This is a genomic window from Cellulophaga baltica, from assembly GCF_018861125.1.
GTDB classification, from domain to species: Bacteria; Bacteroidota; Bacteroidia; order Flavobacteriales; family Flavobacteriaceae; genus Cellulophaga; species Cellulophaga baltica_A.
The window spans coordinates 91,591-149,261 of sequence record NZ_JAHKQN010000020.1; the positions used below are offsets into that span (position 1 = coordinate 91,591).

A 57,671-nucleotide genomic window follows, 5' to 3' on the forward strand; every position below is an offset into this window, starting at 1 on the left:
AATGTGTTGCTCCCATTGTTATTGCCCAAGCCTTCATAGATTCAGCAACTTGATCTGCTATTTTTCTATCAATTTTAGAACCTGAAAACATTGCACTTTCTACACTCTCTAAAGCATCTTTAGTAAGGTATTGCAACATTCTTTCTTTATTAAATACATTAACTGCAAAAAGTTCAGAACGTCTCCCTTTTTCCTCTATCGTTATACGCTCTCTCTGATAACTTTTTGAGATAGCATCGAATCTTATATTAGTCATAATTATTTCTCGATTATTACCGATTGCAAAATTAACGATTTAATAATTTTAAGCTGATATAAATATATTAATTTCAAAATACCCCTATAAAATTATGGTCTTACAGAAATATAGTGAATAATTTAATAATAACCCCCTCAAAAACCAGAAGTAAAGTTAAAAATTTTTACTTTTGATAAAATCTAAAAGAAAAAATAATTAAAATTTATTATGGCCAAAATTAAATTAGAATACATATGGTTGGATGGTTATTTTCCAACACAAAACATGCGTAGTAAAACAAAAGTTGAAGAGCATGAAGATTTTAAAGGTACACTTGAAGAACTTGGAAACTGGTCTTTTGACGGTTCTTCTACAAGACAAGCTGAAGGTGGTTCTTCTGATTGTTTATTAGTTCCAGTTGCTATTTACCCAGATCCAGCACGTATTAACGGATGGTTAGTAATGACAGAAGTTATGAATGCTGATGGTACTCCTCACGTTTCTAATGGTAGAGCTACTATTGATGATGATGATAATGATTTCTGGTTTGGTTTTGAGCAAGAATACTTTATCATGGATACTAAAACTCAATTACCACTAGGTTTCCCTGTTGGTGGTTACCCTGCCCCACAAGGTATGTATTACTGTTCAGTTGGCGGTAAAAATACTCACGGTAGAGGATTAGTTGAAGAACATGCTGATTTATGTATTGATGCAGGATTAAACTTTGAAGGTATTAACCAAGAGGTTGCTTCTGGTCAATGGGAATTCCAATTATTCGCTAAAGGAGCTAAAAAAGCTGGTGATGAAATTTGGATTGCTAGATACTTACTAGACCGTTTAACTGAAAAATATGGTTACTATATTGATTACCACCCAAAACCATTAGGAAAAGATATGGATTGGAATGGATCAGGTATGCATGCTAACTTCTCTAACGAAGTTTTAAGAACTTGTGGTTCTAAAGAAACTTATGAAAAAATATGTGAAGCTTTCCGTCCTGTAGTTGATGAGCACATTGCTGTATATGGTGAGTTTAATGATCAACGTTTAACTGGTGAGCACGAAACTGCTGCTATTACTGATTTCTCTTTTGGAGTTTCTGATAGAGGTGCTTCAATCCGTATTCCAATTATTACTGTTGAGAAAGGTTGGAAAGGTTGGTTAGAAGACAGAAGACCTGCTTCAAACGGTGACCCATACAAAATTGCTGGTAGAATTATTAAAACTGTTAAATCTGCAAAGATCTAATATAGATTTTAAATTTTTATACATACTAAAAAGTGCTGTTGAATATTCAACAGCACTTTTTTTATATTTCTATTTTTAAGCTTAGTTACTGAATAGTAAAGTAAACAAATGTGATATACGTTGCTAACAATATAACACCTTCCAACTTGCCTAGTTGCATTTTCTTCGGCACAAATACAAGAGGCAATAATAATAAAGAAATACCTAGCATCCAGAAGATATCATTATTTAGTAAACCAAGATCTACCGCTTTGATTGGTGTTATTATTGATGTAATTCCTAACACTGCAAGAATATTAAAAATATTAGACCCCAATAGATTTCCTAATGATATTGCTTTCTCTTTTTTAATTACTGCAATTATTGACGCCGCTAGCTCAGGAATACTTGTTCCAATTGAAACTACCGTAATTGCTATAACACGTTCAGTAACCCCAAAACTTGTTGCCATACCTACAGCGCCACTAATTAATAATTCAGATCCACCCCATAAAGCTACACCACCAATTATTAAAAATAATACTGTTTTATAAGTAGGTAAAGATTCTTCTTCTTCCTCAGTTATTTCTTCCTCAACTGCCTGCTTCTGAAATTTTAATAGATAAATTAAAAATGCGCACAGAAAAACCAGCATTAATACACCTTCATATCTTTGAATTTCATGATCAAAAAATATAAAAACAAAAAATATTATGGATGCAATCATCATTACTGGCCAATCTGTAGTATAAAAACTCTTTTTCACATTTATCGCCCCTAATATTACTGTTATACCCAACACTAAGCCTAAGTTTGCTATGTTTGAACCTACTACATTCCCCAAAGCTAAATCAGGAAACCCATCAAGTGCTGCTTTAATACTCACTATTAATTCTGGTGCTGAAGTAGCAAAAGAAACCACCGTCATACCTATAACAATTTTTGGAATATTTAACCTAAGTGATAAAGCTACTGCCGCTTTTAGCAACCAACTACCGCCTAAAATTAATAATACGAGCCCAACAACTATAAAACCAAAATCTTGCATTTTAAATACTTTTTCACAAATATAAGTGAAGTCAAATTTTTACAATAAAAAAAGACTCTTATAACTTAGAGTCTTTTTTAAAATCATTTTTTACGTCAATTAAGAAAGTGCTATATATAAGGTTAATACTAGTCCACAAACTATAAAACCTACAGGTTTCAAATATTTCCAATTTGCAATATCAACTTGCTCTGTATAAACTTGAACATAATCTGTTTCTCTTGGTTTTACCGCACTAAATGCAAACATGATTGCTAATGCTAAAACAAATATGATTCCCATTATATGTAAAAAATGAGGGAAATATATTCCAGACTCTACAAACATTGGTTTAATAACGTATAAAGAAATTAAATAAGTAATAACACTAAATACAATTGCAATATTAGCAGCTTTACCTGTAACCTTTTTAGAAAACACACCAACAATTATGATAGCTAAGATTGGAACACTATATGAACCATTAAGTTCTTGTAAATAGGTAAAAATACCACCTTCAACACCATATAATAAAGGAGCAATAGCCATAGAAAATAAAGCCAGAACTATACCGAAAGTTTTACCTGCTTTAACAACTTGAATTTCTGATGCGTTTTTATTGATGTATTCTTTATAAAAATCTAAACCAAACAAGGTTACAGAGCTATTTAATGCACTATTAAATGAGCTTAATATTGCACCAAACAAAACGGCTGCAAAAAAACCAATAAAAGCAGTAGGCAATATCTTTTTCACTAGCATTGGATAAGCCTCATCTGCATTGGACAAATCACCATTAAATATGTAAAAAGCTATTATACCTGGTAAGACTACAATAATTGGACCCAATATTTTTATAAAAGCGGCTAGTAATAAACCTTTTTGACCTTCTTTTAAATTTTTAGCACCTAAAGCACGTTGTATTATAGCTTGATTTGTTCCCCAATAATAAAAGTTGACAATAATCATACCTGTAAATAATGTCCAAAATGGAACCGAAGATTCTGGCCCACCTATAATTTCAAACTTTTCTGGCAATTCAGTGGTTAATGTATTTAAGCCAACAAAAATATTACCATCACCAATATACATCAATCCAAAAATCGGAATTAAAGATCCTCCAATAATCAAACCAATAGCATTAATAGAATCTGACACAGCAACAGCTCTTAACCCACCGAAAATTGCATAAACACTCCCTATTAACCCAATTGCCCAAACTGTAACCCATAATGTAGCTTCAGGAGCCATGCCTAAAGATTCAGGCATATCAAACATAGTATTTATCGCTAATGCTCCTGAGTACAATACTGTAGGTAGCATTGATATTGCATAGCCCATTAAAAATAATAATGAAACAATTGTTTTTGTTGTTTTGCCATACCTGTTTTCAAGGAATTGGGGTATGGTAGCTATTCCACTTTTTAAGTACTTAGGCAATAAAACAAATGCTGTAAATACCATTGCTATGGCTGCTAAAACTTCATAAGCAATAATTGGAAGTCCATCAGAAAAAGAAACTCCATTCATTCCAACAATTTGCTCTGTAGACAAATTGGTAAGTAATAAAGAGCCCGCAATAACAGGGCCTGTTAGACTTCTACCTCCTAAAAAATAACCGTCAGAAGATTTTTCATCAGTCTTACGTGTAGAAAAATAAGCTATAATTGCAACAAGAAGCGTAAAGCCTATAAATGAAATAATACCCATAATTTGTTTTAATTTAATTAAGTTGAATTACCTAATTTACAATCTTAATGGGTTTAATTTATGTTTTTGATAAAAAAATAATACATAAACAATATTATTGCAAAAAAAGTACTCTAATTAGCAATAATAGTATATGAATTAGCACCGTAATATGAGAAAATTTTGCAGTAATCTGAACAAACGATTTATAGGAAAAGTTGATGTATAATTTAAAAACCTATGAGCTTATATCATCTTAAAATTCTTAAAAGTTTTAATGTCTAATTTAACATTGATAGATAACGTTTTCTTAGAAAAATTTTAGAGTAAGCTAATTCTCATTTATTGCATTAACTACAGCTAAAGCAGCTTTTTCACCCGAGAGCATAGCTGCATTTAATGATCCATTCAATTGCATATCTCCTGCAAGAAATATACGAGAAGTTAATTGCGTTTCCGATGGCTCAATATCATATTCAACTGAGTCTAAATCTGGAAGTGCAAAGGGTATATTATATCGTTTTAGAAACTTACAAGAAGAAATTCCACAATAATCATCTAATTCTTTTTTGATTTCAAATATTAACTCCTCTTCAGTTAAATTGTGTTTTTTAACTATAGTCACAGATAACAATTCTTTTGTAGCTGAAGAATCTGTTTTCAAACTTGTATTATAAAATATATTATTTATCAATGCTTTTGGGTTAGGAATTAAACCAATTAAAGGTTTTTCTACAACCCTATGTTCCGTTTCAAAATACAACGTGTCGCAAGATTTCCATTTTATAGCTTGATTTTTCAAATTTGAAATTAAAGAACTTGCCTTGGTTGCAACAATAGTAAAATCACTTTCTAATTCATTTCCGTTTTTTAAAGTAATATGTCCGTCTTTTACTGAATTGACAACTGAATTAAATTGAATATTTGTTCTATTCAAACTTTCTGCTATTTGATTAGGTATAGCCTGAATGCCAGATTTAGGTAATGCGGCATAACCCTCGCCGAACATTTTATAAATAAATTCAAACATTCTGCTCGAAGTATTCAAATTTGACTCCAAAAATATACCTGAAAAAAATGGCTTAAAAAAGCAATCTATCATCTGTGAAGAGAAACCAAAATCTATTAAATATGCTAATGTCGTTTTCTCTTTTTCTTTAAAAATTTCATCTACCGTTTTACTTTTTAAAGCTTTATTCAATCTCAAAACTTTAATTTTATCTGAGAAATTACCAATTCTAGAGAAAATTGTGGGAATCAACAATGAAGTTTCCCTAAGTGGATCACCTAGAATATTCTGCTTACCTTCATTAAAAATAACTGCCCCAGGGCTAAATTTTTGAAGATTTAAAGCATCAATATTTAAATACTTTTTAGCAAGAGGATAAGCTGTTAGCAAAACTTGAAAACCTCTATCTAATTGATAACCCGATACAATATCTGTCTTAACTCTACCTCCAACTTTACTGGAAGCCTCTAAAATATTGGGACTGAATCCATAATCCTCTAAAACTTTTGCTGCGATTAACCCACTAACACCAGAACCGATTATATATATATTATGGTTATTCATTTTTCTTTTCGTATTTAATATAACTAATATATTGACTTATATTTTTTGCCAAATTTGTTCTGCATTTAAATAAAAACTACCTAAATAATTAAATTTACAATGTTCTGGCTCTATTAATGATAAAAATGTTTCACTATTATCTCTCTTGTACAAATAGTAAGTCTCCCCTATTATTGGCTCAAAAGAAAACTTAGAATCAAAAATGAGTTGATTGTATTCAAACTCTTGTATCATTTTATCGTAAGCTAATTTTAATTCTAAAAATTTAGTCTTTACTTTATGATTAACCCTATTAATACTTCTATTTTTCCAAGCGACTGTATCTGTAACTTTAATTTTAGGAGCACTCAAGTTAGTTCCATATGGCCTTAATGAAGCATCATATTTATCTGACTTCAAGTTAAAAACAACATTGTCTGGTTTTTTATCTTTACTCATACTCCAAAAATTTTAATTCTACTTTTGTTTGAATTAATACTAAAATACTTAAACAAAGTCAGCTTTTCAAATTTGAAATATTTATTATACTTTTTTTGTAAAAAAGAAAAACCTCTGTAGACAATTCTATCTACAGAGGTTAAACCTAAATATATTTTTATTTAAATTATATTAAAAATTACTATTCATTAAACCGTTAGCTTTAGTATTCGTATTTGCAGTATCCCACCATAATTTAATATCCATTCTATCAGTACTCACAGTATTTTGTGACGAAGGCATGCTTTCACTATTTAAATCGTGTTGATTATCAGGATATCTAATTCTTTTTACCCAAGTTCCTGATGCAACAGAAGCACTACTACTCACACCATCAATAGGCAATGTAATATCTGGATAGTCAGTACGTCTAAAATCTGCCCAAGACTCTGAACCATTTGGAAAGTTTGCAATCCATTTTTGAGTAATTAATTGCTTTAAACTTTCTTCACTTGCTCCTGAAATTGTTGGCAAACCACTTATGTAATCAGCAGCACTTGTGGCATCTACTCCCACATAATCCATCGAAGCTTGAACACCTTCTAAATAAAGTGAATTTGCATCACCTGATGCCCAACCTCTCAAAGCGGCTTCTGCCGTTAAAAATACTACCTCAGAATAAAACATATACGGCATATAGTATGCTGTATCTCCTCCATCACCTACAAAACCAACGTAATCACCATCAAGATTAATCGTTGCCCCAGCAAGAGCATTATCAGGAACTAAATCGTAACCATTTTCAACACCTGTAAATACAGTTTCATCATCTAAAGTATAATTATCCTCTTTATATGTTAACCAAAATGACGCTCTAGGGTCTTCACCTATACTAGACTGATTATATAAGTGATCAGTAAAAGTCTTAGAAATTCTAATATTATCCCAATTATAAGCCATTTGATGTAAATAATCGTACCAGCCCGAAGCCCATAATGGTATGTGCGCTCCATCATCATTACTAGTCATAACACCTGCCGTAATAGCTGCTACAGCTTCTGTTTGGGCCTTTACCGCATCTACATTAGACATTCTCATTGCTAAGCGCAATCGCATTGAATTTCCAAAACGCTTCCATTTACTTAAGTCTCCACTAAATATTAAATCATAATTATCAGGAAAGACATATTGAGTTGTATCATCTTCATTTATGGTATTTACCGCAGTTGTTAATCTATCAATTAAATCATAATAAATTTCCTCTTGAGTATTGTAGGGTACCGTTTCTCCTACACCTGCTCCATAATAAGGAATGTCACCATAAGTATCTGTCATACGTTGCCATTCTGCACAAATCCAAATTTCCATTTGGGCAAGCGCATTTGTATATGTAGGATCATCACCATAAAAATCTAATTGCGCATTATAATCTGCTAAAGAACCCGTATAAAATTCATTCCACTGATTTCCTATCCAACCATCAACATACTCATATCTTGGTGATTCAAAACTAGAAACGGTATTTGACCAATATTGCGCATAGAAATCTGGATATAAATTAATATTTCTTTGGTAATTAGTAACCGGTTTTTGAAGCATTTGATTAAAAACCCAAGAAGGGTCTACTTCAGTGACTGCATTACTAGGCGTATTTATCTCTTCAAAATCTTCTGTACAGCCAACTACAATTGTTAGTAGCAGTACTTTTATAAATATGATATATTTTTTCATGTTTCTCAATTATTAAAATTTAAGGTTTAATGAACAACCAACTACTCTAGATACTGGTACTGGAGAAAAATCAAATGCTTTTGCTCCATAAGACGTACTATATGAACTTGCATCAGGAACCGTTCCTGGTGTATTCTTATAAACATAAAATAAGTTTCTACCCACTAATGATATTCTAGCACTTGAAAGCATGCTTTGAGCTTTTTTTCCCAAAGTAGATACTGGGAAGTTATACCCTATAGATATTTCACTCAATTTCATATATGAAGCATCATAAATAAACTCTTCTGTTATGCCAGATACTTTTTCCCAATAAGCCTCAGGCTCAACAAGCACTGTATTGGCACTACCATCTTCAAAATTAGCATCAACTACAAAAGCTTCTCTACCTAAACTCAATGTCTTCAACGTATTACCGCTTCCTGTGGCGCTAGCTTCTGTTAAAGAATAAATTTCTCCACCTTGCTGAACTGCAAATAATGTATTTAATGAGAAATTTTTATAAGTAACATTCAAACCTATACCTCCATTAAAATCTGGTTGGATATTCCCTAAAACTTGTCTTTCATCATCTACTATTGGTAAACCATCACTACCTACAACAATACTACCTTGATCGTCTCTAACATAAGCATAACCAAAAATATCACCCATTCTTTCTCCTTCAGTTCCTCGAACTTGTACCCCATCATTATCCGTTAGAAATGTATAAAATTCATCATCATCAACTGAAGTTGATAATTCTTCTACTACACCTTTATTTTTAGAGAAATTTAAACTAAGATCTACTCTAAATTTATCTTTTCTAATTGGAGATATTGTAGTCATTAACTCTATACCTCTATTTGTAATTAAACCCAGGTTATCATACCTACCTGAATATCCAGAACTTTGATCTAAACTAACAACTGCAATTTGGTTTTTAGTTTTCTCATCATAGTAAGTAAAATCAAAACCTAATAAACCTTTAAATAATCTAAGATCTACACCCACTTCTGAAGATGATGAAATCTCTGGTTTTAAATCACTATTTACAAGGTTATTTGGCTCTGAAGTGGTTGTTAAGTTATAATTACCTTGCCCTAAAGTATAGACCTGTGTAGTATTGTATGGGTCTGTATCTTTTCCTACCTCAGCCCATGACCCTCTTAATTTTAAATAACTTATCCAAGTTGGCATTTCAACCATTTCTGAAATAAGTGCACTTAAACTTGCCGAAGGATAAAAATATGAGTTATTGTCTGCTGGTAATGCAGAAGACCAGTCATTTCTAGCTGTTGCGTTAAAAAATAAATAATCTTTATACGATAAATCTACAAATCCATAAACAGATTGAATTTCTCTCTCCGAAAAATCTTCAGTTGTTGAAATTGTAGATGCATCTTCAGCTCCTGATAAGAAAAATGTATCTTCTGAAATTAATTTTCCTGACGAAGAACTCAACTCATCAGAATTATTGTTCATTTTATTCGCTCCGGCACTCATACCAAAACTAAAATCTTCACCAAAGTCATTATTATAACTTAATAATGCCTCTATATTTTCTTCCGAGAAGAATTTTTCTGAAGTATTATAGTTTGGCCTCTGATCATTAACAGTATCTGCATATAAATAACCACTTACAGTTTCGTATCTATAATTATCTAAACCATATCTTAGACGTAATTTCAAATGTTCAGAAAAACTGATGTTTGCTGTTAAATTACCGAAGAAACGATTACGCTCATCACTATTAACCGTTTGTTCTTGAATAAAATATGGGTTTCTGAAATTTGCATTAGCAGTTGTATACAGTTTCTCGATATGCTCATTATTTACAATATCATACCCAGGAGCTAAATCAACTAACCTTATATTTGCTGGCATTGCATTAAAATATGAAACCGCACTATAAAAACCTTGATTAGGACGCTGACTACCTTCATTTTTAATATATGAAGCTTTAGCATCCATATTTAACCAATCGTTGATTTGATAGGAAGATTTAAAATCATAATTTAATTTATCCACTTCATGATTTTTAAAAATACCTTCATTCCATTCTTTAGAAACAGTAGCTCTATAAGATCCTTTATCATTACCATTTGTAAATGAAAAGGTGTGCTTACTACTAACTCCCATTTCTGTGAAGTTTTTAAGACGATCTTTCTCAGCTACATAAGCTAATTCTTCACCAGTCCAACTAGTCTTTAATGATCCATCAAATATTGGCCCCCAACTACTTGTTGAATTCTCATCGTAAACTCTTTGATTACCTTGTCCATACTGTTCTTGTAAATCTAGAAAATAGGCCGCATTAGATACCATAACACTACCTGTGTATGAAATACCTAAACCTGAAGATTGCTTTCCGCTTTTTGTAGTAACAACTACAACACCATTAGCTCCACGAGAACCATATAATGCAGCTGCACTTCCACCCTTTAACACAGACATTGATTCTATATCATCAGGGTTTATATCTAATAAACCACCACCGTTTGACGTTCCATTAAATAAACCACCATCACTTGAATCACCTGCAGAAAATGGAACTCCATCAACAACCCACAGTACATCATTATTGTCCGTAAGAGAACTATTACCTCTTAGTTCAATTCTCGTATTACCACCTACACCACCTGTGGTTGTAATTTCAACACCTGCAACTTTACCTTGCAAAGCAGTAGATACATTACCGTTAGAACCATTTGTTAAAACATCTCCTGAAACTTCTTGCACAGAATACCCTAAGGCTTTTTTTTCTTTTTTAATACCTAAAGCAGTTACAACTACTTCATTTAAGGTTTGTACATCTTCAATTAAGGTTACGTTTATTACAGTTTGTCCATTAGTTGGAATACTTTGACTTACAAAACCTAACATTGAATATTCCAAAATCCCTTCCTCTGAAAATTCAATGGTATAATTCCCATCGAAATCTGTAATTACACCATTATTTGTTCCCTTTAAGACAATATTTGCTCCAGGCACTGGCATACCAGACTCGTCGTTAATGACACCTGAAATTGACTTTTTTTGTGCTAATACTGTTCCGCTGGAGAACAGAAACACAATCACTAAAAAATTTAGCATTTTTTTACACATACAGCATTCTTTAAGTTAATAATTAATATTAAGAGATAATCTGGGGTTGTATCCTCGTTGTTAAAAAACCCACAATTTCATTAATAAATTTTATAAAAAAATTATGATAAATTTAAAAATTTCGACCAACAACTACAGTGAAAAGTTAAATAGCAGTATCGTTAAGCCAACATAAAAGTTATAAAAATTTAATTTTATATATATTTAATTACGCATATAACAAAATGAATATAAAATATTCGTTTTTAATAAAATCCTAGAACTTTATCAAAAAATTATTTTTTATAAGAAATGTGATTATAATTGAGTTTCTTTTAACTACAAATTAATTTTTGGAAAAAAGATTGTTCATTAAAAAAATCGCAATTCCATAAATGAATATAGAATTGTGATTTTTAAATTTAATTAGAAAAAGAATATGGCCGAGATTTTACCTCATTTGCCCATTTTTTATTAGGAACAGAATCCATTGTGAAGTTTAAAACTCCTCCTTTTTGAACATTATCAGAAGAGATAAAAGATTTATCATATACTTCGTCATTTAAAGTTGCCGACTTTATATATATGTTATCTTTTGAATTATTTGGTGCCGAAATAGTAAAATTATTACCATTTTCTAAATGCAATGTAACCTTGTTAAATAATGGACTACCAATTACATATTCATTAACAGCTGGAGTTACTGGGTAAAAACCTATTGCACTAAATACGTACCAAGCAGAGGTTTGACCATTGTCTTCATCACCACAATAACCATCAGGTTTAGAAGAATATAGTTTTGATAATACTTCTCTAATTTTTTCTTGTGTTTTATGGGATGCGTTTACATAATTATACAAGTAAATCATATGCTGAATTGGCTGATTACCATGCGCATAGTTACCCATATTCATTATTTGCATTTCTCTTATCTCATGTATTGTAAACCCGTAGTATGAATTATCAAAATCTGGCGGCATATTAAAAACACTATCCAATTTACCTTCAAAAGCTTTATCACCACCAATTAAATTTACTAAACCTTGTATATCATGAAAAACTGACCATGTATAATGAACACTATTACCCTCGGTAAATGCATCCCCCCATTTTAATGGGTTAAATGGTTTTTGAAAAGTTCCGTCTTCATTTTTACCACGCATCCATTTGGTATCAGAATCAAAAACATTTTTATAGTTTAATGATTGTTTGTAAAATTTATTTGCTAATTCTTCTTCTCCAATTTTATGAGCCATTTGCGCAATAGTAAAATCTGCATAAGCATACTCTAGAGTTCTTGCTACATTTTCATCAATACCAACATCATAAGGCACATAACCTAACTTATTGTAATATTCTACCCCTTCTCTACCAACGGATTTTATAACATTTCCGTTTGAAAGAGGTCTGTTTTCAGAAGTTGAAGCATTTTGTAATACTGCCTTTAATAATAACTCAACATTATCAACATTAACACCTTTCAAAATAGCATCTGCAATAATTGGAGAAGAATTTGACCCAATCATACAATCACGATGCCCTGGACTTGCCCATTCCGGCAACCAACCAGACTCTTTATAAGTATTAACTAATCCTTCCATAATATTCCCATTTAATTCTGGGTACATCATATTAAAAAATGGAAAAACCGCTCTAAAAGTATCCCAAAAGCCATTATCTGTAAACATATATCCAGGTAATACTTCCCCATTATACGGACTATAATGAACTATTTCATTAGATGCATTAAACTCATACATTTTTCTAGGAAACAATAAAACTCTATACAGACAAGAATAAAAGGTTCTAAGGTTATCAATATTATCATCTTCAACAACAATTCTCCCTAACTCCTTTTCCCAAGCATTTTTTGCCTTATCCATTGTAGTTTGAAAATCATCTTGACCAATCTCTCTATCTAAATTTATTTGTGCTTGCTCAAGACTTATAAATGAAGATGCTACTTTTACATTTACGGCTTCTCCTTTTTTAGTTTTGAAACCAACGATAGCACCAACATGCTCTCCTATGCTTTCTATAGAATCTTCAATTAATTTCCAACCGTCTTCCCAAGTATGATTAACTTCAAAATCCTTATCAAATTCTGCTACAAAATAATTATGGAAATTTTCAGGCACACCTCCATTATTATTTCTACTGTACCCTATTATTTTTCGCTCTTCAGGTATAATTTTAACCATTGAACCTTTATTAAAACCATCTAAAATAATATACGATTCATCCTCAGGAAAAGTAAATTTAAAATGCGCGGCTCTCTCTGTAGGGCTAACTTCTGCAGTAACATCATATTCTGCTAAATAAACCTCGTAATGATACGGTTTTACATTTTCTGATTTATGAGAAAACCATGATTCACGTTTATCTTCTTGAAACTTTAACTCACCAGTAACTGCCATTAAAGAAAAAGCACCATAATCATTTATCCAAGGACTAGGTTGATGTGTTTGTTTAATTCCTCTAATTTTATTGTCACTGTACTTATACATCCAACCATCACCCATTTTAGAAGTCATTGGCGACCAAAAATTCATACCCCAAGGCGTAGCAATTGCTGGGTAAGTATTTCCGTTTGATAATTCAAATGAAGAATCAGTACCCATTAATGGATTTACATAATCCGTTAAAAGTTGATTACTACTTACTTTTTCTGTATCTGAAGTTTCTTCATTTTTGCACGAAAAAGCCAAAATACAAATAGCTATTAAAATTACTTTATACTGTACTGAGTTATTTATCAAAATATAATTATTTAATGATGATTTCTAATGTATTGCTATTTTTTACTTGAGTAAAGTTTATTAAATATGTAGCATTTGGTCCTGATTCCATAGTAACTTTTTCCCCGTTTAATAATACTCTTTTTGGTTTCTCATTACAATAAAAACGAGCGATACCTTTTGCACTTGTCGCTCCTTTTATTTTTAAAGTGTAACTTTTTTTTGATTTTGTAGTCTCTAAAACTCGAAAAGATGACGCAATAATTTTAAAATCTGTATCTGAATCAAGATGGTCTAAATCATATAAAAAATTAACCTCATTTGGTTTCGTTTCTATTTCGTTTAAAATAGGTAATGAAGCATTAAAAAGGTCAACGTAATTCCCTTTTAAATTATAGGGTTGATTTGTTTCACTTTCATTCATTACACTAATTACATTATATGCACCCCTAGTTTCTTTAAAGTAATTTTTTGTTAACCATGGCTCATCAATTACCTCAAACACTTCTTTTAACCTACTAGTTAATGAGTCTTGACCTTTTGGGTTAAGAACATATTTTTCGGGGTTTTCATTTACAAATAAAAACTTTCCTCTACCTACAGTTTGTAATTCTTCAGATTCTTCTACTCCTAATACCTCAAATAAATGTTTTGCAGGATAAGTGTAACCATCCTTTGTCCACCACTGATTTATAGTATTAAACACATTTTTATTTTCCCCAAAAAATAAAAGCACTCCGCCACTTTTTATCCATTTAAGAATACTATTGTGATATTCTTTTGATAAAGGTTTCATATTCTCATAGGTGACCAATAGTACTTTTGTATCTTTTATAGATTGCGAGAACTCTTCTAAAAAAACAATATTAGGATTTATACCATGCTTTACTAAAGGCAATGCCAACCCATAAAAATTTGAGCTTCTTTTATCTTCATAACTCTCCCTATTGTAATTAGATTGATACATTAGAGTTCTTGATAACATAACTCCAATTGGGCTAGTCTTATATTCTGAGCTACCAATATCATGCATCGCATTAATTAAAATTGAAAGCTCTTTTGATATTATACTTTTCTCACCATTTCTATCTAAATAGCTTTTAAAAAAAATACGATCTGGCCACGGCAACACCTCATAATTAGAAACATCAGAAAACAGCATCTGAGCTACAAATGTTTTATGATAATTTTCTCTATAATCATCCCAAGTATGCTCAGGATCATCTTCAATTGGGTCTGTTAAAAAAAATATTTTCTTATCACCTGAATATGCCATTGCCCTTAATGAAGCATATTCTAAATAAGCATTTTCAAATGTTCGTTCTTTATAAATTCCATTATAATAAATAGGAGTTCTTGCTGTGCCTGTCCAAACTTGGCCAATGTAACCATCAACCTCATCAATAGTATTAAAACTAGTTTCAGGACTAATTATTTGCCATAATGAGTAGTTTAAAATTGAATGTGTCGGGATGTAACATTTAACTTTATCGTTTGAATATATTTTAATATGCTTAGCTAAAGCTTTTAAGTGTTTAAAATAAAAATCTGACTTTAATAGTGCTGAATTGTAGTACGCATCTGCTGAAGAATATTGATTTAACCACAGCGTATTATATTTAAGTTGCCAATTCTGTTTAAAAACTTTAGAGTAACCCGTATAGTTAAAATATTCAGGCTCTTCTAAATAAATTGCAGAAGCACCATTATCAATTATATTAGAAATATTCTCTTTTAAATAATTTGTAAAAATTAAATCAGGAACAATATAAAACTCGTGCTCACCGTGTTTAGCTACATTTCCATTTTCATCTTTCTGAGCATACGGGTTTTTACTTAAATCATTGAAGCCAATTGACTTAAAAAAAGCACTATGCCCCCAAGAACTACTCATCATTGACTGTATTTCATAGCCTTTTTGCTTCCATGAATTAGCATTTTTACTAAAATCTTCTGGCGGACCATAAATAATAACAGCATCGGTCGTAAAATCTAAATCAGGATGCCATAAACCCGCCGTTTGAAAATGTGCTTTCTGTGCACTCAAATTGTAGCAAACAATAAAAAAAAATAGAAAAAAAACTCTTTTCATCAAACTTTTTATTCGATTAAAAAATATTAAATGTTGAAAGTATCCATTACTAAAAATATAAAAGAGAATGACTCAAAATTGCATTTTAATAAAAATTTAAGAAAATATTTTAACGATTTTAAATTGAAACATACTTATTAATCATGACTTAAGAATATATAACTCACAAAGGGTATTGGTTTTTATAGTGATTAAGAATAATAGTATTTGAGTTATTTTCTATTGAAGAGTAATGCTAACTTTAATGTAAGTTTTTGACTTAAAATATTTTACAGTAATATTTTATTCTATGAACAACAATTAATTTTAATAATTACTAAATCTAATATCATGAAAATAAATAGAGAAATAAAAAATTTTGAATTATTAGAACAACTATATCAAGAGACTATAGATTCTGAAAATGTTTTCGCAACATTGGTGCAATCAGATAGGCATCCGCGCCATCAAAAGTATTTTGAAAGAAGATTAATCACCCAAAGAAAATTTTCCAAAGCAATTTTAGAAGAAATAAAAACTATTAAATACAATTATGCTCCTACCACATTAGAAGATAAACATCATATTTATAACCCGATGTTATCACAACTCTTAGAAAGAAACATTGAAGGTTTTGATGTTGATAAACTGCTTATTGAAAGAGAACAGCTTTTAATTTCTTATTATCAAAAAGTTTTGAGTGATGCCAAATTACCAGAAGTCACAAGAGCTAAATTACAATCTCAAGCTGAAGATTTAAATTCAAACCTTCAAATTATAGAATTAAATTTAGGAGTAAATAAAGTTAGAGATATGGAACACATTTGATAAATAATTATTATTAAAAACAATACTTTAAGATAAAGAATAAAATTGAGAAGATTTGTTTTACTTTCTCTTGCAAACAAAAGTCCTAAAAATTAATTTAAAAATTTTTTAAAATATTTTCTACTTTTAAAGATGTCAATGGTTTTTCTAAATAATCTTTTACATTATCAAATTCATGTATCTTAATTTTGTCTTCTGGCCTAATGGAAGAGGTTAAAATAAAAATTCTTGAAGGTATGCATAATTCCATTTCGTAACTTTTTTGAAGAAACTCTATTCCACCCATTATAGGCATATTTAAGTCTAATAAAATTATATCGGGTGGCGTTTCTTCTTTTTTTAAATATTCTATCGCTTCTTGCCCATTTTCCGTAACGGAAATATTTGTCAAGCCACAACTATTAAGCTCAATTTTTGATAAATAATTAGTTACTCCATCATCTTCAATTAATAGTACTTTTAAATGTGAATAAGTTTCCATAATCTTGTTATTTTAGATATTTAATAATAAAATACTAATTGTTTAAATGTTTATTTTTCCATGTATTTTTATTTTTAAAATACACTATAAAAGTTGTGCCTTCCCCTTTTTTGCTTTTAACTTCAATATAACCGTTGTATCTCTCAATAATAGATTTCGTGATATGCAAGCCAATTCCCTTGCCCGCAGTATCTAAATGAAAGCGTTGAAAAAGACCAAACAATTTAGACCCATAGGACTCTAAATCTATACCTCTTCCATTGTCGCTAACATAAAGTTTATCATAACCTGAATCTTTTTCGCTGTAAATTTCAATCACTGGTGCAACGTTTGCTTTTTTATACTTAATGGCATTAGTAATCAGATTTTGTAAAATACTATTAAGATGAATAGCAGGAAAATACACTTCAGGACACCCAATAAAATTGGTTTTTATTTTTGCTTTGACTGATGTAGCTTGATCTTCAATAGATACCATAACCTCTTTAAAGGCTTCATCTAAATTAATGGCCTCTGGCCTAAGATCAAGATTCTTTTTAATTGTAATTACTTCATTTAAAATACCAATAGTCCTTTCCATACGTAAAATCACTTCTTTTAACTTACCATAAGGAATACTATTATTCTTATTTATAAAATCGTTTCCATTCTTATCAATAAGACCCGTTAATGCTTTTAGGTTTGTTATTGGAGCTTTCAAATCATGCGCCGCTAAATAGGCAAACTGCTCTAGTTCTTTGTTGTTTATCTCTAACTCTTCTGTTTGTTTTTTTAGAACTGTTTCTATTTTCTTTAGTTCATTTATATCTACAAAAGTTATCACTACTCCCCTAACTTCTTTTTTTGAAGTGACATAAGGCAATGCCTGCATTAGGTAAATTTTCCCCTCATTAGTTGCTACTTCTCTCTCAATTTTTTCAAAATTGTTCAATACATCTTGCGTTACAGCAATCATGTCAAATGATTTGAAAACATGCGTAAAATCTCCTATATACCTACCTAAATCGTTACTTGAAATTTTTATCAGCGGTGTAATAATATTAGTATATCTTTTTATGCAAAGGTTTTCATCTAAAAACAATGTAGCTATTCGCGTGCTTTGTATAAAGTTATTCAAGTCATCATTCAGCTCAGTCATTTCTGAAATTTTATCTTGAAATTCATTATTTACCGTGTATAATTCTTCATTTACACTTTGCAATTCTTCATTACTGCTTTGTAGCTCTTCATTTGCAGCCATTAACTCTTCATTAGTAGCTTGTAGCTCTTCATTAGAAGTTTCTAATTCCTCAACCGTTGATTGCAGATAGTCTTTTGTTTCTTTAATTTCTTCTTCCAGTCGCTTTATATGTTCATTTTTCTCATTAGAGAGTGCAGTTTTAGCACGTGAATTCGACTGAGTTTTATGAGATTGTTTGGCTTCTATAAAACTTATAATATAATATTCTACCCTACTAATAGTTTCAGTATAAGGTTTTGCTATAATATTAAGCAAGATGCTCGTTTCTGATTCAAATATAATTACAGGAGATATAGTTTTATTTTTGTTACTTCTTACTTTTGAAATAGTGTTGCTTAAAGTAACATACAACTGCTCATCAACCATTTTTAAAACGTTTAATGTAAGTTGCTTTTTAGGCAATTTTAAATATTTATCAATCTCTCCAGCAACATGTACTACTTCTTGATTACTATTTATAATTACCGTTGGTGGAACAAGATCGTCAAGTAAAGCGTCTTTAAAATTTGCAAGTATTTTAGATTTAGAAATTACTCTTGGTGAATTTTCTTCAATTTTTTGTTCTTCCTTTTTAGGTTTTTTCATTTGATCAAACGGAAATAAACGGTTGATGTCTATAACACGATTGACACTCTGATTCTGAAAAATTTTATGTTTTTTGTCTATTTCATGAAAAACTTTTGAGTACGCATTTAAGCTTTCACTTATTCCTAAAAATAAATATCCTTTTTCTACCAAAGAGAAATGAATTAAAGCAATTATTTTCTCCTGCAATAATGGCTCAATATAGATCAACAGATTACGACAAGTAGCTAAATCAATATTATTAAAAGGAGGGTCCCGGCTAATATCATGCCTAGCGAAAATTGCTAACTCCCTTAATTCTTTCTTAATATGGTATTGATCTTCTGCTTTAGAAAAGTAACGGTGTAACAACTCACTTGGAACTTCCTGTTCAATCGCTTCAGAATAAACTCCCTTACTTGCCTTGTTTATAGCTCTTTGATCTATATCTGTTGCAAAAATTTTAATAGTGATTTCTTTATTTTGCTTACGACATTGCTCTTTCAGTAGAATTCCTAAAGTATAAACCTCTTGCCCTGAAGAACAACCAGCTACCCAAACTCGTAATTCTTTACCAGGTTCTTTATTTTTTACTAATACACTCAAAACCTTTTCATCAAGTAATTCAAATGCTTTTCTATCCCTAAAAAAGCCAGTAACTCCTATAAGGATATCATTACTTAAAAGAGTAGCTTCTTCGTCACTTGTTTTTAAAAACTTTAAATACTGCCCCTTACTCAAGATATTATTAATCCCCATTCTCCGTTCAATTCGACGAATTAAAGTAGCCTTTTTGTAGTTTCTAAAGTCCATGTTTATTTTCTGATATAAAAAATCTAAAATTTGATGTAATATATCAGCTAATGAATCTATTAAATCATCATCAACAGGGTCCAACTGCTTTACATAAGGATGCTTCACGTAGTTGGTTATAGTCTCAGGCATTTCTGGAGGAGACAAAATAAAATCTGCTAATCCAGTTGTTATAATACTTTTAGGCATACTGTCGAATGCAGCTGTCTGTGGATCTTGCGCGATAACCATACCGCCTTGCTCTTTAATTGACTCTACACCTAAAGTCCCGTCACTCCCTGTACCTGAAAGTATAACAGCTATAGCTCTCTTTTTTTGATCCTCTGCTAAAGATTTTAAAAATATATTAATAGGAAGGTTTAATGTTTTTGGTTTTCCTCTATCTTCAAGGTATAGTTTACCTTTTAATATAGTGACGTTTTTATCTGCTGGTATTGTGTAAACACAATTGGGTTGTACTGCTGTAGCATCGGTTATTTTACTAACTTTAAGTTTGGTATGCTTAGCCAACAATTCTGGCATCATTGATTTATAATCAGGTGAAAGGTGCTGAATTAAAACAAAACTAAGGTTTGTCTTTAATGGTACATTTTCAAAAAAATCATTAATTGCATCTAACCCTCCAGCAGATGCTCCAATAGCAACAACATACTTACCTAAAGATTCTATATTCCTTTTTTTCTCAGTTTGTTTTTCCATAAACCATCAACTTATTCTCCTTTTTGGTTATTTAAATCATTAGAAATACCTTTTAAGTTTTTGACCATATCTTTGATATCGTCAACTATTTCATTTGATAATTTAGCCGTTCTTCTGTTTGTAATAAACTCGTCCATTCTTTCTAAAGCTTTTTGGTTTTTCTGGATTCTTAAATTAATCCGTTCTTTAGCATTATTGAACCTAATTTGCCTCCATCTTGATTCGTCATTAATAATTTTGTTTATTGTTTGTGGCAACTTGTATAAATGTGACTTTAGAATAAGACCTGCTGCACCATTCAATATAGTTTCTGCTGCTATTTCTTCACCTATTGTACCTGTTATAAAAACAAAAGGAATTTCTGGACATTCTTGTGTAGCAATAGCTAAGGCTTCAAGTCCTGTAATTGTAGGAAGTGAATAATCTGATAAAATTATTTCTGGCCTAAATTCACTTATGCCATGTCTAAACTCATGTTCTTCATCAACTATTTTTGCGTCAACAATAAAATCTTCATCTTCCAATGCTCTTATAATAAGTTCAGCATCGGTAGGTGAGTCTTCAAGAATTAATATACGTATGGTTTGATTTTTTTTTGTTACTTCCTTATACATACACTTAAGTTATTTGTTTAAAGATCTATTTAACACAAGCCAATACATCCCAACTTCCTTAATTGCTTGAGCAAAATTTATAAAATCTACGGGTTTTACAATGTAACTATTAGCACCTAGTTTGTATGCTGTTTCTATATCCATATTTTCATTGGACGAAGTTAAAATCACTACAGGTAAGTGCTTAAGTTTTTCATCATCTCTTATACGTTCTAACACTTCTAAACCACTAACTTTAGGTAGTTTTAAGTCAAGTAATAAAAGTTTTGGAAGTTCAGGTCTAGCACCCTCATATATTCCTTCTCCAAATAAATAATCAAGGGCTTCTTGTCCGTCTTCAATTAACTTTATTTTATTCATAAAGTTATTTTCTTTTAACGACCGTATTGTTAACTCAGCGTCTTCAGGTCGATCCTCTACCAAAAGAACTTCTATATAATCAGTAGTGTTCATAATACTTCAAATTGTGTTATTTTTTATAAATTATGGTAACGTAAAATAAAATACAGCTCCTTCATTTAACACGCTCGTACCCCAGACTTGACCTCCGTGTTTAGAGATTACCCTTTGTACAATTGCTAATCCGATACCTGTACCCGAAAAATCACGCTCGTTATGTAAACGTTGAAAAACTTCAAAGAGTTTTGATTTATGTCGCTCATCAAAACCTACACCATTATCTTTTACATGATAAATAATTTTATCATTTTCTTTCTCGTAACCAATACGAATGATTGTTCTTTCCTTTGGTTTTGTATATTTTAAAGCGTTAGAAACCAAATTGACTATAACTTGCGTTATCATCGTCCGATCACCTTTAGCCGAGGGGATATCTTCAACTGTAAATTCAATATTTCTATCTGCATTATCGTTTTCTTCTAATTGTCTTAAATAAACTTCTTCAAAAATATTTTTCAAGTTTAAATGAGTTGTTGATAATTCTGATCGGCTAAGCCTAGAAAAAACAAGTATATCATCAATAAGTTGTCCCATCCGGGTTGTATTGTTCACGATGATGGAAATAATTCGTTTACCCTCATTACCTAATAAAACTTCATAATCATTTTTAAGAATGGCGCTAAATCCAGTAATAGCTCTTAAAGGTGCACGTAAATCGTGGGAAACCGAATAACTAAATGCTTCTAATTCCTTGTTTGACATTTGCAACTGCTCTGTCCGAATTTCTACCTTTTTTTCAAGATTGTCATGTGCTTTTTTAAGTTCTGAAGTTCTTTCCTTAATTTTTTGTTCGAGATTTTTATTGAGTTCAATTAGTTCTTCATTCACCTTTTTTTGCTGTGTGATATCTTGCAGAAGTCCAAGCACCTGAATGTTACCAAGAGAGTCTCGTGTGAAATAGTTGTAATTATTTACATGAAATGTTTCTTTTGTTAACGGATTTATGATGCGAAATTCGATTTCAAAATTTTCTTCTTTTTCTAGAGCCTGATCTAAAATTCCTTTAAATTTTTTCAAATCGTCAGGATGGAATAGTGCTCTCATTTCTTCACGACTAAGCATCCTTTTTTCAGCACCGAATAAATTACAAAAGTTTTCAGAAATCATAAATTTATCAAGTCCTGAATCAGCTTCATAATAGGCTATTCTCGCTATTTGATTCACTAAGCCTAGGTTTCTTACATAGTTTTTTATTTTGTCTTCAGCTTTTATTCTTGTTGTAATATCACGTACAATGGCTGATATCATTAACTCAGATTTTATTTTAATAGGACTTAAGCCAATCTCTATAGGAAAGACTTTACCACTTTTATTTACCCCCTTTAAAATCTTACCATCTCCCATTATTCTTGTTTGGGCAGATTTGTAATAACTCTCTCTTAATTCTTTATGAGATGCTGAAAATTGTTTTGGCAATAACAATTCTATTTCCATTCCAACCATCTCATCTTCTGTATATTCAAATAATTTTCTTGACTGTTCATTGGTTAGGGTAATAAAACCTTTACTATCTACAATTATCATGGCATCAGGAGCCAATTCTATTAACGTTCGAAATTGTTCTTCAGCTTGTTTTAATGAATTAAGCAACTCTTCTTTTTCTAGGTCCCTTTTATCACTTATTATTCCCCCCCATATTATTGCTCCGGCTAAAAAAAGAATAAAAACTCCCCATTCAATTACCAAATCAAAACCTCTATATAAATACTCTTGATCAATAAAATATGGTACTAACCAACTCAATACTAAGGGCACCAAAGTTACAATGAGAAGAAATATTCTTAACATTTTTACACTTGGTGATGAGGAACTGAATAAACCAATAATCCCTTTATTCGGCCACAAATTCATAACTCCAAGATCCAGGATAATAAAAATAAGTGCCGTAATTGGGGACATTCCCGTTTTTGGAAAGTTAGGTATTTGGTATAATTCTCTTGTTGCGGTTGAATAGCCAAAAAGCGCAATCCACGGGAGCACCAGTCCTAATATTGAAAAAACAACAGCTATATTTTGAAGAGTACGCTTTTTTGAATAAGTAAAAAACATAGCAAAACCGATAAATAGAAAAGTGAGTACCGTACGAACTGATGGCCTCCCTACAAAAACAGAATCATGAAAGTTTGATATCTGTGGTTGAAAAATAGTTTCTATACTTGGTGGAAGGTTAAATATATATTGAAGCCCCGTAAATATTGCAACAACTATTACAATTGTGATAATAACCTTATAAGTTACAGTATACCTTTGTTTTGGATAACTTTTGGAAATTTTATCAGACAAAACCAATGCCAAACCGAGTAGCAAAATTAAAGTAGCTGTCATTGGTGTAGTTTCAGGTAAACCTGGAACGATACTACGGAGAGTTTGAATATCTAACCACCAACCGGAAATTACTAGAAGACATAATAATATAGTGCAATATCCACAAGTTGAAATAATGGTTAATTTTCTTATACTCATCAATTAATTTATTTGAGAAATTAGTTTTTCAACTATTGCGATACTTACTCTTTCTTAGGGGGATACATAAGAGTATTAAAAGCTTTATTGCACGACTAAATTAAATTTTTTTTTCAAATAATGCATATTTATCCACTAATATTGTCAGATTTTTCTTTATTTAAATAATAAATATGATGTTTTGGAGTATTTTTATTATTTCTGTTATTTCTAGTTCTAATAACATTAAACTGCTATATGTGCAGTTCTAGTTTTATCGACAAATATCTTCTTGATATTTCTATAAAGCATCCTGAGAACAGTTACCTGCAGTAGTATTTGTAAATTGAAAGATTTAAAAACCTAAAATTATTAGAGTAATACGTTGGCCTTACTCCAAAAATTTATAAAAACGGAAATAGCGCAAGTGATATTAACACTATAAATAGTTCTATCCAATTAGTAGAGAACAGCTTTTAATAAATTTAAGTAATCCTTTAAAAAAGTAAAAACCATGTAAATCATAAGACTTACATGGTTTTGTGCCGTTTGAACAGCTTTTAGTGACCTCGACTGGATTCAAACCAGTAACCTCTTGAGCCGTAATCAAGTGCGCTATTCAGTTGCGCCACGAGGCCTTAATATTTTTCCCTTAACGGGGTGCAAATATATTTCTTTTTAAATTTACAGCAAAATTACTAGCGTAAAAAAATAATTTTTTTTGAGAGTTTATTCTTTAAAGTAGAATTGCACCTAAATAAATTAGATTTAGTTTACTCTTCTTATCCCTTTAAAAAGTGTAAAACATATTAATCTATAGCATTTATGGTAACATAGTAACGCCAACCAATAATTGCTAATTGAAACTTTGTTGCTTTTGAAAGGTCTAATGACTTTTTTGAAAACGAAGGAAGTATTAATTTATTAATTTTTGCTAATACTTTAAATAATGATTTCTTCATTTTTATTTTTTTACAAATATAGAATGAAAGATATAAAAAATAAAGACCGCCTATAGACAGTCTTTATCATATAGGCCTATATGATTTATGTTACATTAGTACAATGATTAGTGATAGTGTTAATTCTAATAATACTTTAGCGATAATAATCATAGTTGAATTGTTTTAAAAGTTATAAATAGTTGAAAAATAATCGATTATCCATTCAATATATATATTTAAACTTCTATTCTCCAAATGTTTAATACCGATTTATTGCATTTGGATATGACTTTATAACTCAAAAAGTCATTGTAGTTACAATATCAAAACACTTAACTTCAATAAAGTTATAAATTACAACACAAAACACATATTAAACTTATAAAATGATACAATTGTAGTGCTATTTTATAGCTGTTTTGATTTTCCTAGGCAAGTTTCATATAAAAACAATACACTTTTATAATTTTCATCATTTTTACAAATTAAAACTACTATGTAATTTATGTTACAGACAATCTGAATTGCAGCTTATATATTTGCATAAAAAAAATGACAATGGACTTTTTGTTACAACCTTGGCCATGGTATATTACTGGCCCATTAATAGCTATTACTATGCTGTTCTTAATTTTATTCGGAAAAACTTTTGGGATGTCCTCAAACCTGAGAACACTCTGTACCATTAGCGGTGCTGACAAATATGCTGATTTTTTCAAATTTGATTGGAAATCACAACGATGGAATTTAACTGTTGTATTAGGTGCTATTATTGGTGGTTTTATCGCTACCCAATTTTTATCTAACGGAACACCTATTGCTTTAAGCGAAGCTACAATAACGGATTTACAAGCTTTTGGCTTTACCAATATTGGAGAAAAATTAGTTCCAGATGAAATTTATAGCTGGGATAGTATTTTAACCTTAAAAGGCTTAGCAATTATAATTGTAGCTGGTTTTCTAGTTGGTTTTGGAACACGATATGCTGGTGGCTGTACTTCTGGTCATGCAATATCAGGTTTGAGTAATTTACAATTACCATCATTAATAGCTGTTATTGGCTTTTTTATCGGCGGATTAATTATGACTCACTTTATTTTACCCTTAATCTTTTAAATTATGAAGTTTTTAAAATTTTTATTTGTTGGTATTTTTTTTGGTATTGTTTTGGTTAAATCAGAAGCAGTTTCTTGGTATAGGATTTTTGAAATGTTCAAATTTCAATCTTTCCATATGTACGGAATTATTGGTACAGCTGTAGGTCTAGGCGCATTATTTATTTTTCTTTTGAAAAAATTTAAAGTAAAAAATATTGAAGGTGAACTAATCGCAATCCCTAATAAAAATAAAAGCATTGCTCGTTACCTAATTGGTGGTAGTATTTTTGGCTTAGGCTGGGCTTTAGCTGGTGCTTGCCCAGGACCAATGTATATTTTACTAGGCACAGGAGTTTTTAGCATGGTTTTAGTTATACTAGCTGCAATGTTGGGTACATTTGTATATGGTTTATTAAAAAATAAGTTACCACATTAGATCTACTCTAAAAAACAATAATCCTGATACAGAATTTCATTTCTATATCAGGATTATTTATGTTTAAGTTGCAATTATCTAATTTTCGTATACACGAATGTAGTCAATAACAAAATCTTCAGGAAGGTCGCTATCATCAATTTCACTACCTCCTAAATTACCACCTACAGCAGTATTTAAAATAAAATAAAAAGGTTGATCAAAAGGCCAATTCTCTTCTGTTTTTTCTTCAACTTGATACTCAAACACTTTAATATCATCAATAAAAAACTCAATAATATCTGGAGTCCAATTTATAGCATAGTTATGAAAACCTTCTTCTACATTTTTCACCTCAGTAGTTTTTGTATACGCATTTCCACCCCAATGGTCAGGAAAATGAAGTGATGTGAATACACTATCTGGTTTTTTTCCTATATATTCTAAAATATCAATCTCACCACTTTTTGGCCAACCAACTTCATTAATATTAGCGCCTAGCATCCAAAAGGCAGGCCATAAACCTTTAGTTAAAGTAATTTTTGCTCTAGCTTCAATTTTTCCATATTTAAATTTCTTTTTACCCGCTGTAGTTATTCTTGTAGATGTATAAATACCATCCTCTTTCTTAACTTTTATGTGTAAAAAACCATCTTTTAAAGTGTGGTTAGTTTTGGTGTATACTTGCTTTTCATTATTTCCCCAACCGCAAATGTTAGGGCAACCATCACCTAATTCAAAATTCCAAACTTCCTCATTTAACGTATCGCCGTCAAAATTTTCTTCCCATACCATTTTTTTTTCTTGGGCACAACTAAAAGAAACAATTGACAATACCAGAAATGTAAACTTTGCACTTAATTTCATTTTAAAATAGATTTTATTTTACAGAAAAATCGGCTTCAAGTGATGTTTTTGAGCTACCACCAACAAATACTTTAAAATTACCTGGTTCAACTTCCCATTTGTTATTGGCAGTATAAAACTGAAGTTTTTCCTTAGTAATATCAAAAGACACTTCTTTAGACTCATTTGGTTTTAATGTAACCATTTTAAAATCTTTAAGCTCTCTTACTGGTCTTGTTACACTCGCAAATAAATCTTTAATATATAACTGCGCAACTTCCTTACCTTCAATATTACTAGTGTTTTTTAATGTAAACGACACCCTGATTTTTTCATTTTCAGTTATAGCATTTGCGCTCAATTTTATATTTGAGTATTCGAACTTAGAATAACTTAAACCATGACCAAAAGGATATAAAGGCTCGTTACTTACATCACTGTAGTGAGACCAAAAAACAACATCATCACCAGGGTTTGTTGGTCTACCCGTATTTTTATGGTTGTAATAAATAGGAACTTGACCTACATTTTTAGGAAATGTCATTGGTAATTTTCCACTTGGGTTATAATCACCGTATAAAACTTGCGCAATTGCATTACCACTTTGTGTACCTAAATGCCAAGCTTCTACAATTGTTGGGATATTTTCTTGTTCCCAAGTAATTGCTAAAGGTCTACCGTTCATTAAAACTAATACAACGTTTTTATTTACCTTATAAACTTCTTTAAGTAATTCTTCTTGTAAACCAGGAATATCAAGTGATGTTCTACTACGAGCTTCACCAGTTTGATAGCTATACTCACCAATTACCATTACCACAACATCACTTTTTTTAGCTAAAGCAACAGCCTCAGTAATTCCAGTTCTATCAGTAGTATTAACTTTAAATTCTTTTACAAAATCATTTTCACCAATACTAAGTTTTACACCCTCTTGGTATGTTAATTTATTCTTTTTATACTCTTGCATACCTTCTAAAACAGATATTGCAGTATTATCATCTCCAGCAATTCTCCAACTACCTAATGGACTGTTTTTATCCGCAGCTAAAGGACCTATCAATGCTATTTTTTGTCCTTTTTTCTTAAGAGGTAAAAGTTCATTCTCATTTTTTAATAAAACAATAGACTTTTTAGCCATATCTAAAACGCCTTCTTGATGTGCTTTTTGACCAATTACTTTTTTTTCTCTACCTAAATCACAATATTTATAAGGGTCGTCAAACAAACCAAGTTCAAATTTTACACGTAATATTCTCTTAACCGCATCATCAACTTTAGCAATATCTAATTTACCTTCAGCTACCAATTCTTCAATATATTTTACATACACATAAGATTCCATATCCATATCAGAACCAGCATTAAGAGCTAATTCAGCCGCATGTTTGCCATCTTTTGCATAACCATGATCAATCATTTCAATCATTGATCCCCAATCAGATACCATAAAACCTTTGTAATTCCAATCACCTTTTAAAACTTCTCGTTGTAAAAAAGCATTACCTGTTGCAGGTATTCCATTAAGCTCGTTAAAAGAATTCATAAATGTTTTTACATCTGCTTTTATAGCTTCTTGAAACGGAGGAAAAATAATATTATATAATGTTGATGTACCAACATCAACCGTATTATAATCTCTACCAGCTTCTGCAAAACCATAACCGGCAAAATGTTTTGCTGTAGCTGCAATTGTATTTGGTGAGGTTAAATCATCACCTTGAAAACCTTTTACTCTAGCATAGGCAATTTTACCACCTAAATATGGATCCTCTCCAGAACCCTCCATTACTCTACCCCAACGCGCATCTCTTGAAATATCAACCATAGGAGCAAATGTCCAGTTAATTCCACTTGCCGCCGCTTCTGTTGCTGCAATTTCAGATGATTTACGGATTGCCTCCAAATCCCAACTTGCCGCTTCTGCTAATGGAATAGGACTTAATGTTTTATACCCATGAATTACATCAAAACCAATTATTAAAGGGATACCTAAACGAGTTTCTTCAACTGCAATTTTTTGTACTTTAAGCACTTCTTCTACACCTCTAACATTAAGCATAGAACCTACTAAGCCTGACTTTAAGTGATCATATTTATTTGCCGCATCACCTTCAACTGGTGTTGGACCCGTAACATTCCAAAATCCGTTATATTGATTCATTTGACCAATTTTTTCTTTAATGGTCATTATGCTTAATAATGAATCTACTTTTTGGTCTATGGTTTTGACAGAAGGTTGTTGACCAAATGCTAAGTTTAAAAATAAACTTAAGCATATTCCTATTTTAATTTTCTTCATGTTTTAACTTTTTCTTTAAAATAAGAGCGGTAGAGTTATCAGTTCTACCACTCATATCAAAAACTCAACTTATTGATAAATTCTTATATAATCTATTTCCATGCTATCTTCTGTGAAGTCTGGATCAATATCACCACCTAGTGTACCACCCATAGCTATATTAAGAATCATGAAAAACTCCTTATCATAAAATGGTAATTCTGAATTATTATCCATTGTCACTACTGTAACATTATCTAATAAAATAGTAAGTTTATCTTCTGTCCATTCAAGTGTGTATAAATGAAATTCAGACGAAGCATTTTCAACTGCTAAACTCTCGCCATAACTAGCTGTTGCTCCATCATTAGACCAGTGAAAAGTACCTAAACTCGTGTTTTTATCATCACCTGTTTGTTCCATGATGTCAATTTCACCACATAATGGCCATCCTACTGTTTCAAAATCTGAACCTAACATCCAAATTGCAGGCCAAGTACCTTGAGCTGAAGGTAATTTTGCACTTACTTCTACTCTACCGTATTTGAAATCAAATAAATCTTGCGTTTTTAATCTTGCAGAAGTATATCCACCTGAACCATCGGCTAAAGCTGTAATTTTCAAGACACCATCTTCAACTATAACATTAGTTTCATCATCGGTATATGTTTGTACTTCATTATTACCCCAGCCACCATCACCTAGGTCGTATGTCCAAAATGCAGTTGCAGGAGCCCCATCAACTTCAAATTCTTCCGACCAATATAATGTGTTGAATTCAGATACAAATTCTTCTGTAGCTTCTTCATCTGTTTCTTCTTCACTGGTTAATGTAAACCACCAATCAAATTCTGAATTTCCATCTGTTGAACTTACGACCATTTCAGTATCTGAACGGCTAAATATTTTATAACTATGATTACCTCCAATATAATATCCTAAAAACCCTGTCCCACTTAATGTTAAAGTTTCCTGGTCGTTTGGCGCTGTTAAGCTCCATTCTCCAATAAAGTCGTCATAAGGGTAGTTTTCAACATCAGATCCATTTTCTGTTCCTTCTCCAGTACCTTGTAATTCATCAACTAAAACAGTTCGTCCAAAAATAGTTCCCGATGTATCTTCCGTAGGGTCATCATTTAAACCGTTTGTTATATGAGTATAAGTACCGTCTGTATTAAAAATATATCTATCATCATACATTCCTACTCCATCTTTTTCGTAGGCAGCTGCAGCATACCATTCAGCTTGCACTTCTCCATCTACTGGACCAAGTCCAAAATGTGATGCAGCTTCTGCTTTTATACGCCAAGTAACAGATCCATCACCTACTAGCATTTGCAATAAATCATCTGGTGCTTCATACAATGCTAACACTTCAACATCAATAGTAGTACTAGAGGAAAGTCCACCTTCACCAATCGCCAAAACAGTAATTGAATATACGTTTACACCTGTTGTAGAAAAATTAAGGGTAAGCTCACCTGATGATTCTACTGTTTCTTGACCATCATAAATATATTTATACGATAACGCATCATCAGCTACTGCAGTAAAGTTTACAGCACCACTACCATCTCCATAAGGGTTATCATCATCTACACCTACAATTTCAGCAGTTACTGATAAATTTGAAGGAGTTACTGTCTCTCCTAAAACTAGTTCATCTTCATGACAACTAGCAAAAAACATAGCTAATACTAATAAAGATCCTATATAATATTTTATATTTTTCATACTTCCTCTTTTTAAATTCTAACTAATTTATATTGCCAAAATACACCTGAACCAGCTTCAACATATACACTAATCGTATTTGTATCTATAAAGCTAATATTATAGATTATAAATGCTGGTGTATCTGCAACATCAGTAAGTTCTCCGGTATTTGTAGCTTTCGCTAACCCTATATATGCTCCTGTCCCATTTATAGTAACAGTACCTGCAGTCTCATCGTATATATATGTAGCTGATGCTGATCCATCATGTGGTGCAACTGGTGTTCCACAAGAATCAGATCCCCCTTGCCAGCCTTCTACCCAAGTTTCTGAATCTAATATATTCTGAAAAGACCCATCTTCATTAAATACATAAGAATCATCATAATAGCACAATCTCTCAGTAATACAACTTTCATCACAATTCCACCAAGAAATATCACCTACACTTGGCCCAACACCTAGTGAACCTGCCTCTGAAGACATTTTCCATGTACCAGTCAAATCAGCAAGAACTAATGAAGGTTGCTTGTAAAAATATAGGTTATCTACAAATATTGATCCTGTACCAGAGTCAACTCCATCAAATTTAAACTGGATAATATTAGAAAAATCCAACGACGCATTTGCTTCAGTAAAATATGAAATTGGAATATCAAAAGAAGTCCATTCATTTGCATTTAACTCTAAATCATAAGCTGCCTCAAAAGGTCCAGAACTTATTGGCGATATTTTTGCATCAAAATTATCATCTGCAGTCCATATATCTACATGAATAAATTCCATTTCTGAAGCATCAATTGCTGCTGTATCAAAATTAATACCCTGATATGTTAAATCACCATACTGAATAATATTATTACCTTCTACTTCAATTTGAGTATATGTAGTTGACTGTCCCCAATCCGGATAATAGTCTATTGGATCAGGATCAGTGTATTCATCACTAAAAACAGAAATAACATTAGCAGCAAGGCTAGTTGGGGTTGCTACTGCTACTACTGGTTGCAAAATTTCAGTTACCAAAAATTCTTCACTATATTCTAATGTTTCAATTGCTGCACTCATTGCAATTACAGTAATTGTATAAGTTCCTGCCTCTTCGTATTGATATGATACTGTTTCCTCAGTACCAAATTCAACTGGTGTTTCATCTGCCGATTCTCCAAAATAAACTTCATAAGAAGTTGCATAATCTGCTATAGCAGTAACATTTACTTGTTTTGTTATTGCTGCATCATTTTCAATCGTAACTACTAAGTTTTCAGGAGCATTGAATGACACTGTAATCTCTTGCACAACAGAAGTGGTTAAACCGTTTATACCAACTGCTGTAATAATTGCTTGATACGTACCTTCAGCGTAATTATGTTCGGCACTATTACCTGCTATAATGCCTTCAATACTATCAGAATTATCTCCAAAATCAATTGTATAACTAACAGCACCACTAGAAGAGGGTGTTATTGTTACTAAACCTGTATTATCTTGTGTTACGCTAACTGAAGCAGCTACATTTACAGGCGCCTCGATATTGTTAACAAAATCAGTACTTCCAAACTCATCCTCTTCGCAACTCCAAATAAATGAAACAACTAATAAGGTGCTTAAAAAATATTTTAATGCTTTCATATTATATGTTTTAGTTTTAATATCCTTCATTTTGAGTTAGTCCAAAATTATCTACTTCAGTTTGCGGAATTGGAAAAAGCCCATTAGTTGTTGCGTTATAACCACTTAAAACTGTAGCTGCCTGGCCTGTTCTAACTAAATCGAAAAAACGATCACCTTCCATTGCTAACTCTAATCTTCGTTCATCCCAAATATTTTGCAGTGTAGCCGTTACTCTATGATCTTCATCACTAAAAGCTCTATCTCTCACTAAATCTAAATACGTTTGTGCTTTTGCTTGATTAACTGACGATGCTCTTAAATTTGCTTCAGCAGCCATAAGTAAAACATCTGAATAACGAATAATGCGTTGATTATTTTCATAATTTAATTCAACTTGTCCACTAGTTTCTCCTTTTCTTGGTAAATACTTTTTGTTATATAAATCAGTATTTTTATAAGGAGCTACTTGAAAAGAAACTTCTAAATCAGGATTCTCTTCTGCATATGCTGCTACATCAAAAACAGTAGCGTCTTTTCTTTGATCTCCATCATCATAAGCTGATGCCAAATCTTGTGTTGGTAAATTTGTACTCCAGCCTGCATTGTAAGGCATCGCTTCCGTACCGCTAAAACCTCTAACACCACATTGTTGAACAGCATAGTTACCTTGTCCTCTTGTTTGTCCTCCCCAGTTATAATAAGGTTGACCATTAGAATATTGCACTTCAAAAACAGACTCAGAACCATTTTCTCCTGATAATAGAAAGATATCATCAAAAGTTTCGAATAAAGTAAATGGACCATTTACCACATTCTCTAAAATTGTAGCTGCTTCGTCAAATTTCTCTTCGTATAAATACACTTTACCTAAAAGTGCTTGTGCTGCATATATTGTAACACGTCCTTCTTGAGATGCCGAAGTAGGTAAAGCACTTATTGCACTTAGTAAATCTGTTTCTATTTGTGCATAAACATCTTCTTTTGGAGAACGTTCGTAAGTTCCGAAATCAGTTAAGTCTAATTTTTTTTCAGTAAATAATACAACATCTCCAAACATTCTTACCAAATTGAAATAGTAATAAGCTCTTAAAAAATAAACTTCGCCATACATTTCTTCTTTTCTATCAAAATCAATGGTTTCACCATTAATATTTTGATCTTTATAACTTATCAAATAGTTTGCTCTGTTTACACCCTCGTAAGCAGATAAGTATAAATCATAAGTTGTACTATTGTTTGTCAAAACAGTATAATCATCTACTTGTTGCAATGAAACAGCATCAGAAGCATTTTCACCACCTGTTACTGCATTATCGGAAGCAATATCACCTATAACAACCATTTGATTTAGCCATTGCATAGGCGTGTAACAACTAACTGCCATGGTTTCATAATCAGATTCCGTTTGTAAATAATCTTCCTCCGTAACCACATATTCATCATGCGGATCAAATTCAACAACATCAGAACAACCAACAAAGATTGAAAGTATGATGATTAACCCTATATTTTTCTTTATATTTTTCATACTAAATTATTTTCTGATTATTAAAATTTAAGATCTAAACCGATTAAGAAAGTTCTTGCTTGCGGGTAAGCTCCTCTATCAACTCCAGTTTCTAGTGGAGAACCACCTACTCCGATTTCAGGATCAAAACCAGAATATTCAGTTAATGTCAATAAGTTTTTCGCTTGTGCATAAACACGTATTTTACTGAAAAAATTATTCTGGATTTCTGGTATGGTATAACCAACAATTAAACTTTTAAGTTTAATGAAACTACCATCTTCTACATATCTATCTGATGGTCTAATATTACTGTTAGTATCTTCAAAAGTATACCTTGGATTTCTAGCATCATTAGTTGTTCCTTCTCCAGTCCATCTATTTAAAATACTTCTAAATTTATTTGAATATTGTGCATTACGTTCGTAAGCTCTAAACACATCATTACCTACAGAAGCATACGTAAACATACTCATATCAAAATTTTTGTACTCTAAACTTAAATTCCAACCTAATGTAAAGTCCGCATAAGGATCTCCTATTTGTACTTTATCATCATCATCAATTGTTCCGTCACCATTAGTATCTACAAAACGAATATCTCCGGCTTGCGCACCACTTTGTGTTGCATGTTCATCAACTTCTGTTTGATTTTGAAATAAACCATCTGTTTTATAGCCATAGAAATAACCTGGAGTAAAGCCTTTTTCAAAACGAGTAACTAAGTGACTTTGTCCATTAAAGTATGATCCACCAGAATAAAAAGCACTTCCATCACTATTGGTTTCAGTTACCATATTTTTAGAATTGGTAAAGTTTATTGAAGTATTTACTTTTAAAGCATTACTTCTATTGTTCTTGTAAGCTAAGGTTAAATCGAAACCTTTACTTTCCGTACTACCAATATTAGAATATACAGGTTCAGAAGTTCCAGCATATAAAGGAACTGCATCTAAAAACAATAATCCATCAACTGTTTTATTAAAATAATCGGCAGTGATTGAAAAATTATTTAAAATGGTAGCATCAAAACCAATATTGTATTGCGTTTGTTTCTCCCATGCTAACTCTGTATTACTAAATGTATTTACTGTTGCTCCTGACTCAAAAGTTGAACCAAAAGTATACCCATTACTGTTTGCAGTAGAATTATAACTAGGACCTCCGATTTCTATACTTACATATTGAGGATCAACATTCTCATTACCTACAGTACCATAACTACCTCTAACTTTCAAAAAATTAATAGCTTCTACATTAAAAAAGTCTTCATTTGTAACAACCCAACCTAATGAACCTGCATAAAAATTAGCAAACTTGTTATCTTCACCAAAAGCAATTGAACCATCACGACGTGCTGAAAAAGAAGCTAAATATGTTCCTTCATAATCATAATTGATTCTACTGAAGTAAGAAACGTTTCTACGCTCTAAATCTTGACTAGAAGAGCCTGTGTATGCGTTTGTATTTAATTCTGTATTCAAACCTGTAGCAGAAGTAATATCAGCCCATTCCCAAGAATTATCTCTAACATCTTGTCTGGTTACAGAGATATCATCTCCAGTTGATTTACTTCTAGAAATACCCAATACAACATCAAAATTGTGTTGGTCATTAATATTAAAAAAGTAATTAGCAAAAGTTTCAAAAGTATAACTAAAGTTGGATGATTCTGATTCTGTTACACTATTATGAAATGATTGTATTGTAGTAATAGTTCCATCATCATTCTCAACATCTTGAGTTTTTATAGTACCATCAGAATAATAGTCACTTGATACATTATTAGGTCCGTAATACGCTAATGGTGTAAAGCTTTTTCCAACTTGATCCCATTTTGTATATCCTAAACGTGACGTTATTTTAAGGTTATCTAAAATATCGTATTGAAATTCAAATTTACCGTATAATTTATCTCCATTGCTTTGGTTATACGTGTTATCTAAACGCTGAACAGGGTTGAAAATTTCAGACAACAACAAGTTACTATACCCGTAGGTAGCAAAATCATCAGCATTATTATTATAAACCGAAACTGTAGGGTCAAAATTTAAAGCATTACCTAATATAGAGTTGAACGAATTTTCAGCTACAGTTTTAGTTTTAATATTCGCATATGTGGTATTTAAAATAAATTTCAATTTAGGTGCTAGTTGAAAATTTAAGTTTGCCGTAATATTAATACGATTAAAATTAGATTTATCACTACCACCTACAATACCACCTTGACCTTGATAACCAGCTGATAAAAAATACCCTAATTTTTCAGTTCCTCCACGAGCAGATATAGTATGTGCAGTTACCATAGCATCTTTAAATACTTGATCTTGCCAGTCTGTTCCTTTTCCTAATGAAGAAATATCAGAAAAAATTAAATCACCTCCTGCAGCTACACTACCTTCATTTATCATGAAAGCATATTCAGATGCATTCAAAACTCCAACTTTTCTGTATACAGATTGAACACCTGTATATGTATTAAATGAAAATTCTGTTTTTTCATTATTTCTACCACTCTTAGTAGTTACAACAATAACACCATTACCCCCTTTTACACCATATATTGCAGTAGATGCAGCATCTTTAAGAATGTTTAAAGACTCAATATCTGCAGAGTTAATAGAATTTAAATCGTCTAATGTTTGTGGCACACCATCAATAATTACAACAGGATCTACTCCAGTAAATGAAGGAATACCACGTACTAAAACAGTTGGCTTACTACCTGGAGAACCACTTTGAATAACTGATACACCAGAAGCACTCCCCTGTAAAGCTTCTTCTACTCTTAATGGTTTTAACTTCTCAATAGACTCAGTTTTAACGGTTGAAATTGCCCCAGAAACTTTAGTTACTTTTTGAGTACCATAACCTACTACTACAATTTCTTCAAGTGCACTTACATCTTCATCTAAAGTAACTGTTAAAAAACCATCACCTTTTATAGCAATTTCTTTAGTAGCATAACCTATATAAGAGAATACTAATACGTCTCCTATATTCAATTTACTGATAGAAAAATTTCCATCAAAATCTGTTGTGGTTCCTCTTGTTTGATCCTTTACAATAACATTTACTCCTGGTAAAACTTGATCAATTCCAGAGTCATTAACTGTACCATTAACAGTAAAATCTTGCGACCAACTTGTTGTAGTCAGAAAGAACGTTGTGAGAAACAAAATTATGTATTTCATATGTTTTGATTTTATATGTCACAATTTAAGACGGTATATTTTATCATTATAATAATTAACCACAACAAAAAATATACATGTCGTAATTAAATAGCTTCAAATAACCAATTTCGCAATGATAATCAGTGCTATGGCGTTAAAAAAATTAATATAATGTTATGTTAAAGACTGGTGAATAAATAGCCTTGTATAGGTAATGTTGTGGTAATTTTACAGCGTGTATTGTTTATTGTAGTTTTAAAATATAGTTTGTCAAACTAATTTCATGTGGAAGCTCCATTTTTTTACGCAATCGATATCTTTTTACTTCAACACTTCGCACCGAAATGTTTAATAAAGGAGCTATTTCTTTTGAAGATAAATTGAGACGTAAATATGCACACAAGCGTAAATCATTAGGAGTTAATGTTGGATGTATTGCTTTAATCTTATTTAAGAAATCTTTATCTGCATTATTGAATGCATCTTCAAATAACTTCCAATCATCATCATTATTAATATTCTTGTCTATTACCTTAATAACATTAGAGATTTGACTTGTAGATTTCACTTGTTCCAACTGAGTTTTTAAATTGTTTAAAAATTCATTCTTTTTTATAATACTCATTGTAGAAATAGCTAACTCTCTATTTTTATTATCAATTTCTTGATTAAGCTTTTCATTTTTAATTTGAATCAACTTTTTCTCACTTTTAATTTTTTTCCGCTTAAGTCGCTTTTGATTCTCTTTTAACAATGCCTTCTGCTGTTTTTTATAATAATTACGGTAAAGTCTATGAATCAAATATCCAAGTAAAATAAAAGCTAAAAAGTAAGTTATTAACATCAAATTAGATAAATACCACGGTCTCAATACCTCAAAAGAATATGATGCTATATTCTCTGTAGTAATATTACCTACTTTTGCTTTTACCTTAAACTCATAAGTACCAAATGGTAAATTTTCAAAAGTTACTTCTGAAGATTTTGAAGCTTCACTCCATTCATCATTTTGCCCATTTAGTTGGTACTCATACGTAACGCCGGAATACTTATTATAACGAGGCACACTAAATTTAAAATGAAATGTATTCTCAGTATTTTTAAATTCGTTCAAGCTTGAATTAATGACTACACGAGATGCATTTAAAGAATCTCTCTCTTTAACACCGACATAATTTATTTTAATGGTATAGTTCTGATTTTTTACAATCTTATTTAAGTCTAGGGTTAAATAGCCATCAGAAATTCCTATTAAATACTTTCCTACACCAAGTTCAGTAATATTCTCAAAACCTAAAACACCAATTTTTTTTCGAAATGAATCTGGAATCGAAATTTTTTCAACTTCAGGAGTGCTATTTAATTTCCCTTTCGAAATAGCAATTATATTTTTACTAGTAAAAGCCCATAAGCGATCACTTGATTGATCAGAATTTAAAACTCCTATAGGTTTTTCATCATCAGCATATAACAGATTTGTATATATGGTATCTTTTTCAAATTTTGAGTTTTTTTGATTGTACCTAAATATTCCATTATTACATTTATAGATAATATCATCTTCATAACTCAACAAACACGTTTCCGTTCCCATTGACGGGATTTCATTTACTGAAACAACTTTAGTTATTGCTTCATCAAACGTTAATCTAAAATCACCTTTGAAACCATGATTAACTATAAGTTCTCCTGAATTTAAAATTTCAAAAAAACGAGTAGAAATATCAAAACCTTCAATATTATTCCTAAAAGTCCAATTACCATTTTGCTTATGCAAAACGCTTAAACCCCTATAATTACCCTGTATTAGTAATGAATCAGCATTAGGAACAGGCTTTATATCCCAAGTTCCTGGTACTGAGGCTATTTTAGTGGCACCAGCTTCATTTACAATGAAAGTTCCACTATTATGTCCACAAAACAGAGTTTCATCAATTACTTTCAATGCCCAAACTTGACCGTTCGTATTTTTCACAAACTCAAAATCGTTATTTGAATTTTTCTTTTTATAAAAAAGGCCTTGATTTGTACCTAAATATAAATTACCATTAAAAACAGATGCTGTATAAACAACACCTATTTTCCCAATATTATCAATATATTCAAAAAAAGGAGTATCTAAATTAACTGCACTTATACCATTATTCAAAGCAAGCCAAACATCACCTTCAACATCTTCATATATTGCATGCACGGTATTACTTGTAAGTCCTTTTTTCTGATTAATTATTTCTAATAAATCACCATTAGCACTAATATGATATAATCCGTCAGAAATAGTACCCAACATAAAACTACCATCTCTTAATTGTATACTGCTGTACACATTAACAGCTTTTAGTTTTTCTAAAGCTGGGAAATCCCAAATACGACTACCTGAATTGGTTAAAGTATAAAAGTTAGCATTTTCAGTTAGAGCAGTTACTCCATTTACCGTTTTAAAAATATCAATTACGGTTTTTGTTTTAAAAATATCATCTTCAGAAAATAATAATGCCTTGCCATTTTCTATTTTGAAAATACCTTTACCACTCTGTTGGAAATAAACAGCACCATCTACATTATAAATTCTTGCTCGGTTTGAAACAGAATTTACAATATTGAAAGTTTCATCGTTTAAGTTATAAATATAAATGCGTTGTAAAGACTGGAATAATACCCAATTATCTAAATGAAGAATATTCCAAATTTCCTCATCTTCAATCATCGGTGTTGGTAATTGACTTTTTAAGGACTGATAGCTTAAAGAACCATATTCATCTTTAGTCCAAAAACCAAAATCCATATAACAACCAGTGAAAACAGTATTTTCAACCGTTGCTACCGCCCTTATGTAAGAACCATTTGAAGATTGATACGATTGCCAAACCGCACCGTTATATTCTAATAAACCCCTATTATTACCAACATATATATATTTATCTTTTGATTGTGATATGCTCCAGTTTTGATTTTCACCATTATATTCCGTTGGTGTAAAATTTAATATAGGAGGTAATTCTTGTGAAAAAGAAAAATTTACACAAATTAGAAGAAGTAATAATTGAATTAAATTACGCAAGTTGAATTTATTTTTAAAACTATAATAAAATTAGTTGTTTTAAAAAATTTTATAAATCAACTATACTATTTCGGCACTTAAACCTGCTTGTAACAGCTTACTACAACGAGGTTTTAGATCGTCATAATCACCTGTTTTAACTGTACATTTTCCGTTATGATGCACTATTATTGAGCATTGTTCTGCCTGCTCTGGTGTATGATCACAAACACCTATTAGTGTTTCAATTACATGATCAAAAGTATTCACCTCATCATTAAATAGAACAATTTCATTTTGTTTTACCGTCTCTTCCTCTACAAGAAGATCCTCTAAGATCTTTTCTTTTATACTCATAGTCGTAATTTTTATACTAAGATACAAATTATATAAAATTAAAAAAGCTTAGATTTAATTTCCGTTCATGAAAATAAAAAGTTCACTTCATATTTTTAATATCTTATAATAATAAAAAAGACACTTTTTACAAAAGTGTCTTTAATAGTATTGCTAATTATATTAATGTTTAAAATACCTAATAAAGATAATTTAAAGCTATAATATCATTTGAATTAAATTCTCCATCTTCGCCTGAACTAAAACAAGCTAACATAATTGATGTCGAGTCATAAGACTCAGGAGTACCTGGTATTGGAATAGCTCCTACACCTGCAGTTCCTTCATTTACATTTTGACCACAACTTTGACGACTAAACCAATCTGTATGTCTAAATCCTACTGAATGACCCATCTCATGAGTTATTACGTGTTCAATAACATTAACATCATAATTTTCTAAACCGTAAATCTGAATTAATTGATGCGGATCTCCATTACTCGGAAAACCAGCAGATCCACCTGCCCCAGATTCATTAGGATTATGATATATTACCATATCTTTATCTTGATAATCAGTACCAAACGTCAAAGTAAAATTGATACTCAAGTTAAGAGCATTATAATTATTCACTGCATATTGCAGAGCAGTCTGCTCTTTAGTTGATAAAGCATTAGAACCTCCAGTATAACCTATTATAGTTAATGTTCTTGGAGATACTAGGTTAGTTGTATGATAATTTTTACTTGTTGAGATATCTAATTGAGATAAATTTTCAAACTGTTCTGCTGAAAAGAAGATATCCCCTTCTAATTGATATCGAGACTCTAATGTTCCATCAGGTAGCATAAAATCTGCTACACTGATATCACTTACATTGTAATAGTTCTCTTTGAAAACACTAATAACCTCATCTGTAATTTCTAAAGAGGTTTGTTCGACATTTTCAGCAACTGGCTCTTGTTCTAAAACTTCATTTTCTTTTGAACAAGAACTAGCTACTAATAAAAGTAACAAAGGAATAATAATTAAATCGCATTTTTTCATAATTAATTGTGTAAAATTGGTTAATATAATTGTATTAAATTCTGGAAAATTTAGCAATACAAGTACAAGTAAACGATTTTTTATTACACTTCAACTGATTTATTAAGAAAATTTTAAGGTTTTCGACAAACTACAGCAATCCAGTTATTTTTTTCAAGATTTGATACATATTTCAGTCCATTTTCTTTACAAGCTTCTAAAATGGTCGGCATATCTTCAGAATAAAAACCACTTAAAAATAAAGTTCCTGATTCATTTAGACACTTAGCATATGTAGGAATATCATTTAATAAAATATTTCTATTGATATTCGCTATTATAACATCATACTTTTTACCCTCTAGCAAACTTGCATCACCTTCATATACATTAATATGACTACAATTGTTACGCTCAACATTTTCTAAAGCGTTTAAATAACACCAATTATCAATATCTATAGCATCAATAGTTTTAGCATTTTTCATAGCTGCCAAAATTGCTAAAACACCCGTACCACTTCCCATATCTAAAACACTTAGTCCTTCAACATCAGTATTTAAAATATGTTGCAACATCATATGTGTTGTTTCATGATGGCCAGTACCAAAACTCATTTTCGGCTCTATAACAATATCATAGTCTACATTTGGTTTTTCATGAAATGGTGCACGAACCACACATTTTTCATCAACCTGAATAGGATTAAAGTTTTGCTCCCAAGTAGCATTCCAATTTTCTTGAGCTATTTCTTTATACGCTGATGTTATTTTGAAATTTTCATTTTCAGTAATTGAAACATTGTCTAATATATTAGGGTTCCAATCTACTTTATTAATATATGCCAAAACTCCATCTTCAGTCTCTACAAAACTTTCAAAAAGTACTTCACCTAATTCCGCCATTAATATATCAGAGGCTGGTTGCAAAGGAGTAACCGTAAAAGTGTATTCTATGTAAATATTATCTTTCTGCATTCTTAAACATATAAAAGGGCATTCTAAATTGAATGCCCTTGGTTGTATTTTTATTTAATAAGAGTTTATATTGCGTTGATAATTGCAATAAAATCATCCGCTTTTAAAGCAGCACCACCAATAAGCCCACCATCAACATCCGGCTTAGAAAAAATTTCTACTGCATTTCCTGGTTTTACACTACCTCCATATAAAATAGAAACATTATTTGCTATAGTAGCATCATAAGCTTCAGTTATTGTTTTACGAATAAAAGCATGCATTTCTTGCGCTTGTTCTGGTGAAGCTGTTTCGCCTGTACCAATTGCCCAAACTGGCTCGTAAGCCAACACAATGTTTTTCCAAGCACTAGCATCTAATGAAAATAAAGCATTTTTCAATTGAGATTCAACAACATTAAAATGATTTTCAGATTTACGATCTTCCAACTCTTCTCCAAAACAGAACATTACTCTAATGTTTTTTGAAAGTGCTGTTTCAACTTTTTTAGCTAAAATTTCATCAGTTTCACCAAAATAAGCTCTACGCTCAGAGTGACCAATTATAGCAGTATCAATACCAATACTTAATAACATATCAGCAGAAATCTCACCTGTATACGCTCCGCTTTCAGCAAAATGCATGTTTTGAGCAATCACCTCAATTGTTGATGTTTCTAAAACACGTACCGCTTCAGTTAAATTAACATAGGTTGGTGCAACCATAACCTCTGCGCTTGTATCTGGTAATTTAGCAGCTAATTCAGTCAACAATGCTTCCGTTTCAGAAATATTCTTGTTCATTTTCCAATTTCCCGCTACAATTTTACTTCTCATCTTAATTGTTTTTCTATTATATTAATTTCTTTTTCTCTTAATGGTTTAGAACTTTAATTCATCTAAATCATTAAAATGGACTTTTTGTTTAATCGTACCTTTTTGTAGAATCAAGACTCCAGGGTTTGACCTAACTATTGTTTTTAGAGTTGTTTGATCTGTAAAATAAAAATCAAAATTCAACTTGTACTCTTTTATTAATTTTGTTGCAAACTCTTCATTAGAAGCTGACATACCAATCACTTTATACCCTTCTTTAATTGCAACGTCAGCAACTGTTTTTATATTTTCAAAAGCTTCATAATTGCTTTTATCTAAATCATAGGCAATTACAGCCAATAACTTAGGCTCTTGCAATAATTCAAATGCCACATCTACACCATCTTTTTCTATTGTAAAGTCATGTATTGGAGGTTCATAACCAGCTTGCACTTCTGTGGTTTCTACGTCTATAAAATCACCATCTACAGTTGGGTAATCGCCTTGTGTGGTAATAATTTTTTCTTCACCATTTACATTAAACTTCCAAGCGTAATCAAAAATTGCCTTTGGAGCATCATCAGGTGTTGTCATACCTTCCTCTATATTAGCTCCTATTTTATAAGCTCTAAAATCTATTGCTGGCAAATGGTTTAATACATAATATGCAAAAATCACACAGCTCAACAGTGCCAAACTAGTAACTATTCTATTTAATGAAGCACTAAACAAAGGTTTTAAATATTTTCTACCAATAAATAAAACTATAATAAGAACTAATAATACCAAATCTTTTGTAAACGATTCCCATGGTGTCAACTTTAATGCATCGCCAAAACATCCACAATCTGTAACTTTATTAAAATACGCTGAGTAAAAAGTTAAAAATGTAAAGCCTATAATCATTACTAATAAAGCCCAAATAGTAAAACGTATTCTAAAGCCTATTAATAATAATACACCCAAAAGAACTTCTAGTATCACTACAAACAATGCAATTTTTAAAGCGTGAGGCTCAAAAAATGGCATATTTAATACTCCAACGCTAAAATACTCTTCAAGTTTAAATGAAAAACCTACAGGATCGTTGAGTTTTATGAAACCACTAATTATAAATAATATACCAACAAAAAATCTACTTATATTTACTAAAATTTTCATTCGTTATTATTTAGATTCTGTGGTTAAATGTATCATTGCAAATACAGCATAATTAACCATATCTTGGTAATTAGCATCAATACCTTCACTAACCAAAGTTTTACCTTTATTATCTTCTATTTGTTTTACTCGCAATAATTTTTGCAGAATCAAATCAGTCAATGAGCTTACACGCATATCACGCCAAGCTTCGCCGTAATCATGATTTTTATTCTGCATTAAGGTTTTAGTTATTTCTACATGTTTATCAAACAAAAGAACAGCCTCCTCTGTATCAACATCTGGCTGATCTGCAATACCCTTTTCTATTTGAATTAATGCCATTATAGAATAGTTAATAATACCTATAAATTCCGATTGCTCCCCCTCTTCTACTTTTCTAACTTCATTTTCTTGAAGACTACGAATACGTTGTGCTTTTATAAAAATTTGATCTGTTAGCGAGGGTAATCTCAAAATTCTCCATGCACTACCATAATCTTTCATCTTTTTTGCAAATAAATCTCTACACGTTTTTATTATTGCATCGTATTGTTCTGAAGTTTCCTGCATGTATTGTTTCTAATTTGTGTAAATTTCGTTCAAAATTTTTAATTGTTCAAGTATCCCGCTTTAAACTTAATCAGTTCAATCAAATCTTAACTAATTACAAAATATAATGACCATTAATTGTAGAGGAAAACTTATTGATCTAAACAACCCAAAAGTAATGGGCATTCTTAATGTTACTCCTGATTCTTTTTTTGATGGCGGAAACTATAAAAATGTAACTAGTATAATTAACCAAGTAAATAAAATGTTAATTGAAGGTGCGACTTTTATTGATGTTGGCGCATACAGCTCTAGACCTGGCGCCGATTTTGTTTCAGAAGATGAAGAATTGTCTAGAATTATTCCGATAGTTAAACTATTAACTAAGGAATTTCCTGAAATTAATATTTCAATTGATACGTTTAGAAGTAAAATTGCCTATGAATGTATTATTCATGGCGCCTCTCTTATTAATGATATTTCAGCAGGAAATCTTGACAAGCAAATGTTCGATACAATTGCTAAACACCAAGTACCATATATAATGATGCATATGAAAGGTACTCCACAGAACATGCAAAAACAAACTGATTATAATAATTTAATTGTCGACATTTTAAAATATTTCTCTGAAAAAATCAACATAGCTCATTCAAAAAAAATAAACGACATAATTATTGATCCTGGTTTTGGGTTTTCAAAAACAGTTGCTCAAAATTACGAGTTAATGCAAAAATTAAGTTTATTTAGAACAACCAAATCTCCAATATTGGTAGGTATTAGCAGAAAATCTATGATTTATAAAATATTAGAAAATGATGCTCAAAATGCTTTAAATGGGACTTCGGTATTAAACACAATTGCACTTATTAACGGAGCTAATATATTAAGAGTACATGATGTAAAAGAAGCAATTGAATGTATTAAAATTACAAAACAATTAAAGACAAAATAACTCGATTTAAGTGCTGCAATTTTTCTATTTTTACAAAAAACACCTGACTTGGATTTTTTAAATTTATTAGATTTTAAAATAACAGATTTTATAGACATATTACTTGTCGCTGTACTACTATACTATATTTATAAATTAGTCCGTGGTACTGTGGCTATTAATATTTTTATTGGTATAGTTTTATTTTGGGGGTTTTGGAAACTTACTGAGCTACTTGAAATGAAAATGATAAGTAGCATGATTGGTGGTTTTATGTCTGTAGGTTTAATAGCATTAATCATTGTTTTTCAACAAGAAATCAGAAAATTTTTGTTGATGATTGGTTCTACTAATTTTGCGAACAAACGAAACTTTATCAAACATTTTAAATTTTTAAAACCTGAATCAACAGCTATTAAAACAGATGTTGATGCATTATTAAGCGCTTGCGAAAAAATGAGTGCTACAAAAACTGGAGCTATTATCGTAATCGCTAGAAATAATTCTCTAGATTTTGTAAAATCTAGTGGAGACAAAATGTATATTGAGATTAACCAACCAATTATAGAAAGTATATTTTATAAAAATAGTCCGTTACACGATGGCGCAACAATTATAGAAAACAACTACATTGTAGCAACTAGGGTTATACTTCCAGTATCTAATGATAGAAGTATTCCTTTGCGTTTTGGTTTAAGACATAGAGCTGCTGTTGGCATTACCGAAAAAACAGATTCACTTGTAATTGTTGTTAGTGAAGAAACTGGTATGATAACTTATATTAAAGGTGGTAAATTTATTTTATATAAAGATATCAATGATTTAAGCAGTATTCTTAAAGAAGATTTAATGTAATTAAGCAACTTCTTCTGATAAAAATTGAGCCACATATAAATCATTATAATAACCCTCGTTCTCAAGCAACTCTTTATGAGTTCCTACTTCTACAATTTTACCAGCATCCATTACAATAATCTTATCTGCTTTTTTTATTGTAGCCAAACGGTGAGCTATAATTATTGAAGTTCTGCCTTCCGTAATTTTATCAGTTGCTTTTTGTATTAACTGTTCTGAATAAGTATCAATTGAAGACGTGGCTTCATCTAAAATTAAAATACTAGGGTTACTTACGTAAGCACGTAAAAAGGCTATTAACTGTCGTTGTCCACTTGACAGCATTGCACCCCTTTCTTTTACATTGTAATTGTAACCGTCAGGTAAACTTGTGATAAAATCGTGTACTCCAATTTCTTTAGCTGCATTTTCTATAGCTTCAAAACTAACAGAAGATTCTTTTAATGATATATTGTTTTTTATAGTATCTGCAAACAGAAAAACATCTTGTAAAACAACTGCAATTTTAGCTCTTAATGAAGCTAATTTATAATCTTTAATACTTGTGCCATCAACAGAAATTACACCAGAATTAATCTCATAAAATCGATTCAGTAAATTAATAATAGTAGATTTCCCAGCACCTGTAGAACCAACAATTGCAACAGTTTCTCCTGCTTTTACATTAAATGAAATTCCATGGAGTACTTCTTCATCTTCTAAATATCCAAAACGTACATTAGAAAATTCAATATCACCTTTTACAAGTTCTTTTTCTACAATACCAGAATCTTCAATTTTACTATCGGTGTCTAATATTTTAAATACACGGCCCGCAGCAACCATTCCCATCTGTAAGGTGTTAAATTTATCTGCAATTTGACGAAGTGGTCTAAAAAGCATATCTGCCAATAATATAAAAGCAAAAATTGCTCCGTATTCATTTGGCCCTACATTGGCGATATTCAAAAGTCCGCCATACCAAACTATCAACCCTACTGCAATAGACGATACTATTTCTGCAATCGGAAAAAAGATAGAATTATACCACACTGTTTTTAACCAAGCATTTTTATGTTTCTCATTTATTATTCTAAAACTTTCTTTTTCACTTTCTTCACTATTAAAAAGCTGTACTATTTTAATACCAGATATACGTTCTTGCACAAATGAATTCAGGTTAGACACCTGAGATCTTACCTCTGTAAAAGCAATTTTCATCGCCTTTTGAAAAACACGCGTCGCGTATGCTATTATTGGCATAAGAGCAAAAACGATTAAGGCCAATTTCCAATTCTGGAATAACATTACACCACCTACAACAATCATTTTTAGTAAATCAGCAATTATCACGAAAAAACCTTGACTAAAAATCTCTCCGATACGTTGCATATCAGCAACTGCTCTTGTAACTAAAACACCTATGGATGAGTTATCAAAATATTTCATTTTAAAACCCATCATTTTTTTAAAAAGATCTATTCTTACATCTTTTATTACAGATTCACCTAACCAATTTGCATAATAATTGAAAGCTAATTGACTTATTACCTGTCCTAAAAGAACGGACAGCATAGCAATTGTTAAATACAATAACTTTTGACTGTCTTTTAATGTAATAGCCTCATCAACAATATCACCAACAATTATAGCAGTCATTACTGCAAAACCTGACAATAATATTGCCGCTATTGCAACTCCATAAAAAGTAACTCTGTAAGGTTTTGTGTAGCCAACTAGTCGTTTAAATAAGATATAATCAAATGCTTTTCCTGACTTTTTATCCATTGGTTTTAACTATGTTTTCTGGGTATAAAACTCGTGTCAAATATAAGCCTTTTGCAGGCACTGAAACCCCTGCCTGAGCTCTATCCTTACTTTTTATAATAGCTTTAACAGTATCAACTTCAATTTTACCTAAGCCAACATCTAACAAGGTACCAACTATAGCCCTTACCATATTTCGTAAAAAACGGTTTGCAGTTATGGTAAATACTAAAACATCACCTTTTAACTCCCAGTTAGAGAAACGAATATCACATAAAAATGTATGCACATCAGTATGCACTTTTGAAAAACACTCAAAATCATTAAAACTCATAATCATGGTTGCTGCTTCATTCATTTTTTCAACATTTAATGAATGTTTCACATAGTGTGCATGATTTATATAAAAAGGGTTTTTCTTCTGTACTAACCAATACTCATAGGTTCGAGCACAAGCATGAAAGCGTGCATGAGCATCATCAACCGTATTAAAAACCCCTTGTACAGCAATGTCTTTTGGTAAAAAAGAATTAAGCTTATATACTAGTTGATCTATAACTTCAATTTCTCCATGATCAAAATGTGCATACATTTGTTTAGCATGTACTCCAGCATCAGTTCTACCTGCACCCATTAAGCTAATAGTTTCACCTAAAATCTTAGAAAAAGCATCTTCTAAAACCTCTTGAACAGTGATTGCATTAGGTTGCTTTTGCCAACCATGATAATGTTCTCCGAAGTAAGAGAACTCAACAAAATATCTCAATTGAATATGCTATTTTTGTGAGCAACAAAGGTACTAAAGAAATATGAGTTTGTTTTTTTACTTTAAGCAATCTTTTAGAAAACAACACTCTACTAAACTTTAATTTAAATTATTCCGAAACTAATTTAATGACTCGAATACTCTTACTTTCAGACACTCATAGTCATATTGATGAGAAAATATTAAAATATGCAAATAAGGCTGATGAAATATGGCATGCAGGCGATATTGGCTCACTTATCGTTACAAATCAACTAAAAAAAATAAAGCCTATAAGAGCTGTTTATGGTAATATTGATGATCATATTGCCCAAATGGAATTCCCTTTAGACAATAGATTTATGTGTGAAGGTGTTGATGTTTGGATGACACACATTGGTGGTTACCCAAATAAATATTCGCCCAGAATTAAAGAAAGTATCAAAAACAATCCGCCAAAATTATTTATTTCGGGTCACTCACACATCTTAAAAGTTATGTGGGACAAAAAACTTAATTTATTACACATGAACCCTGGTGCTTGTGGCAAGCACGGTTTTCATCAAGTAAGAACCATGTTACAGTTTGTAATTGAAGGAGATGAAATTAAAAACCTTGAAATTATCGAACTAGGTAAAAGGTGAAAATTCAAAAAGCGATTAACACTTATACTAATCGCTTTTTAACTACCAAAACTATTGATATACCTAATTACAGCTGTTTAATTCTTGAGCAAATTTAATTAAATCTTCTTTCTTATTTTTAAATTCACCCGTGTTAACTTTGGCCTTTAAAGCTAGACAGTCTTCAGCAAAAACACTCAACTCTTTATTAAAACCAAAAACAAAATTTTTACTCATTGTTGAAGTTGTAGTTTCTCTATCTTTTAATTGTAATACAAACTCTGAACCTTGGTGGGCATACAAATTAATTTTTTCTCCTTCAATCAAAACTTTTGCAAACTTTGGGACTGAAGTCGCATCATTTGCTAATGCCGATTTAAAATCAACAACTTCATATGTATCTCCATTTGCTACTACCATTTTTTTAGCATTTTGAGCTTCATATACTTCATGTTCATTTCCTGTTCCTAAAACATTTACTACCACACTCATTTTTGCTAATTCGTTTGCTGAAACTGTTGTTTGTAATGTGTCATTTTGTGCAGTTATTAAAAAAGCTATTGATTTTTCAGAAGTATCTTCTTCTTCAGCCTCAACTAAAACTTCTGTAACTACTGGCTCATTTGAAACATCTTCTGTAATTACTTCAAAATGTCTACTATCCGTTTTATTTGTTTCAAAAAGAGCAATTAATTTATCAGCAGAGTTATTAATTCTTTTTCCATCACCTTTATCGTAATCATTATCAATTAATTTATTCGCATATTCTTTTGCTTTTAAAGGTTGATCTAACTTTAAATAAATCATAGCAATGTTATAAAAACTAGCGTATCTTAACTTTTTAGATTTTCTATCGTCTTTATCATATCTAGCAACAACATCATTAAAATAATCTACATATGGTTGTACATTTTCTAAAAGTGGTTCAACCGTTTGATCGTATTCCATTTCATCAAAAATAGTTTTTAAAGCTTCATATGTTTCTTGATGTTTTTGATATTCTGGATGTTTTTTAGTTGCTAAAATCCAAAAAATATTACCTGTTAAACTTTCGTAAGGCTCATAACCGTAAATAGAGTTTACTCTGTAAGAAACTGTACTTTCTATTGAGCTACGGTGTTCAGCTCTATGTTTATCTCTAATCGAATATCTATTTCTATTATATGATTTACTGGCCTCATTGTATGATCTATATTTAGACCCCGTATAACCTGTTTTTTCAGAATAAGGGTATGACAAGTTTTCACCTGAATCCATATTACTAATGGTTAATGTAGCTGTAGTTGAAAAAGTAGTAACCGCATAATAAAAATGCTTTGTTGATGTAACATTACCATCTTTATCTTTTTCCTCTTCAGTCTCTTTTTTTATATCTATGTCGCCAACAGTGGTACCATGAAAATCTAAATTAAAATCAATAGTTCCATTGGTTGCTACTTTAGTAAAACCTGAAATTCTTACAGCTCTAGAGTTGGAAGAATATGTTCTTTTAGCATCATCAAGAACAGGTTTTGATGGAAGTTTCACATAAGCAACTTTGAAAGGCTCTCTGTTTAAATTTGCACTTTGGCTATAACCAGATAAGCAAAATGTAAAAAATAAAACATAAATACTTAGGTTGAAATTTTTCATAAAAAGTTTAAATTGTGTTAAGGTGTTGTTAAACGAATACATAAGCCTTTTATTGCAAAATCAAACTATACGGTAAGAAAAATCACTGTACGAACTTAAATTTCAGGTAATAAAAAACCCGGGCACTACCCCGGGTTCACGCACTAATACTACTAAGATGTTAGGTTTAACGCAAACGATCAACAGATTTTACAAGGTCTTCATCCTTCTTAATTGCCTTGTTTGCCAAGACTAATAAAACGATAGAAAAGATAGGAATGTAAACCCCAATACCCTTCTCAGAAATATTCATTTCTCCAGATAATGTTAGTAATCGATAAACGAAAAATCCTAGTAAAAAAAAATTTAATATCATATTCAGTCTGTTAATCACAAACTGCTTTTTTCTGGTTTTAAACATTAAAATAGCTATTAAAGCTAAAAGAGCAACACCTCCTAATGCGATGGCAATATACAACAATTCATTTGTTGAAAACAAACTTACTTCATTTACAACAGGCCACACATCAATCATAAACGGTAAAACACCCGCCAAAAGTATTACTATGAACAAATATAATGTTTGAATTCTTTGAATCATTTAGTCTAAATCTAATTTCAAGCTGCAAAATAACTGTCTTTTTCAGAAATATCAATGAAATATTGAAAATAATTTGTAATATTGTCTTGTTATATTAGAACACTCACCATTTATCGGACATCGTTCCAACAATTATCATAAAAAAAAATTAGAATACACTTCATTTTATTAAGACGTATAATTTATTCAATTATTAATGTTTGAGATTTCAGATTTAAAATCAAAAAAGCTTCCTGAGCTTCAGGAAATTGCTAATGGTTTAAATGTACCAAAGTACAAAACCTTAAAAAAATTAGACTTAGTATATCAAATCTTAGATGTACAAGCAGCAAACCCAAAAGTTGTTCAAGAAGCAATTAGCCAAAAAGCACCTGCCAAAACAGAACAAATTAAAGCTGATGAAGCTAAACCAGCAAAGCCAAAACCTAGAGCTCCAAGGGCTAAAAAACCTAGAGTTGTTGCTGAAAAAGCTACCGAAAGCACAGAAAAAACTGTAGAAAACAAACCTACAAAGCCAAACCCAAGGCCTGTTGCCAAAAAAACAAATGTTGCAAAAACGCAACCAGAAAAAAAGACCGATACTCCTAGGGAGCCAAGATCTCCGCAACAGAAGAATACAAATACTCCTCAGAAAAAAGAGTTTCAAAAAAAGACTCCAGTTCACAATAACCAAAACAAACCAAATCCACGTCAAAAGCAGGAAAAAAATAATAATTTTGATAAAGATTTAAAGAATCGCTATAAAGCTCCAGAATACGAATTTGATAGCATTATTGCTAGCGAAGGTGTTCTTGACATTATGCAAGATGGTTACGGTTTTTTACGTTCTTCTGATTACAATTACTTATCATCACCTGATGATATTTATGTTTCACAATCACAAATACGTTTATTTGGCTTAAAAACTGGTGATACTGTATTAGGAAATGTACGTCCACCCAAGGAAGGTGAAAAATATTTTCCCCTAATTAAAGTAAATAAAATTAATGGTATTGACCCTCAAGTAGTACGTGATCGTGTTGCTTTTGAGCATTTAACACCTCTTTTTCCTCAAGAAAAATTTAAATTATCAGACCGTCAGGCTTCTATTTCTACAAGAATTATTGACCTATTCTCACCAATAGGAAAAGGACAAAGAGGTATGATTGTTGCCCAGCCTAAAACTGGTAAAACCATGTTGTTAAAAGAAATAGCAAATGGTATTGCAGCAAATCATCCTGAAGTTTATCAAATTATTTTATTAATCGATGAGCGTCCTGAAGAAGTTACTGATATGCAACGTAATGTTAAAGGTGAAGTAGTTGCTTCTACTTTTGACAAAGAACCTTCTGAACATGTTCGTATAGCTAATATTGTTTTAGAAAAAGCAAAAAGATTAGTCGAATGTGGTCACGACGTAGTAATTCTTTTAGATTCAATCACTCGTTTAGCCAGAGCATACAACACCGTTCAACCAGCTTCTGGTAAAGTGTTAAGTGGTGGCGTAGATGCCAATGCCTTAAACAAACCAAAACGTTTTTTTGGTGCTGCTCGTAATATTGAAGGTGGCGGTTCACTTTCTATTATCGCTACAGCTTTAACTGAAACTGGCTCAAAAATGGATGAAGTTATTTTCGAAGAATTTAAAGGTACCGGTAACATGGAACTTCAATTAGATCGTAAAATATCTAACAGAAGAATATTCCCTGCCATTGACCTTACCTCTTCAAGCACCCGTAGAGATGATTTACTACTTGATGAAGCCACTATACAGCGTATGTGGATTATGCGTAAATACCTTGCAGACATGAACCCTGTTGAAGCTATGGAGTTTATTGAGCAACGCATTAAACAAACCAAAAACAATGAAGAATTTTTAATGACAATGAGTCAATAAAAGCTTCCTTCTCAAACAATAAACAAAGTCCAATAAATTAATTTATTGGACTTTGTTGTTTTATACTACTAATAATTAACACCTTAGACTTTTATAAGTTAAGCCAATCAAATATATTTACAATATCAATAATCTACGTATTAAATAAACAGCCAACAGAAACTATTTACCATGAAGAACAACCTAATTTATGGCTTATTAGTAATTACATCTTTTTTAATCTCTTGTAACGAAACAAAAAAGGAAGTAAATGCTCCTGATCAAATAATATCAATAAGTGAAGCAAAGCTAGAGTATGATAACTACACCGAAAAAAGAGCTAAACTAATTGAATTAACCGAAGAACCTTATGAAGACGGCAGTAGCTTTGTAGCTTCCCGTTATGGAGACTATGATATTGAAACCATTAAAAACTATATAGCATACGTAGAACAAGAAGCAAAAGAAGCCGGAGTAAAAATAGAAACACTACGCTTCTACTTTTCTACTTATCCTAACAAAAAAGATTTTCCTGATAAAAAAGAAGTCAAACACCCACGACAGAATTCTTTTTTCATATTACCAACTATGAGAGTTGATACTTTTAATTATGGGTTTTACATTAAAAATTTAGGTGATGAAAAAAAAGAGGCTGCTTTAATTCGTGATTACCCTGAAGTAATAAATAATGAATCAGGAGTTATACAAGATCAAACTACAAAATCTCACGCAACACTAACACCTAGTTTAAATATCAACTCAAACAAATTATTTTCAGAAGATGAGAGTTTGATAATAAATAAAGGAAATATGGGGCCTCCTCCAAATAATTCAGATTTTAATTAAAATTAATAAAGCTACTTATTTTGCTAAAAGCGATAATACTAAACTATTTTATTACACTTAGTTTTTTAGTGATTTTAGCCTCATTGTACAGGTATTCTAAATACTTCGATAGTAAATTAAAGCATTTTCCAATACTAATAATGTATGTTTTTCTAACAGAATTACTAGGTCTTATCATTAACTTAGACCCAGAAAAAAACCCTTTCTTCACTAATCTATACTCAAAATACAATTTTTTAATTTACAATATATATGACATACTCTTTTTTGGATATTTTTTTTATTTGTATTGGCATTATTCAAATTCAAAAAAATTAATTTTTATTGGCTCCTTAATATATTTCTTTTCCTTTATTATCAATTTATTATTTACAAACATAATAATCTATCCTTTAATTTTCTCTTATACAATTGGAGGAATTGTACTAATACTTTCTGCAAGTATGCTTTTAAAGGAAAATATTAAAAAAAGTTTATTTAAAAAAAGCATATTATTCTGGATTAGCTTAGGACTTATAATATTTCATATTGGCTTTATCCCGATAAACATATTATACACCTTAAGATCAATTGAACTAAACTTTTTTTTATCTAAAATTCATCTAGCATTAGTAGTATTAATGTACGGTTGTTTCATATATGGTTTTATTCAAATGAAGGGTAAATTAAAAGACTAGACACAAAATCTCCCCACTTAATCATTAATAAAAATACAAAACTTCAAATTCTTTAAAAAACTGCTTTACAACAACTTATTTTAAATTTAATATCATTACCTAGCGATTAAATTCTAACTCAGAATTAAAAATTAAATCATACAATACTAATTAGATTAATTTAATAAGCTAATTAACACATTTAGCCCACAATACCCTTCATAAGGTAAATTATAAAATGCTATAGTGAGTATACTTTTTTTGTAATATTTTTTTGTTAAAAAAAGTTAAGTTATTACTGTTTAGTAATTTAAAATTATAACTACTTTTAAGGAGAACCCTAAATATTATTTAAAAAATGACAACCAACAATTTAAAAGCAGTTTTCTACGTTTCAATTTCCATTTTATTATATAGCTGTAATAAAGAGTCTATAAACGAAATTGAAATTCAAGAAACCTTAAGCCTACAAGCTAGTGAAAGTGATTACTTAGATTATGGAATCTACTGGTTTAACTCTGAAAATGAATCTACAAAAGGCTATGATGAAAAAAATGATAAAAAAATTGAAGTTTCATCTTCCTATTATGACGCTTCAAAACCTACAGTAATTTACTTTCATGGATGGCAATTAGATAGTTCTATTGATGAATATAATAGAGAAGATTTTCAATTTACAGATAGTGAATATGATACAAATATTAACACTGTAGAAATATGGAAAAGAAAAGGTTGGAACGTAGGAATATTCTACTGGAATCAATTCGCCGATGAATCTGAACTTAAAGATGCAGAAGCAAAAATATGGAGTATAAATGGGCCAAAAAACATGCGTTACAGGCTTAGTGATGGCTCGTATTCAGAAGAGCAATCTCCCACAAGTTCTTTAGCTCAAGAAGCCTACAATCAAATTAGCGAAATAATAGCAGAAAACACAAGTAACGATATTAGATTTGTAGGTCACTCTTTAGGCAATCAATTAGCTAGTTACACTGCATTTCTATTTAGTGAAGCTATTTCCAACAATGAAATTCCTTTAGAAATTATGCCTAATAGACTTGAACTTTTAGATCCTTTTTGGAGCAAAGACGCCAAAAACTATTTAACAGACTATAATGGAGACGGAAGTAATGATTGGACTGGTGAACGTGTTAGATGGTATATTGATGAAATGATTAAAAAAAATAATTTAGCAACTACATGGTATAGTTCCTCATTAATTTTAGATGCTGGAATTGGTGATCAAAATGAATCTTTAAAAGATATTGTAACCTACCAAAGTCAAAGATATTGGTATGTAGATGCTATTAGTATCGGAGAAAAACATGTAAATACAAGACACAGTTATTTTTGGTCTTTAGAATTTGACGCTCCATTAGAAGTTAAAGTTAATTGGCTATTACAAAGAAAGGAGACAGGAAATACAACCGCTTCTGCTTCGACTACAATAGAAAGAATTAGAGAAATGATGGGTGATGAGAATTATTGGGATCAAGTAGAAGGAAGATACACCCCAAGCCCTGAAGATGATAAATTTCAAATAAAATAAAAATACAATTTAATTTTAATACGTATACATTAAAAATTAGACTTAGAGTTTCATTACAAATCAAAGAAAAATACTTTAAGTCTAATTTTTTTACAATTCAGTTTACATATACTACAATTGAGAATAACAATTTAAAAACGAAACATATAAAGTCATTTTTTTGATAAAAAAATAAAGAATGACAACTTACAAAGTACTTATGTTTTTACACTTGTTCACAGTAGCACCGTGTATTTTTATTGGAGCCTATCTATTATTAAATAAAAAAG

43 protein-coding genes and 1 tRNA gene (2 of these 44 only partly in view) are annotated in these 57,671 nt (G+C 30.9%); 11 read left to right on the top strand and 33 right to left on the bottom strand.

Going from position 1 to position 57,671, the window contains the following annotated elements; genetic code table 11:
* Positions 1-256, bottom strand: the beginning of a protein-coding gene (locus KO500_RS10725) for a glutamine synthetase III family protein (RefSeq protein ID WP_215956548.1). Its footprint begins 1,931 nt before the window's first position; the window shows 256 of its 2,187 coding nt (coding positions 1-256); it begins with the start codon at positions 254-256; the stop codon falls past the left edge of the window.
* A gap of 210 nt (positions 257-466) precedes the next feature.
* Here KO500_RS10725 and KO500_RS10730 point away from each other — a divergent pair, with 210 nt between their 5' ends.
* Positions 467-1,489: a glutamine synthetase beta-grasp domain-containing protein gene (locus tag KO500_RS10730; protein ID WP_215956549.1), complete on the top strand. Its 1,023-nt coding sequence runs from the start codon at positions 467-469 to the stop codon at positions 1,487-1,489.
* Positions 1,490-1,574: 85 nt separating this feature from the next.
* Here the strand turns inward: KO500_RS10730 and KO500_RS10735 are convergent, their stop codons facing one another.
* The 8 genes from KO500_RS10735 to KO500_RS10770 form a co-directional block, all read right to left on the bottom strand.
* A complete protein-coding gene (locus KO500_RS10735) occupies positions 1,575-2,516 on the bottom strand; it encodes a calcium/sodium antiporter (protein ID WP_215956550.1) in 942 nt (313 codons plus the stop codon).
* Between the two features lie 99 nt (positions 2,517-2,615).
* Positions 2,616-4,205, bottom strand: a complete 1,590-nt coding sequence (locus tag KO500_RS10740; protein WP_215956551.1) for a solute:sodium symporter family transporter — start codon at positions 4,203-4,205, stop codon at positions 2,616-2,618.
* 310 nt (positions 4,206-4,515) lie between these two features.
* Positions 4,516-5,757, bottom strand: coding sequence for an NAD(P)/FAD-dependent oxidoreductase (locus tag KO500_RS10745; protein WP_215956552.1), 1,242 nt, complete (start codon positions 5,755-5,757; stop codon positions 4,516-4,518).
* Positions 5,758-5,793: 36 nt separating this feature from the next.
* Positions 5,794-6,195 (bottom strand): DUF2452 domain-containing protein, encoded by a 402-nt coding sequence (locus tag KO500_RS10750; protein ID WP_215956553.1) that lies wholly within the window; start codon positions 6,193-6,195, stop codon positions 5,794-5,796.
* Between the two features lie 171 nt (positions 6,196-6,366).
* The gene (locus KO500_RS10755) at positions 6,367-7,905 is read right to left on the bottom strand and encodes a SusD/RagB family nutrient-binding outer membrane lipoprotein (RefSeq protein WP_215956554.1); all 1,539 of its coding nucleotides are present in this window, start codon (positions 7,903-7,905) and stop codon (positions 6,367-6,369) included.
* A gap of 12 nt (positions 7,906-7,917) precedes the next feature.
* Entirely contained in the window at positions 7,918-10,959 is a 3,042-nt protein-coding gene (locus KO500_RS10760) for a SusC/RagA family TonB-linked outer membrane protein (protein WP_215956555.1), read from the bottom strand.
* Positions 10,960-11,393: 434 nt separating this feature from the next.
* Positions 11,394-13,730 carry a GH92 family glycosyl hydrolase gene (locus KO500_RS10765; RefSeq protein WP_215956556.1) on the bottom strand — a complete coding sequence of 779 codons (2,337 nt, stop codon included), beginning with the start codon at positions 13,728-13,730 and terminating at the stop codon, positions 11,394-11,396.
* A gap of 7 nt (positions 13,731-13,737) precedes the next feature.
* Entirely contained in the window at positions 13,738-15,756 is a 2,019-nt protein-coding gene (locus KO500_RS10770; RefSeq protein WP_215956557.1) for a hypothetical protein, read from the bottom strand.
* Between the two features lie 375 nt (positions 15,757-16,131).
* On the opposite strand from KO500_RS10770, the gene KO500_RS10775 reads away from it, so the two are divergent.
* Complete coding sequence (locus KO500_RS10775) at positions 16,132-16,608, top strand: hypothetical protein (protein ID WP_215956558.1); 477 nt, start codon at positions 16,132-16,134, stop codon at positions 16,606-16,608.
* A gap of 97 nt (positions 16,609-16,705) precedes the next feature.
* Here KO500_RS10775 and KO500_RS10780 read toward each other — a convergent pair whose 3' ends face one another.
* The 7 genes from KO500_RS10780 to KO500_RS10810 form a co-directional block, all read right to left on the bottom strand.
* Positions 16,706-17,089, bottom strand: coding sequence for a response regulator (locus KO500_RS10780; RefSeq protein WP_215956559.1), 384 nt, complete (start codon positions 17,087-17,089; stop codon positions 16,706-16,708).
* A gap of 34 nt (positions 17,090-17,123) precedes the next feature.
* Positions 17,124-20,405, bottom strand: coding sequence for a chemotaxis protein CheB (locus KO500_RS10785; protein WP_215956560.1), 3,282 nt, complete (start codon positions 20,403-20,405; stop codon positions 17,124-17,126).
* Positions 20,406-20,416: 11 nt separating this feature from the next.
* Positions 20,417-21,019 (bottom strand): response regulator, encoded by a 603-nt coding sequence (locus tag KO500_RS10790; protein ID WP_215956561.1) that lies wholly within the window; start codon positions 21,017-21,019, stop codon positions 20,417-20,419.
* A 9-nt stretch (positions 21,020-21,028) separates the two neighbouring features.
* Positions 21,029-21,472 (bottom strand): response regulator, encoded by a 444-nt coding sequence (locus KO500_RS10795; RefSeq protein WP_215956562.1) that lies wholly within the window; start codon positions 21,470-21,472, stop codon positions 21,029-21,031.
* Positions 21,473-21,502: 30 nt separating this feature from the next.
* Positions 21,503-23,941, bottom strand: a complete 2,439-nt coding sequence (locus KO500_RS10800) for a PAS domain-containing sensor histidine kinase (RefSeq protein ID WP_252732494.1) — start codon at positions 23,939-23,941, stop codon at positions 21,503-21,505.
* A 543-nt stretch (positions 23,942-24,484) separates the two neighbouring features.
* Positions 24,485-24,558, bottom strand: a tRNA-Arg gene (locus KO500_RS10805).
* Positions 24,559-24,729: 171 nt separating this feature from the next.
* On the bottom strand, positions 24,730-24,882 hold the full coding sequence (locus tag KO500_RS10810; protein WP_215956564.1) for an SsrA-binding protein: 153 nt from the start codon (positions 24,880-24,882) through the stop codon (positions 24,730-24,732).
* A 540-nt stretch (positions 24,883-25,422) separates the two neighbouring features.
* On the opposite strand from KO500_RS10810, the gene KO500_RS10815 reads away from it, so the two are divergent.
* Together KO500_RS10815 and KO500_RS10820 are read left to right on the top strand one after the other, a co-directional pair.
* Complete coding sequence (locus KO500_RS10815; RefSeq protein ID WP_215956565.1) at positions 25,423-25,980, top strand: YeeE/YedE family protein; 558 nt, start codon at positions 25,423-25,425, stop codon at positions 25,978-25,980.
* 3 nt (positions 25,981-25,983) lie between these two features.
* A complete protein-coding gene (locus KO500_RS10820) occupies positions 25,984-26,397 on the top strand; it encodes a DUF6691 family protein (RefSeq protein WP_215956566.1) in 414 nt (137 codons plus the stop codon).
* 78 nt (positions 26,398-26,475) lie between these two features.
* Here KO500_RS10820 and KO500_RS10825 read toward each other — a convergent pair whose 3' ends face one another.
* The 13 genes from KO500_RS10825 to KO500_RS10885 all read right to left on the bottom strand — a co-directional run bounded on the left by KO500_RS10825 (position 26,476) and on the right by KO500_RS10885 (position 45,402).
* Complete coding sequence (locus KO500_RS10825) at positions 26,476-27,243, bottom strand: glycoside hydrolase family 16 protein (protein WP_215956567.1); 768 nt, start codon at positions 27,241-27,243, stop codon at positions 26,476-26,478.
* 13 nt (positions 27,244-27,256) lie between these two features.
* Positions 27,257-29,524, bottom strand: a complete 2,268-nt coding sequence (gene bglX, locus KO500_RS10830) for a beta-glucosidase BglX (RefSeq protein ID WP_215956568.1) — start codon at positions 29,522-29,524, stop codon at positions 27,257-27,259.
* Between the two features lie 69 nt (positions 29,525-29,593).
* Positions 29,594-31,237: a glycoside hydrolase family 16 protein gene (locus tag KO500_RS10835; protein WP_215956569.1), complete on the bottom strand. Its 1,644-nt coding sequence runs from the start codon at positions 31,235-31,237 to the stop codon at positions 29,594-29,596.
* An 11-nt stretch (positions 31,238-31,248) separates the two neighbouring features.
* On the bottom strand, positions 31,249-32,850 hold the full coding sequence (locus KO500_RS10840; protein WP_215956570.1) for a PKD domain-containing protein: 1,602 nt from the start codon (positions 32,848-32,850) through the stop codon (positions 31,249-31,251).
* 16 nt (positions 32,851-32,866) lie between these two features.
* Positions 32,867-34,360: a RagB/SusD family nutrient uptake outer membrane protein gene (locus tag KO500_RS10845; protein WP_215956571.1), complete on the bottom strand. Its 1,494-nt coding sequence runs from the start codon at positions 34,358-34,360 to the stop codon at positions 32,867-32,869.
* Positions 34,361-34,380: 20 nt separating this feature from the next.
* Positions 34,381-37,533: a SusC/RagA family TonB-linked outer membrane protein gene (locus KO500_RS10850; RefSeq protein ID WP_215956572.1), complete on the bottom strand. Its 3,153-nt coding sequence runs from the start codon at positions 37,531-37,533 to the stop codon at positions 34,381-34,383.
* 226 nt (positions 37,534-37,759) lie between these two features.
* Positions 37,760-40,576: a helix-turn-helix and ligand-binding sensor domain-containing protein gene (locus tag KO500_RS10855; protein ID WP_215956573.1), complete on the bottom strand. Its 2,817-nt coding sequence runs from the start codon at positions 40,574-40,576 to the stop codon at positions 37,760-37,762.
* Positions 40,577-40,636: 60 nt separating this feature from the next.
* Positions 40,637-40,912 (bottom strand): ATP-dependent Clp protease adaptor ClpS, encoded by a 276-nt coding sequence (locus KO500_RS10860; RefSeq protein WP_215956855.1) that lies wholly within the window; start codon positions 40,910-40,912, stop codon positions 40,637-40,639.
* A gap of 178 nt (positions 40,913-41,090) precedes the next feature.
* On the bottom strand, positions 41,091-41,939 hold the full coding sequence (locus KO500_RS10865; protein ID WP_215956574.1) for a M57 family metalloprotease: 849 nt from the start codon (positions 41,937-41,939) through the stop codon (positions 41,091-41,093).
* A gap of 113 nt (positions 41,940-42,052) precedes the next feature.
* Positions 42,053-42,895 carry a 50S ribosomal protein L11 methyltransferase gene (gene prmA, locus KO500_RS10870; protein ID WP_215956575.1) on the bottom strand — a complete coding sequence of 281 codons (843 nt, stop codon included), beginning with the start codon at positions 42,893-42,895 and terminating at the stop codon, positions 42,053-42,055.
* 65 nt (positions 42,896-42,960) lie between these two features.
* A complete protein-coding gene (gene tpiA, locus KO500_RS10875) occupies positions 42,961-43,710 on the bottom strand; it encodes a triose-phosphate isomerase (RefSeq protein ID WP_215956576.1) in 750 nt (249 codons plus the stop codon).
* A 45-nt stretch (positions 43,711-43,755) separates the two neighbouring features.
* Complete coding sequence (locus tag KO500_RS10880; RefSeq protein ID WP_215956577.1) at positions 43,756-44,850, bottom strand: BT_3928 family protein; 1,095 nt, start codon at positions 44,848-44,850, stop codon at positions 43,756-43,758.
* Between the two features lie 6 nt (positions 44,851-44,856).
* Entirely contained in the window at positions 44,857-45,402 is a 546-nt protein-coding gene (locus KO500_RS10885; RefSeq protein ID WP_215956578.1) for a DUF1599 domain-containing protein, read from the bottom strand.
* Positions 45,403-45,508: 106 nt separating this feature from the next.
* Between KO500_RS10885 and folP the strand changes: the two genes are divergently transcribed.
* Together folP and KO500_RS10895 are read left to right on the top strand one after the other, a co-directional pair.
* Entirely contained in the window at positions 45,509-46,336 is an 828-nt protein-coding gene (folP, locus tag KO500_RS10890) for a dihydropteroate synthase (protein ID WP_215956579.1), read from the top strand.
* Positions 46,337-46,384: 48 nt separating this feature from the next.
* On the top strand, positions 46,385-47,170 hold the full coding sequence (locus KO500_RS10895; RefSeq protein ID WP_215956580.1) for a diadenylate cyclase: 786 nt from the start codon (positions 46,385-46,387) through the stop codon (positions 47,168-47,170).
* On the opposite strand, the gene KO500_RS10900 is transcribed toward KO500_RS10895, so the two are convergent.
* Positions 47,171-48,937, bottom strand: coding sequence for an ABC transporter ATP-binding protein (locus KO500_RS10900; RefSeq protein ID WP_215956581.1), 1,767 nt, complete (start codon positions 48,935-48,937; stop codon positions 47,171-47,173).
* On the bottom strand, positions 48,930-49,682 hold the full coding sequence (gene truA, locus KO500_RS10905; RefSeq protein WP_215956582.1) for a tRNA pseudouridine(38-40) synthase TruA: 753 nt from the start codon (positions 49,680-49,682) through the stop codon (positions 48,930-48,932). The genes KO500_RS10900 and truA overlap by 8 nt, the downstream gene beginning before the upstream one ends.
* Positions 49,683-49,810: 128 nt before the next feature.
* On the opposite strand from truA, the gene KO500_RS10910 reads away from it, so the two are divergent.
* The gene (locus KO500_RS10910; RefSeq protein ID WP_215956583.1) at positions 49,811-50,305 is read left to right on the top strand and encodes a metallophosphoesterase family protein; all 495 of its coding nucleotides are present in this window, start codon (positions 49,811-49,813) and stop codon (positions 50,303-50,305) included.
* Positions 50,306-50,368: 63 nt separating this feature from the next.
* Here the strand turns inward: KO500_RS10910 and KO500_RS10915 are convergent, their stop codons facing one another.
* Together KO500_RS10915 and KO500_RS10920 are read right to left on the bottom strand one after the other, a co-directional pair.
* Positions 50,369-51,916, bottom strand: coding sequence for a hypothetical protein (locus tag KO500_RS10915; protein ID WP_215956584.1), 1,548 nt, complete (start codon positions 51,914-51,916; stop codon positions 50,369-50,371).
* Between the two features lie 166 nt (positions 51,917-52,082).
* Complete coding sequence (locus tag KO500_RS10920; protein ID WP_215956585.1) at positions 52,083-52,496, bottom strand: DUF4293 domain-containing protein; 414 nt, start codon at positions 52,494-52,496, stop codon at positions 52,083-52,085.
* Positions 52,497-52,692: 196 nt separating this feature from the next.
* Between KO500_RS10920 and rho the strand changes: the two genes are divergently transcribed.
* The 4 genes from rho to KO500_RS10940 form a co-directional block, all read left to right on the top strand.
* A complete protein-coding gene (gene rho, locus KO500_RS10925) occupies positions 52,693-54,372 on the top strand; it encodes a transcription termination factor Rho (RefSeq protein ID WP_215956586.1) in 1,680 nt (559 codons plus the stop codon).
* 171 nt (positions 54,373-54,543) lie between these two features.
* The gene (locus KO500_RS10930) at positions 54,544-55,197 is read left to right on the top strand and encodes a hypothetical protein (RefSeq protein WP_215956587.1); all 654 of its coding nucleotides are present in this window, start codon (positions 54,544-54,546) and stop codon (positions 55,195-55,197) included.
* A gap of 1,014 nt (positions 55,198-56,211) precedes the next feature.
* Complete coding sequence (locus KO500_RS10935; RefSeq protein ID WP_215956588.1) at positions 56,212-57,402, top strand: hypothetical protein; 1,191 nt, start codon at positions 56,212-56,214, stop codon at positions 57,400-57,402.
* 178 nt (positions 57,403-57,580) lie between these two features.
* Positions 57,581-57,671: the beginning of a DUF2306 domain-containing protein gene (locus KO500_RS10940; protein ID WP_215956589.1), read on the top strand. The gene runs 299 nt beyond the window's last position; 91 of the gene's 390 nt are visible here — the first part of the coding sequence; its start codon is at positions 57,581-57,583; its stop codon lies beyond the right edge, outside the window.

Bases quoted from the DNA above. Each gene is read 5' to 3' on its own strand.
- KO500_RS10730 (WP_215956549.1), top strand. From the start codon at position 467: ATGGCCAAAATTAAATTAGAATACATATGGTTGGATGGTTATTTTCCA.
- KO500_RS10735 (WP_215956550.1), bottom strand. From the start codon at position 2,516: ATGCAAGATTTTGGTTTTATAGTTGTTGGGCTCGTATTATTAATTTTA.
- KO500_RS10740 (WP_215956551.1), bottom strand. From the start codon at position 4,205: ATGGGTATTATTTCATTTATAGGCTTTACGCTTCTTGTTGCAATTATA.
- KO500_RS10745 (WP_215956552.1), bottom strand. From the start codon at position 5,757: ATGAATAACCATAATATATATATAATCGGTTCTGGTGTTAGTGGGTTA.
- KO500_RS10750 (WP_215956553.1), bottom strand. From the start codon at position 6,195: ATGAGTAAAGATAAAAAACCAGACAATGTTGTTTTTAACTTGAAGTCA.
- KO500_RS10755 (WP_215956554.1), bottom strand. From the start codon at position 7,905: ATGAAAAAATATATCATATTTATAAAAGTACTGCTACTAACAATTGTA.
- KO500_RS10775 (WP_215956558.1), top strand. From the start codon at position 16,132: ATGAAAATAAATAGAGAAATAAAAAATTTTGAATTATTAGAACAACTA.
- KO500_RS10780 (WP_215956559.1), bottom strand. From the start codon at position 17,089: ATGGAAACTTATTCACATTTAAAAGTACTATTAATTGAAGATGATGGA.
- KO500_RS10785 (WP_215956560.1), bottom strand. From the start codon at position 20,405: ATGGAAAAACAAACTGAGAAAAAAAGGAATATAGAATCTTTAGGTAAG.
- KO500_RS10790 (WP_215956561.1), bottom strand. From the start codon at position 21,019: ATGTATAAGGAAGTAACAAAAAAAAATCAAACCATACGTATATTAATT.
- KO500_RS10795 (WP_215956562.1), bottom strand. From the start codon at position 21,472: ATGAACACTACTGATTATATAGAAGTTCTTTTGGTAGAGGATCGACCT.
- KO500_RS10800 (WP_252732494.1), bottom strand. From the start codon at position 23,941: ATGAGTATAAGAAAATTAACCATTATTTCAACTTGTGGATATTGCACT.
- KO500_RS10810 (WP_215956564.1), bottom strand. From the start codon at position 24,882: ATGAAGAAATCATTATTTAAAGTATTAGCAAAAATTAATAAATTAATA.
- KO500_RS10815 (WP_215956565.1), top strand. From the start codon at position 25,423: ATGGACTTTTTGTTACAACCTTGGCCATGGTATATTACTGGCCCATTA.
- KO500_RS10820 (WP_215956566.1), top strand. From the start codon at position 25,984: ATGAAGTTTTTAAAATTTTTATTTGTTGGTATTTTTTTTGGTATTGTT.
- KO500_RS10825 (WP_215956567.1), bottom strand. From the start codon at position 27,243: ATGAAATTAAGTGCAAAGTTTACATTTCTGGTATTGTCAATTGTTTCT.
- bglX (WP_215956568.1), bottom strand. From the start codon at position 29,524: ATGAAGAAAATTAAAATAGGAATATGCTTAAGTTTATTTTTAAACTTA.
- KO500_RS10835 (WP_215956569.1), bottom strand. From the start codon at position 31,237: ATGAAAAATATAAAATATTATATAGGATCTTTATTAGTATTAGCTATG.
- KO500_RS10840 (WP_215956570.1), bottom strand. From the start codon at position 32,850: ATGAAAGCATTAAAATATTTTTTAAGCACCTTATTAGTTGTTTCATTT.
- KO500_RS10845 (WP_215956571.1), bottom strand. From the start codon at position 34,360: ATGAAAAATATAAAGAAAAATATAGGGTTAATCATCATACTTTCAATC.
- KO500_RS10850 (WP_215956572.1), bottom strand. From the start codon at position 37,533: ATGAAATACATAATTTTGTTTCTCACAACGTTCTTTCTGACTACAACA.
- KO500_RS10860 (WP_215956855.1), bottom strand. From the start codon at position 40,912: ATGAGTATAAAAGAAAAGATCTTAGAGGATCTTCTTGTAGAGGAAGAG.
- KO500_RS10865 (WP_215956574.1), bottom strand. From the start codon at position 41,939: ATGAAAAAATGCGATTTAATTATTATTCCTTTGTTACTTTTATTAGTA.
- prmA (WP_215956575.1), bottom strand. From the start codon at position 42,895: ATGCAGAAAGATAATATTTACATAGAATACACTTTTACGGTTACTCCT.
- tpiA (WP_215956576.1), bottom strand. From the start codon at position 43,710: ATGAGAAGTAAAATTGTAGCGGGAAATTGGAAAATGAACAAGAATATT.
- KO500_RS10880 (WP_215956577.1), bottom strand. From the start codon at position 44,850: ATGAAAATTTTAGTAAATATAAGTAGATTTTTTGTTGGTATATTATTT.
- KO500_RS10885 (WP_215956578.1), bottom strand. From the start codon at position 45,402: ATGCAGGAAACTTCAGAACAATACGATGCAATAATAAAAACGTGTAGA.
- folP (WP_215956579.1), top strand. From the start codon at position 45,509: ATGACCATTAATTGTAGAGGAAAACTTATTGATCTAAACAACCCAAAA.
- KO500_RS10900 (WP_215956581.1), bottom strand. From the start codon at position 48,937: ATGGATAAAAAGTCAGGAAAAGCATTTGATTATATCTTATTTAAACGA.
- KO500_RS10910 (WP_215956583.1), top strand. From the start codon at position 49,811: ATGACTCGAATACTCTTACTTTCAGACACTCATAGTCATATTGATGAG.
- KO500_RS10915 (WP_215956584.1), bottom strand. From the start codon at position 51,916: ATGAAAAATTTCAACCTAAGTATTTATGTTTTATTTTTTACATTTTGC.
- KO500_RS10920 (WP_215956585.1), bottom strand. From the start codon at position 52,496: ATGATTCAAAGAATTCAAACATTATATTTGTTCATAGTAATACTTTTG.
- rho (WP_215956586.1), top strand. From the start codon at position 52,693: ATGTTTGAGATTTCAGATTTAAAATCAAAAAAGCTTCCTGAGCTTCAG.
- KO500_RS10930 (WP_215956587.1), top strand. From the start codon at position 54,544: ATGAAGAACAACCTAATTTATGGCTTATTAGTAATTACATCTTTTTTA.
- KO500_RS10935 (WP_215956588.1), top strand. From the start codon at position 56,212: ATGACAACCAACAATTTAAAAGCAGTTTTCTACGTTTCAATTTCCATT.